The sequence below is a fragment of the Nocardioides sp. JS614 genome, assembly GCF_000015265.1.
In the GTDB taxonomy this organism is placed as follows: Bacteria; Actinomycetota; Actinomycetes; order Propionibacteriales; family Nocardioidaceae; genus Nocardioides.
Window position 1 is genome coordinate 1,189,101 of sequence record NC_008699.1, and the last position, 57,264, is coordinate 1,246,364.

Here is a 57,264-nt window from a genome sequence, read left to right on the forward strand (position 1 = left end):
GGCGAGACCTCCCGACTGGTGACCCAGACCAAGGGCGTCGCCCAGGGCCAGCTCGAGCGGATGCGCAACCTGCCGTATCACGTCGCCCCCGAGGCCGGCGACTACCGCGACGTGCTCGACTACTACTTCCGCAACCTCACCACCCCCGGACCGATCACCTGCACCGACCCGGACGGGCTCGCGATGCCGACGACCGCGTGGACCGGCTACGTCCCCGCCGACGGCGCCCGCTGCTCCTATGAGCCGCAGTCCGGGGAGATGTACCGCTACGTGGTCCCGCACCCGGCCACCGGGACCGATCCGCTCGCGGGCTTCCAGGTCGTCGTCGACACCCAGTTCCTCTCGGCGCCGAAGTCCGACGGGAGCTCCGACGTGCTCGCGCCGCCCTCGGGCTACAACACCCAGAGCGCGGGGCACGACAGCCCGGTCTCCTCCCAGATCGGCGTCACCGTGACCGTCCTCTACGACCGGCAGGGCATCACCCGGCCGGTCACGACGTACTCCCAGATCGCCGACCAGCCGGTCGCGGCCAGGCGGATCGACCTCAGCGCGTCCGCGGCCGCGGTCGACATCGGCTCGATCACGCCGACGAACGGCGCCGAGTCACTGCAGGCCGGGCTGCTCAGCCTCTCCGGTGCGCTGACCTTCGCGAGCACGGCCAACGCCAGCCTGACGGCGGCGTCCGCCGGGCTCGCGACCGGGGAACAGGGGGCAGGCGCCTCGACGACCGTCGCGGCGCCCTCCGCCGTGGGCATCCTGCCCGCCGCTGCCGGCGGGATCGACGGGACCTGCGGGCTCGCGTGCTGGGGCGCCAGCCAGGTCGACCTCGGCGCCGTGACCGCGACCGACGGGCTCCCGAACGTCGGCTCGGCCGCCAACCCGATGCAGGCCCGGCTCACCGACCTGACCAACCTGGGACTCTCCTTCGAGAGCGGCGCTGCCGCGGACTACCGGACCGGGCTGGGCCTCAGCCGTCCGCTGGTCCGTCTCGACGCCGGCGCCACGGCCACGAACAGCGGGGTCAGCGCGACCTGCGCGCCCTCCGGCACCGGGGCACCGGCCCTGGTCCGGTCCTCGGGCTTCCTGCGCACGACCCCGATGACCGACGCCACCCCCACCGCCGAGGCCTGTGCGGTGAGCTCGGCGAGCACGATCTCCCTGTTCCCGACCTCGTTCGCTCCCGACGGAGTGCTCCAGGTGGAGCTGGTCCGCGCCACCGCCCGCTGCGTGGTCAGCGGCGCCGGCCACGTGGCGCAGCCGCCGACGTTCGACTACCGGGTCGTCGTACGCCGGCACGTCCCCGGCACCGAGGCCGCGCCGGCCGGAGGCTACGACGACGTGCTTGCGATCACCCCCTCGCTCACCGCCGACGACCTGGCAGCGATCGACCCGGCGTCCTTCGACGTCGGCGGCGGCCACACCCTGGCCGACTACGTCGCGTCCTGGTCGGCGCTGGTGCCGGGCACCGTCGAGACGACCGCCGCGAACGGGCTGTCCGCGGTGACGCTGTCCGGGGTCCTCAAGCTCACCAGCCAGCCGATGCGGGTGCTGCCCGACAGCACCGTCGACCCGGCCTCGGCCGTCTCGCTCACCCTCGGCCAGGTCGGCTGCTCGGCCCTGGACGCGCGATGAGGTGGCTGCGCCGCCCGCGGGCCGACAGCGGGGTCACGCTCATCGAGGTGCTGGTCAGCATGGGCCTGTTCGCCCTGATCGGCTCGCTGCTCCTGGGCCTGGCGCTGTCGACCGACTCGGTCACCGCGAGCACCCGCACCCGAGCCGGCGTCACCGAGGAGACCCGGACCGCCATGGAGCGGCTGACCCGCGAGCTGCGGCAGTCGGCCGGGATCGAGGCCGTCACCCTCCCGGGGCCGACCTCCTCGATGGCGCTGACGTTCTGGACCGACTTCGACGGCGACGGCGTCCGCGACACCGCGGCCGCCGACCCCGAGGTGCTGACCTACTGCTGGTCACCGGCCACGCTCCAGCTCACCCTGGGCGCCACGACCGACTGCGACACCGCCCGGCCGGTGCTCGCGGCGACGGTCGCCTCGGTGGAGCTGGAGCTGGACAGCAGCGAGTGGGCGTACGACGCGAACGGCGACGGCACCACCACCTGGCTCGAGCTCGACCAGAAGGGCGCGCCGGTCGGCAACCAGAACAACCAGCCCGACGGGACCGAGCTGCTCCACATCGACCTGGTCGGCGTGACCATCACGGTCCGCGACGGCAGCGGCGAGCAGACCTACCACACCCAGATCGACCTCCGGAACAGGAGCTGACGGTGACGCGCACCCCCCCGACGACGTCCCGACCCGGGACCCGGCGCCGCGACGACCGCGGCTCGGCGATGATCCTGACGATGATGGCGCTCGTGCTGATCACGGGGCTCGCCTCGACCGTGGCCGTGCTCACCATCGACAACCTGCGCTCGTCGTGGCGGGCCCAGCAGGCCGGGTCCGCGGTCAACGCCGCGGACGCGGGCGTCGCGCAGGCGATGACCTACCTGCGCAGCGCCGGGGTGCGCCCGCTGCGCTGCTCGCCGGGCTGCACCGGCAACTCCTGGGGCAACAAGGACGCCCCGACGACGGTCTCGCTGCCCGGCGGCGCGGGCGAGTCCTACCGGGTGTGGATCGAGGCGGTCTCGCCGTACCCGGCCAACGACCCGGGCCTGTACCGGATCCACTCGACCGGCGGCGCGGCCGGATCCGCCTCGCGCACCGTGCTCGCGGACGTCAGCGTCACCACGACCGAGGTGCCGCGCGGCATCTTCGCCCACACGATCAGCGGCGGCGGCTCGGCGAGCGTCACCCGGCAGAGCGTGTTCTCGACCGGCTGCGTCTGGGAGCGCGACAAGATCGCGATGGTGCCGGGCCAGATCGACGTCGCGTACGGCATCCCGATCGGCGTGCACACCTCCGACTACATCACCACCGCCCACGGCTCGGGCCAGCACTGCTCCGAGACGCAGGGGGGCCTGATCCACGCGACCGGCACCGGCAACAACGTCACCTCGGCCCCGTGCAGCACGGCGTACCCCTATGACCAGGACCGGGCGGGCGGCAGCCTCATCGGCACCCCGTGCGAGTCCGTGCAGACCAGCTACCCCAAGTACTACGGGCCGCAGAATCTCGACGCCGGGCCGGAGGCCGACGTCGCCGGGTCCTTCGTCAAGGACGACGCCACCCTCGCCCGGCTGTTCAACCTCAAGGACCCCGCCCTCAGCCCGACCCAGCTCGACCAGCTGCGCAGCGTCGCGCGGGCCCAGGGGAACTACTGGACCAGCTCGACCGTGTGGTCCAGCCCGGACGAGGAGAACGCCGTCATGTTCTTCGACCTCACGAAGGGCTCGGACCTCGGCGGCACCGTCGACCTGAACAAGATCAGCGACACCGCGTTCGGTCGGGAGGCCAACCTGGCCGACACCGACCCCCGGTGCACCTCGCGCTCGCTGGTGATCGTGGTCGACGGAGGCAACGTGAAGGTCAACTCCAACCAGCGGCTGTTCGCCTCGCTCTTCCTCACCTCCGCCGCGCCCTACGGTCAGGTCGTGAAGGCCAACGGCACCGCGGACTTCATCGGCACGATCTACGCCGACAAGGTCAACCTGGTCGGCAACTTCGACGCCTCGATGGACACCTGCTTCCTCGCCAACACCAGCCCCGCCCTGCTCGACTTCCGGGCCGGCTCCTACCGCGAGGACGACCGCGGGCTCTCCTGACGAGGCTCCCCGCCAGCAGTCCTCAAGCCGACGGCCCCGTCGGCCGATGACCCTGATGACCCCTCATCAGTCCCGCGCTCGGAGGACCTGTTGAACGACGCACCGACGAACGGCTTCGGCCTGCCGCTGGCCGCTCGGCGCCCGACCGCGCCCGCGGACCCGTCGGCCCCTGCCCCCGCGCCGGTGGCCGTCCCGGTCGCCGCTCCCGTGGCCGTCCCGGCGCCGGTCGTCGCCCCGGTGGCCGCGGCCGCCGTCGTACCTCCCGCCGCTCCCGCGCCCGCCGGATCGGCCAACCTGAGCCTCGACGACCTGCTCATCCACGTGCTGCGGGTGGGGGCCTCCGACCTGCACCTGACCACCGGCGCGCCGCCGACCGTGCGGCTGCGCGGCGAGATGGAGGCCATCGAGGGCTACCCCACGCTGGACGGCGAGCAGCTGCGGCGCACGCTGTACGGCGTGATGACCGAGCGGCAGCGCAAGGTCTTCGAGGAGGAGCTCGAGCTCGACTTCGCGTACGCCGTGCCGGGCCACGCCCGGTTCCGTGTCAACGTCTTCCAGCAGCGCGAGCACCTCGGCGCCGTGATGCGGATGATCCCCTGGGAGATCGTCCCGCTCGAGGACCTGGGCATGCCCGAGGCGGTCGCCGGCTTCAGCGACCTCAAGCGCGGCCTGGTGCTGGTCACCGGCCCCACCGGGTCCGGCAAGTCGACGACCCTGGCCGCGATCATCGACCGGATCAACCGGACCCGCCGCGGTCACATCGTGACCATCGAGGACCCGATCGAGTTCCTGCACGAGCACCGCGGCTGCCTGGTCAACCAGCGCGAGGTCGGCTCCGACACCCACGGGTTCCGCGACGCCCTCAAGCACGTGCTGCGTCAGGACCCCGACGTGATCCTGGTCGGCGAGCTCCGCGACCTGGACACGATCTCGGTGGCGCTGACCGCCGCCGAGACCGGCCACCTGGTGTTCGCGACGCTGCACACGCAGTCCGCGCAGGACACCATCACCCGCGTCGTCGACGTGTTCCCCGCCGAGCAGCAGCAGCAGGTCCGCACCCAGCTCGCCGCGACGCTCCAGGGCGTCGTGTGCCAGACCCTCGTCAAGACCGCCGACGACCAGGGCCGCGCCGCCGCCGTCGAGGTGATGGTCTGCAACTCCGGCATCCGGGCGATGATCCGCGACGACAAGCTGCAGCAGATCCAGGGCGCGCTCCAAGCGGGCGCGCGGGACGGCATGCAGACCCTCAACGCCCACCTCGCCGCGCTGGTGAAGGCCGGCCGGATCACGTACGCCGCGGGCCTCGAGCACAGCTCGAACCGCGCCGACTACGACACGCTCGTCGCCTCCGACGTCAAGCGCGCCCCGGCCGGGTGGCAGTAGCCGTGGCCAGCACGACGACGCAGTACGCCTACAAGGTCCGCGACGCCCAGGGCCGGTTCACCGAGGGCAAGGTGGAGGCCGCCTCGGAGGCGGCTGTCGCCGACAAGCTGCGCGCGATGGGCTACGTCCCGCTCCAGGTGCGGCCCGCCAACGTCGGCATGCAGCGCGAGATCAAGCTCGGCTTCAAGAAGCGGATCAAGCCGCGCGACCTCGCGGTCTTCGCCCGCCAGTTCGCCACCATGATCGACGCCGGCCTGACCATGCTGCGGGCGCTCTCGATCATGGCCGAGCAGGTCGAGAACCCCGAGCTGCGCAAGGTGCTGCGGGCGGTCAAGCAGGACGTCGAGGCCGGGCACAGCCTGTCGTCGGCCTTCGGCAAGTGGCCGCGCGTCTTCCCGCCGCTCATGATCAGCATGGCCAAGGCCGGCGAGGCGGGCGGCTTCCTCGACACCGCGATGCGCCAGATCGCCGACAACTTCGAGGCCGAGGTCAAGCTGCGCAGCAAGATCAAGGCCGCGCTGACCTACCCGACCGTGGTGTTCTTCCTGGCGATCATCATGTGCATCGCGCTGCTGATCTTCGTGGTCCCGGTCTTCGAGAAGATGTTCAAGGACCTCGGCGGCGAGCTGCCGCTGCCGACCAAGATCCTGGTGATGCTCTCGGCGGCGATGAAGTACGTCGTACCCCTCGGCGCGGTGCTCACCGGTGCCCTCGTCTGGTGGTGGCGCCGCTACGGCCGCACCGAGCGGGTCCGCAACGTCGTCGACCCGCTCAAGCTCAAGCTGCCGGTCTTCGGCAACCTGTTCCGCAAGCTCGCTCTGGCCCGGTTCGCCCGCAACTTCAGCACCCTGCTCTCGGCCGGCGTCCCGATCCTCCAGGCGCTCGACATCGTCTCCGACACGACCGGCTCGGTGGTGATCGGCCGCGCCCTGGCCGAGGTCAAGGAGTCGGTGCGCCAGGGCGAGTCGGTGGCGGGTCCGCTGAGCCACCACGACGTGTTCCCGCCGATGGTCGTGCAGATGATCGCCTCCGGCGAGGAGTCCGGCGCCATCGACGCGATGCTCGCGAAGATCGCCGAGTTCTACGACGCCGAGGTCGAGTCGATGACCGAGGGCCTGACCGCCCTGATCGAGCCGCTGATGATCGCGTTCCTCGGCGGCCTCGTCGGGTCGATGATCGTCGCGCTGTACATGCCGATGTTCAAGATCTACGACATGATCGGATGACGGTGCGCGCACAGACCTCCGGAGACACCGTGCGTGCCCTGGTCGAGGGCGGCTGGATCACCCGCGACCAGCTCAGCGAGGCGGGCCGGCTCGCGGACGAGCGGTCCCAGACCGTGCTCGAGGTGCTGCTCGAGAGCGGCTGGGTGGACCGCACCACGGTCGTGCGCACCGCAGCCGCCTCGGCCGGCCTGGAGTACGTCGAGCTCACCGACTTCATCGTCGACATGGCGGCCGTGAGCCTGCTGCCGGCGGAGTTCGCCCGCCGCACCGGCGTACTGCCGCTGGTCCACGAGGACGGCGAGCTGCTGGTGGCCGTGAGCGTGCGCCAGGCGGGCGACATCGAGCTCAAGGACGACCTGAGCCGGCTGACCCGCAGCCGGGTCCGCTTCGCGATCGCCGGCCGCAGCGACATCGACGCCCGGATCAACCAGGTCTACCGCGCCGAGGGCGAGCTCACCGACATCACCTCCGACCTGGCGCCCGAGGACGAGGTCGACGACCTCAGTACCCTCACCGAGGTCTCCGACGAGGCGCCGGTGGTCCGCTTCGTCAACCTGCTGATCAACCAGGCGATCAACGACCGCGCCTCGGACATCCACATCGAGCCGACCGAGCGGGACATGCGGGTCCGGTACCGGATCGACGGGGTGCTCCACGACGCCCACCGCTCCCCGAAGAGCATCCAGAACGGGGTGATCTCGCGCCTCAAGATCATGGCCGAGATGAACATCGCCGAGCGTCGGGTGCCGCAGGACGGCCGGATGTCGGTCACCCACCAGGGCCGGCGCATCGACCTCCGCGTCGCCACCCTCCCGACCGTGTGGGGCGAGAAGGTGGTCGCCCGGATCCTGGACACCTCCAACACCCAGCTCGGCCTCGACGACCTGGGGTTCAGCAACGAGAACTACGAGCGCTACCGGGCCTCGTACACCAAGCCCTACGGGATGATCCTGGCGACCGGGCCGACCGGGTCCGGCAAGTCGACGACGCTCTACGCGACGCTCAACCTGCTCAACCGGCCCGACGTCAACGTGATCACCGTCGAGGACCCGGTGGAGTACCGCCTGCCGGGGATCAACCAGGTCCAGACGAACGCGAAGGCGGGGCTGACCTTCGCCTCCGCGCTGCGCTCGATCCTGCGCTCGGACCCCGACATCGTGCTGATCGGCGAGATCCGCGACCACGAGACCGCCCAGATCGCGGTCGAGGCCGCGCTGACCGGCCACCTGGTGCTCTCGACGCTGCACACCAACGACGCGCCCTCGGCGGTGACCCGCCTGATCGAGATGGGCATCGAGCCGTTCCTGGTCGGGTCCGCGCTCGACGCCGTACTCGCGCAGCGGCTGTGTCGCTCGCTCTGCGAGCGCTGCAAGCAGGCCTACCAGCCGGATCCGGCGGAGCTGCAGCGGATCGGCTTCCCGTGGGCGGAGGGCGCGGAGGTGCCGGTGCTGTACCGGCACGTCGGCTGCTCCTCCTGCTCGCAGACCGGCTACCGCGGCCGGATGGCGCTGCACGAGGTGATGACGGTCAGCGAGGAGGTCTCGCGGCTCGCCGTCGCGCGCGCGTCGACCGACGAGGTCGGCCGCACCGCCCGGGAGCAGGGGATGACCACCTTGAAGTCGGACGGCTGGCAGAAGGTGCTGCAGGGCCGCACCTCCATCGAGGAGGTCCTCCGGGTCGTCGCCTGACCGCTACCCCTCGGGGATGATCGAGAGCGCCGCGGCGGGGTTCTCCCGGTAGCGCACGATCAGCTCGCCGGTGGCCTCGTCGATACGCTCGTGCAGGGCGCGGCGGTACGTCGTCAGCTGCCGCTCGGCCTCGGTCAGCCGCTCGACTGCGTCCGCGACCTGGTCGGAGTCGTGCGGGTCGACCTCGGTGACCCACATCTCGCTGAGCTCGGGCAGCTCCGGCAGCGGGTCGGCCGCCCGGACGCTCACCAGCGCCCGGCGACTGCCGCCGGTGCCCGTGTCGCCGAGGATCCGCACCAGGTCGTCGACGGTCAACGGGTGGTCCGAGCGGGACCCGGCCGCCAGCAGGTCGAGCCGGGCGTGCACCAGCCGGCGCCAGTAGGACACCCGGTCCTCCTCGGCCTCGAGGCGGTGGCGGTAGGAGCGCAGGCCCTGCAGGTCGAGCCCGGCGAGCTGCTCGGACGCCATCGCGTCGACCACCGGGCGGCGGCGGGTGCCGCTCATCGGGGCGGCTCCGCGTCGACCAGGGCCGGATCGACCCCGGCGCGCTTCAGCATCACCGAGAAGTCGTGGGTGTTGGAGCTGACCAGCTTCGCGTCGGGGACCGAGACCGAGCCGTCGAGCACCAACCGGACCAGGTGCTGGTCGAAGGTCTGCATGCCGGAGTAGGCGCCGTCGGAGACGATGTCCGGGATCGTGTCGGTGCGGTCCGGGTCGGCGACCGCCTCGGCGAGCCGCGGCGTGTTCACGGCGACCTCCATCGCGACGACCCGGCCCTGGCCGTCGGCGCGCGGCACCAGCCGCTGGCAGACGATGCCGCGCAGCGAGCCGGCGAGCCCGAGGCGTACCTGCTTCTGCTCATGCGGGGGGAAGAAGTCGATGATCCGGTTGACCGTCTCCTTGGCGTCCGTGGTGTGCAGCGTCGACATCACGAAGTGCCCGGTCTCGGCGGCCGCGAGCGCGGCCCGGACGGTGTCGGGGTCGCGCATCTCGCCGATCAGGATCACGTCCGGGTCCTGCCGCATCGCGGCCCGCAGCGCCACCGCCCAGTCGGCGGTGTCGGTGCCGAGCTCGCGCTGGTTGACCGCCGCGAGCTTGTCGCGGTGGATCACCTCGATCGGGTCCTCGATGGTGAGGATGTGCACGGGCCGGGCCTCGTTGATGGCGTCGACCATCGCCGCCAGGGTCGTGGTCTTGCCCGAGCCGGTCGGGCCGGTGACCAGCACCAGGCCGCGCGGCTCCAGGGCGAGGCGGTGGATCACCTCGGGCAGGGCCAGGTCCGCCAGCGAGCGCGGCTCGTCGCCCACCAGGCGCAACACGCACCCGACCGCCCCTCGTGACCGGAACGCGTTGACGCGGAACCGGCCGATGCCGGGGACGGCGAGCGCGTAGTCGGCCTCGTTGGTGGCGCTGAAGTGCGCCTCGACGTCCGCGGGCATGGTCTCGCGGACCAGCTCCTCGACCTGCTCGGCGGTCAGCGGGTCCACCTGCAGCGGGACCAGCGACCCCGAGATGCGGATCCGCGGCGGGCTGCCGACCTTCACGTGCAGGTCGGAGCCGCGGTTGACCACGACGGCCTGGAGGAAGGGCGCGATCCGCAACGGGGTCGCGCTCGGATCCCGGGGGCTGCTCACGGCCCCTTGTGTACCACGTCGGCGTTGTCGTCGGTCCAGGTGCGGCGGGATCGGCGGGCGGTTTCCCCGGTTCACCGGGGATGTTGGAACTTCTGGCCCGAAGTTTCGGGTCAACAGTTCCGGTATCCCCGGTGAACCGGGGAAACCGACCCTCCGGTGAGGGCGGTCTGGCGCGGGCGCCACCGGTGCGGGACGTACGGCGGGCGCGGCAGCGAAAACCTCCGCGAACACGTCAAGTGGGCGGCTCGAGCGACCGATGACTCGGGTGACGCACTGCGCCCATCCCCCACGCCGTCATCTCGAGGAATCCATGTCACGCACCCTGGTCGGACTGGACATCGGCAGCTCCGGTGTCCGCGCCGCCGAGTTCGTCCCCGGACGCCGCCGTCCCACGCTGCGGCGGTTCGCGCAGCTCCCGCTGCCGTCCGGCGTGGTCCGGGCCGGCGTGGTCGCCGACGGTGAGGCGCTGACCGAGGCGCTGAAGGAGCTCTGGTCGAAGGGCAAGTTCGGCTCCCGCAACGTCGCCCTCGGCGTCGCGAACGCAGGTGTCCTGGTGCGCCAGCTCGACCTCGACTGGATGCCGCCGGCGGACTTCCGCAAGGCACTGCGCTACCAGGTCCAGGACGTGCTGCCGTTCTCGGTCGACGAGGCGAACCTCGACCACCACCTGCTCGAGGAGCTCGACGTCGTCGGCGAGGACGGTACGGCGCGCCGGGTCGCCCGGATCCTCCTCGTCGCCGCCTCCCGGGACATGGTCGACGCCTTCGTCGACTCCGCCCGCCGGGCCCGCCTGCGGATCCAGACCGTCGACCTGCTGCCGTTCGCGCTGCTGCGCGCCCGGACCCCGATGGTGCAGGACGGGCCCGCGGTGACCGAGGCGATCGTCGACGTCGGCTCCGACGTGGTGTCGGTCGTCGTGCACACCGCGGGCGTCCCACGCTACGTCCGGATGATCCCCGGCGTCGGCGGCGACTCGATCACGGCGGCCGTCCAGGAGCGGTACGACTGGACCTGGGAGGACGCCGAGCGGACCAAGGTGTACGTCGGCCTCCCCGGCCACGCGCACCTCGACCCGAGCCAGGCCACCGCGCTGAGCCCGCGCACCGACGGCCTCGACCACGCGGCCCAGCAGGTCGTCGACGCGGCCGCCCGCGGCTTGGCCGAGGAGATCAGCACGACCCTGGACTTCTACCGCGACTCCGCCGCCGACCAGGCCGCGCAGGCCGAGCCCGCCGGGGACGCCGAGGCCCGCACCGCGGGCCCCGTCGGCCGGGTGCTGCTCACCGGCTCCGGCGCCGCGCTGGGCGGGTTCGCGGAACTGCTCGGCCAGCGGCTCGCCGTACCCGTGGACCGCCTCGACGCGCTCGCCGGCGTCCGCGCCCCCGGCCGGCTCCGGCTGGCCGACGCCGACCTGCCGGCGCTGGCGGTGCCCGCCGGCCTCTGCGTGGGAGCGGCCCGATGAGTCGCAAGCGTTCGGAGACTGGGGCCCCGCCGGCCGTCAACCTGCTCTCGGAGTCGGCGTTCGTCCGGTTGGCGGCCCGCCGGCTGCGGCAGCGGTTCGTCGCCGGAGGAGTCGTGATGGTGCTGCTCGTCGGCGGCGCGTGGACCTTCCAGCACCTGCGGGTCGAGGAGGCTCGCAAGGTCGTCGCCGTGGAGCAGGCGGAGACGACGCGACTGACCGGGCAGACCCAGGTGCTCGCACCCGTCCGCACGTTCGTGAACGGCGTCGCGGTGCAGCAGCGCACGGTCGAGACCGCCATGGCCGACGAGGTCTACGTCTCCGACGTCCTCGACGGCGTGCGCGACGCGACCCCGCTGGGCGCGCAGATCACGACCGTCGCCGTGACGATCGCGGCGACCACCGGCGTCGGCGGCGCGCCCGTCCCGGGCGCCGCGTCGGCCTGTCCCGGTCCGGACCCGTTCAACACCCGCACGGTGGTCGGCTGCGTGACGCTCTCCGGTACGGCGGGCAGCCGCGCCGAGGTCGGCGACATGGTGATCGCCCTCGGCGCCTCGCACCTGTTCGTCGAGCCGTTCATCTCCACGACGACCACCGGTGACGGCGAGGCGGTGACCTTCAGCGGGTCGGTCGGCCTGTCGGAGCAGGTCTACAGCGGCCGGTACGCCAGCACCGACGCCACCGATGCCAGCACCAACGCCAGCACCGAGGGAGGCTCGTGATGGACCTCGCCACCCCGGGGGCGACCAAGCTCGTCGGCTCCCTCTCGCTCCTGGTCGTCGCCGGCCTCGGCTGGCTGCTCGTGGTCGGCCCGGAGACCGACGCCCTGGCGCAGGCCCGTGAGGAGATCACCACCGTTCGCGACCAGAACGCGGTGCTCACCAGCCAGCTCGCGGTGCTGGAGCAGCAGCGCGAGGGTCTCGCGACGACCCGCCGCGACGCGCGCCGGCTCGCGGCGCTGTTCCCGCCGACCGCGGACCAGCCGGGCATGTTCGAGGAGGTCACCGCGGCCGCCGTGGAGGCCGGCATCGGCCCGCAGGGCGTCACCACGCTGACCCCGACCCCGCCGGTCCTCGGCACCGCCGACGCCGCCGCCCCCGCATCGGCGGCCGACCCCGCTGCCGATCCCGCCGCCGACCCCGCCGCCGACCCCGCCGCGGCGCCTGCGACCGCGGGCCAGCTGCTGGCCCGGCAGACGGTGACCGTCGCCGTCACCGGGACCTACGAGGAGACCCAGCGGCTGCTGGAGAACCTCGAGCACATGCCGCGCGCCTACCTGGTCACCGCGGTCTCGCTGGCCAGCGGCTCCGAGGGCGGTGAGTTCACCACCACCATCACCGGCGACATGTTCGTGATGCCGCCGGTCGTGGACCCCGGGAAGACGCTCAATCTCTCCAGCACCACCCAGCCGGAAGGATGATCGTGGACGCACTGCCCCAGCCGCCCCTGGCCGTCGGCCTCACCCTGATCGCGCTCTCGCTCGTGGGCGCGCTGCTCCTCCTGGTACGCCGCCGGCGCGCCGCTGCGGCGGCCGAGCCGGCAGTGCAGCCGGTGATGGAGCTCGCCACCGACCCGGAGGCCGAGGCAGGGCTCGAGGCAGGGCTCGAGGCAGAGGACGAGGCAGCGGAAGAGGCAGAGTCGGACGCCGTGACCGTGCGCGCCCTGCGCGCCCAGGTCCGGGTGCTCGAGGAGGCGCTGGTCGCGGCCGCGGAGGCCGCACCGGAGCCGGCACCCGAGCCGACGATCGTCGCCGGCGAGGCGGTGGCGTCGTACCGCCGCCAGGTGCGTGCCGCCGTGCGCGCCGTCGCCCTCGGCGCCGGCAGCGACGAGGCGAGGTACGCCGTGGCGCGGGTCGCCGCCGCGATCGAGCGCCTGGACGCCACGGACTCCTCCGAACGCCCGGTGCTGGCGGCCGGAGCGGCCGAGCGGGTAGCGCCCGTGGCCAGGCTCGCGTCGGTGCCCCCGATCGCGGCCGTCGCCGCGGCCCCGGCCCCGGAGCCGGTGCTGCCCGCGCCGGCGGCCACCGAGATCGAGTACGAGATCCAGCCCGCGGTCGAGCCCGACGTCGAGGTCCACCTCGACCCCCACCCCGAGATGCAGCCCGAGATCCAGCCCGAGCCCGAGCCCGAGGCCTGGGCCCCCGCCCCGGTCGCGGTGCCCGAGACCGAGCTGGTGCTCCCCGTCCCGCCGCCGGCCCCGGCCGAGACCCGGCGCGGCCGGCGCCGCCCGCGCCGCCGTCCCGCCGCCTGAGCGGAGCGACCCGATGACCGAGACCCCCCACCACGACCGGCTGCCGGACGCGTACGCCGAGCTGTCCCGTCGGCACGCCCACGACGGCGACCTGCGGCTGGCCCAGCTCGCGGCCTGGGCGGGCGACGTCCACGTCCTGGAGGAGCTGCTCTGGGAGCACGGCCTCGCGCAGGCACCCGACCCCCTGGTCCAGCTGGCCGCGGTCGGGGAGTCGGTCGCGCTCGCCGTCGAGGAGGCCGCACGCGACCTGCCCGACGGCCCGCTGACCGCCCGCGCGGTGGTCGAGGCCGCCCGGGAGGCGCTGGTCACCACGTTCGACGAGTCGGTGCACGGGCTGCTGGTCGACCGGTTCGCCGACCTGGCCCAGCTCGACGAGGCCACCCCAGCCGCCGCGTCCCTGACGAACGCGCACGCGACCCGCCGTACGGGCGTGCGACCGGTCAGGGACGTGACCGCGGCGCCGAGCCGGGAGGAACGGCTCGCCGCCCGGCTCGTGGGTCGCACCGCCGAACAGCTGGCCGCCGAGCTGCGGACCACCGCGGCCGACTGCGCGACGATGGCCGGCCTGCTCGCGGCCGACGGCGAGCCGGAGGCTGCCGGGCGGCTGTCCCGGCAGGCCGACACCGCGGCGTTCGAGGCCCACCTGGTGGCCGCGGCCCTGGCCGCCGGCGACGAGACGCTCGCGACCGTCGACCTGCGCTGGGACCTCGCGGACCGCGGCGGGGACCGCGGCCGGCTGATCTCCGTGCTCGGCGCCGCCGAGCGGGACGCGCTGGCGCGCACGCTGGAGCCGGAGCCGGAGCCGGCGTCGTGACCCTGGCGTCGAGCCTCGGGTTCGGGCTGCTCGGCCTGCTGATCGGCTCGTTCCTCAACGTGGTCATCCACCGGGTCCCGGCCGGGCTGTCCCTGGTCTCGCCGGGCTCGGCCTGCCCGGCCTGCGCGCACCCGGTGCGGGCCCGCGACAACGTGCCGGTGCTCTCGTGGCTGCTGCTGCACGGCCGCTGCCGCGACTGCGCGGCCCCGATCGCCGCCCGCTACCCGCTCGTGGAGCTCGCCACCGCGGCCCTGTTCGCGAGCGTCGGCTGGCGGTTCGGCGCCACGCCGTACACCGCCGCCGCGCTGGTCGTGGCCGCCGCCGGCGTCGCCCTGTTCATGATCGACCTGGACCACCGCCGGCTGCCCTTCGAGATCACCGGCGCGATGGCGCTCGGCACGACGATCGCGCTGGCCATCGACGCGGCCCGGCACGGCACCGCCCCGGTCGTCCCCGCGCTGCTGGCCGCCGCGCTCTGGCTCGCCGTGTACGGCGGGATCTGGCTGGTCACGGCCGGCCGGGGGATGGGCCTGGGCGACGTCGCCCTGGCGCCGGTCCTCGGCCTGGCACTCGGCTGGCTCGGCTGGGGAGCCGCGCTCGTGGGCCTGGGCGCCGGCTTCGTGATCGGCGCGGCGGTCGGGGTGGGGCTGCTCGCCGCCGGGCGCGCCCGGGCCGGCGCCAGGATCCCGCACGGACCCTTCTTGCTCAGCGGCGCCGCACTCGGCATGCTCGCGGGTGGCCCGCTCGCCGCGTCGTACCTCACGCTCGTCGGCCTGGGCTAGGACGCGCGAGCGCGCACCGGCACGAACCCGTATGAACTCCTGAGAGCCAGTACGAACCGGTGGCCCGGGTGACTCAAGTGGCGGCCCGTCCGCACCGATGACCACACCAACCACAGGGGGGAGCGCTGGGGGAGCGCGGAGGGCATGACCGGTCCGGGGGGCGGTGCGGTCTACCGCAGAAGTCGGAATTTGTTCTAGGGCGGAAGGACCGGCGACTAGCATGACGGGGAAGGGTGCGGCGCTCGGTGAGCCGCTGGTACCACTCGCCTCGAGGACGGACGGTCTCCTGGCCAGTCCGCCGCCGTCCGGGGGAATGATGCGCGAGATCGACCAGGGCCAGCTGTTGGCGAGCATCGCCGCGACCTCCCACGACTGCATCCTCTCCCTCGACTCCGACGCCAGGATCCGGTGGGCGAGCCCGGCGACCGAGCAGGTCCTCGGCTGGCGCCCCGACGACCTGGCCGGCTGCGAGCTCGGCGTGTTGTTCCCCCGCGACGGCAGCGAGCTGCGCGACGCCACGGTCGCCCGGCTGCTCACCGGCGAGCAGGTCGAGCCGTTCATCGACGCCGGCGTCCGTCGCGACGGCTCCTCGTTCAAGGCGCAGGTCACCCTCGGCCCGGTACACGGCCCCGGGGACGAGATCACCGGGGTGATCCTGATCCTGCGCGACGTGACCGCCCAGCTGCACGAGCAGCGCGAGCTGGCGCTCGCCCTCGAGATGTCCCGCGCACACTTCGACCAGGCGACCACGGCGCAGGCGATCCTCGACCTGAGCGGCCGCCTCGAGTCGGTCAACCCCGCATGGTGCGACCTGTTCGGCCACGGCGAGGGCTGGTTCGCCGACTGCGCGATCATCGGCCTGGTCCACCCGCTCGACGCCGAGGACGTGCTGGCCCGGATCGCCCGGCTGCGGGCCGGTGAGATCGACTCGATCAGCTACCGCGGGCTGTTCCGCGACGCCGAGGGCGGCGACCTGCGGCTCCGGCTCGACGCGGCCCTGCTCCGCGAGCCCGGTGGCCGGCCGTACGCGATCGCGGCCTCGGTCGGCGACCCCGACGACCTCGACGGCCCCGGCGACCTCGAGGGCGGGGCGGGCGCGGTCGGTACGGCGGACGGGTCGGCGAGCGACCCCCAGGAGGCCCGCGGGCTTCGCGCCGAGGCCCTGGCCCGGCGGGCCTGGGACGCCGCGGTGGTCATGGACCGTCGGCTGCAGATCGTCTTCGTCGCCGGGGCGCTGGCGCGGCTGCTGCGCTACCGCCCCGACGAGCTGCTGCACCGCCGCGGCTCGGACTACGTCCACCCCGCCGACGCCCCCACCGTGTCCGGGATGCTGGGCCGGCTGCTGGCCGAGCCGCGCAGCGCCGAGCACGCGGTGCTGCGGGTCCACGACGGCGAGCAGCGGTGGCGCTGGGTGGAGGTGACCGCCACCAACTGTCTCGACGACCCCGAGATCGGGGGCATCGTCGCCAACGTCCGCGACGTCACCGAACGGGTCCGCACCGAGGAGGCGCTGAAGCTCTCCGAGGCGCTGCACCGGGCGATGGTCGAGACCGCCCAGGAAGGCATCATGGCCACCTCGCCCGAAGGCAAGGTGATGTTCGCCAACGAGACCGCCGCGGTGATCGTCGGCCGCCCGGTCGACGAGATGTACGGCGCGGACCCGCGGCGGCTGTTCGGGCTGCCGGACGCGGACTCCGACGACGAGGTCGCCACCCACGAGGTCGTCCACCTGCGCCCCGACGGCAGCGAGCGGATCCTGGAGATCTCGCTGCGTCCGCTCAACAGCCGCGACGGCCGGCTCGGCTCGTTGGTCTCGATCTACGACGTCACCGACGCCCGGCACGCGGAGCGGGCGCTGCGCCGTCGAGCCCTGCACGACTCGCTGACCTCGCTGCCGAACCGCTACCTGTTCCTCGACCGGCTCGAGACCGCGGCCGCCCGGCAGCGCCGCTTCGAGGGCCGGGGGACCGCCGTGCTGTTCCTCGACCTCGATGGGTTCAAGCAGGTCAACGACGGCTTCGGCCACGAGGCCGGGGACGCGGTCCTGCGGGAGGTGGCGGCGCGGCTGCTGGCCTCGGTGCGCGGGACGGACACGGTCGGCCGCCTGGGCGGCGACGAGTTCGCGGTGATCTGCGAGGACACCGGCAGCGAGGAGGCGCTCGTGGTCGCCCAGCGCATCCTCGACGCCCTGCACGACCCGATCCGGGTCGGCGACCACGACCACCCGATCGGGCTGAGCATCGGGGTGGCGCTGGCACCGCCGTACGACTTCGACGAGCTGGTCCGCCGGGCCGACGAGGCGATGTACCGGGCCAAGCACGTCGGCGGCAGCCGGATCGCGGTGGCCGGTCAGGACGACGGCGAGGGGCCGGTGCCCACGGAGTAGGCCCGGCACAGCGCGCCGGTCCGAGTCGCCTCCTCGGGGGACACGGCGGGGCTCCACAGCCAGCCCTGTCCCGCGTCGGCGCCGAGGCGGCGCAGCACGGCGGCGTGCGCGGGCGTCTCGACGCCCTCGGCGACGACCGAGAGGCCCATCGTGCGCGCCAGGTCGACGATCGAGCCGGTGATCGCGCGCGCGTGCTCGTCGGTGGCGACCTCCGCGACGAAGCTGCGGTCCACCTTGAGCACGGAGACCGGCAGCCGCCGCAGGTAGGCCAGCGAGCTGTGCCCGGTGCCGAAGTCGTCGACGGCCACCCGGAAGCCGTGTCGCCGCAGCCGTCCGAGCAGGTCCGCCGCCGCCGCAGGGTCGGTCATGGTCGCGCTCTCGGTGACCTCGAGGAGGACGTCCTGTGGGGCCGTCCCCGCCGTCTGGGCCGCCCGCAGGACGTGCTCCGCGAGCCCGGGATCGGCCAGCGAGCGCGCCGAGACGTTGACGGCGACGTACGCCGTCGGCGGCAGCGCCCCCGACGCGCGGAGCTCCGCGGCCTCACGCAGCGCCCGCTCGACCACCCAGCGGTCCAGGGTGGCGGCCAGGCCCTCGGCCTCGGCGATCTCGATGAAGGTCGACGGGGGCACCTGGCCGAGAAGCGGGTGCTGCCAGCGGCACAGCGCCTCGACGCCGACCACCTCGCCGGAGGCCAGGCCGATCACGGGTTGGTAGTGCAGGGCCAGCTCGTCGGCGGCCAGCGACCGGGCGAGCTCCACGCCGAGCTCGAAGCGCTGCTCGGACACGGCGGCCGCTTCGGCGTCGTACGCCTGGACCCGGGCCCCGCCCGCGGCCTTCGCCGCCCGCAGCGCGGTCTCGGCGCGACGCACCAGCGCGCCGGCGGAGGGTGCGGGGGTCAGCGCCAGGCCGGCCGACGCGGTGAGCGTGACGTCGCCGCCGCCGGCCGGGAACGGCGGGCGCAACGCGCCGAGGGCGTCCTCGCCGATCGCCCGGGCCTCCTGCTCGTCGACGTCCTCGCAGATCACGAGGAACTGGTCGCCGCCGAACCGGGCGACGGTGTCGGTGGGCCGAACCGCCGCCGCCAGGCGGTGTGCGGTGTCGGCGAGGAGGGTGTCGCCCGCGGCGTGCCCGCGGGACTCGTTGACGACCCGGAACCGGTCCAGGTCGATGAGCAGCGCCGCCGTGGAGCGGGTCTCGCGGGCGAGGGCGTGCTCGAGACGGTCGCGCAGCAACGCCCGATTGGGCAGCCCGGTGAGGCCGTCGTGGAGGGCGGCGTCGCGCAGCTCCCGCTCGAGCCGCCGGGCGTCGGTCACGTCCGCGACCATCGCCAGCGATCCCTCGACGGCGCCGCCGGCGTCGTCGAGGGGGGAGGTCGACACGACCAGGGACCGCCGGCCGCCGTCCGGGTGCCGATAGGTCACCTCGTGCCGCTGGGTCCCGTCGTCGGTCCCGGCGGCGAGCACCCGGGTCATCGGCTGCTCGTGCGGGTCGAGCACCTCCAGGACCGGGCGGCCCAGGATCTCCTCGGCCTCCAGCCCGAGGATCTCCACCAGGCGCTGGTTGACGTACGCCGAGCGGCCGTCGGGTGCGGTCACCCACAGGCCCTCGTCGGCGTTGTCGGCGATCGCGCGGTAACGGCGCTCGGACGCGCGCAGCGCCGCCTCCGCCCGGACCCGGTCGGTCACGTCGCGCAGGTTGCAGACCACGCCGCCGACGGAGGTGTCGAGCAGGTTCGTGGCGGTGAGCTCCATCCAGTGCCAGGTGCCGCGGTGGTCGCGGAGCCGGGTCGTCGTGCCCACGCTGCCGCCCGCGCCGACGACCTCCGCCAGCACCGCCCGGGCGCGCTCGACGTCGTCGGGGTGGACGTAGTCCATCGCGTCGTTCGCCAGCACGTCCTCGATCGCGTGGCCGAGGACGCCGGTCATCGCGGGTGAGGCGAACAGCACGGTGGCGTCGGGGTCGAGCACCACGGCCAGGTCGCTGGCCCGCTGCGCGAGCGCGAGGAAGAAGTCCTCCTGCTGCCGGCGCCGGCGCTCGACGCTCTGCAGCAGGCTCAGGTCCTGGTAGACCACGAGTGCGCCGCTCGGCCGTGGGGACCCGTTGCGCACCGCGGTGGCGCTGGCCAGGGTCGGCACCGGCCGGCCGTCGGAGCGGCGCAGGATCCGCTCGGCCTGGGTCGCGTCGGTCTCGGAGCGCAGCAGCCGCCCCAGGGCCCGGTCGGCCGCACCCTGGTCGGAGCGGTGGGCCAGGTCCCGGATCGGGCGGCCGGTGAGGCTTCCGGGTGGCCCGTCGAGCATCCGGGCGAAGGCGGGGTTGACCGCGACGAGCACGGCGTTCTCGTCGCACACCGCCTGCGGCACGGGTGACCGCTCGAAGTGCTCGGCGTACGACGGGCCGGTCAGCGGGCCGAACCGGCTCCGGCGCCGTGGGCGCAGTCCGTGCCACATGCGCGGCCGCCCTCCGATCTGCGGTCCCCCGAGTGGGACCGGGCGTGGGTCGGAAGGGTCGGTACCCGATCAGCCGGCGGTTGAACCGTCCGCGGCGAACAGCTCCACGACGGGGGCGACGGCCGGGCCGTGGGCGGCGCAGTCGGCCGGGTGGTCGCCGTACTCCAGGGTCAGGGCGGCGGCCTCGTGCAGCCGGGCCCGCAGGTCGGTGGAGACGTCCTGGCTGAGCAGCGGCCGGGTCACGTGGCCGAGCTCGGCGTGCACGCCCACCTGATCGCCGGCCGCGGCGAGGCGGCGCAGTGCGGAGCCGACGACGTGGTCGTAGCGGGCCTGGTCGAGGCGGCCGTCGGCCGAGGTGACCCGGCGCAGCGTCTCGTAGGCGTCCAGCTCGACCAGCTGTCCCCGGGCCAGTGCGGTGGCGTGCAGCGGGCCGAGCGAGCTGGCGAACGCCTCGCGGCGGGCCGCGGTGGTGACGACCAGCCAGGCCTGCCCGGACTCGATGCCGCCACGCAGGCAGCAGGTGGTGACCACGGTGGTGGGCGCAGACGGCTCGATGATCCGGCGCGACACCCGGGTGCTGCGCAACGGCGGGGCGGGGTCGGCGGTGCCGGCGGGCTGCAGGATCCGCGCCACCCGGGCGGCGGCGCGGCCGCCCGGCAGCTCGGCCATCGGCACGGCCGGGCTCCACCAGAACCCCTGGGCGCGGGCGCAGCCGAGGTCGCGCAGCAGCTCGCGCTGCTCGGCGGTCTCGATGCCCTCGGCGATGGTCTCGAGGCCCAGGCCCTTGGCGAGCCGCACGATCGCCTCGGTGATCGCCAGGTCCTCGGGCCGCTCGACCGCGTTGCGGATGAACGACCGGTCGATCTTCACGCCGGTCACGGGCAGCTCGCGCAGGAAGCTGAGCGAGGAGTAGCCGGTCCCGAAGTCGTCGAGGGAGATCCCGACGCCCAGGTCGCGGAGCCCGGCGAGGGACGCGCGGGCGGCCTCGGGGTCGCGGGGCAGGGCGGTCTCGGTGGCCTCGAGGACCAGGGCTGCCGGCGGCAGCCCGGAGCGGTCGAGGACCTCGCCGACTGTGTCCACCAGGTTCGGCTCGTCCAGGGAGCGGGCGGAGAGGTTGACCGCCACGTGCACGCCGGGGGTGAGCTCGCCGGTGGCGAGCGCGGCGGCGGTCTGCCGGCAGGCGCGGTCGAGGACCCAATGGTCGAGGTCGGCCACGAACCCGTGGGCCTCGGCGATCGGCACGAACGTCCCGGGCGGGACGGCGCCGCGGGTCGGGTGGTGCCACCTGGTCAGCGCCTCGAAGCCGACCATCCGGTCGCTGGTCAGGTCGACCACGGGCTGGAAGTGCACCTCGAGCCGGTCGTCATCGAGCGCGGCCCGCAGGTCGCCGGCCAGCAGCCGCTGCTCGCCGGCCAGGCGGGCCAGTGCCGGGTCGAAGACCTGGCTGCGGGCGCGGCCGCGCTTCTTGGCCTCGTACATCGCGGCGTCCGCGTGCTTGAGCAGGACCTCCGCGTCGCAGTCCAGGGGAGGGGCGACCGCGATCCCGACGCTGGCGCCGACCCGCAGCGCCCGGTGCTCGACCTGGATCGGTGCGCCGACGGCCTCGATGACCTGCTCGGCGAGCCGCCCGGCCGCCGCCACGTCGGTGTCGGGGCAGACCAGGACGAACTCGTCGCCGCCGATCCGCGCGACCACGTCGGTGGGGCGGGCCAGGACCCGCAGCCGGTCCGCGACCTCGGTGAGCACCCGGTCGCCGGTGAGGTGGCCGTGCACGTCGTTCGCGGCGCGGAACTGGTCGAGGTCCAGCAGCAGGGCGGCGACCGGGCGGCCACGGCGCCGGCCCTCGGCGATCGCCTGGGTGAGCCGGTAGGTGAGGAAGGAGCGGTTGGGGAGCCCGGTCAGCGCGTCGTGCATGGTCTGGCGGACCAGCTCGGCCTCGAGCTCGAGGCGGTCGCTGATGTCGCGGGCGACCACGACCATGCCGCTGAGGCCGTCGCGGTGGTCGCGCAGCCCGGTGACGCTGATCGAGACCTGCGCCATCCGGCCGTCACGGGTGCGTCGCAGCGTGTCCAGTCCCTGGATCGCCTTCCCGGCGCGGACCATGGTGAGGATCCGCCGCGGCTCGTCGGACCCCGGCGGGTGGAGCGTGGCGATCGGGGCGCCGAGCATCTCGGCGGCGGGGAAGCCGTACAGGGCCTCGGCCCCGTCGTTCCACGAGGTGACCAGCCCGTCGATCGTGGTGGTGAACACCGCGTCGGCGACCGACTCGACGATGCCGGTGAGCCGCGCGACCGCAGCCTCGGACTCCTGCAGGGCGGCCCGGACTCGGGCGTGCTCGACGGCCCGCCGGACCCGCCGCAGCCAGTCGCCGGTCAGGTCGGCCTGCTGGAGCACCAGGTCGGCGAGATCCTCGAGGGCCGCCGGGATCGTGGCGTCGTCGTCGACGACCAGCACCAGGGCGGCCGCACCGGCGTGGCCGCGCAGGGTGTCCGCGAGGTCGGCGGCGGCGACGTCGGGGGTGCCGACGTCGACCAGCACGCAGTCATAGGTGGAGGAGTCGAGGGCGACGAGCGCGGAGGGGAGGGTGAGCGCGTGGGTGACGAGGACGTCGCGGGCGACGGCGTTCGCGCTCGCCGCGACCGTGCTGCCCTCCCTCGACCCGTCGGTGACGACCAGGACCGTGGGCGGGCAGAGCGCCGATGGCACTCCTCCGCTCAACACCAGGAACTCCCTCCCAAGACGCCACTTCGGCCGGTCGGGAGGTTTCCGGAGGATTTCCACCCGAGGCGAGGTTCAGTGTGGCGTGTGTGACGGATGTTTCGCAGCAATTCGGACGAGCCTGTCCAGACCGGCCTTGTGCGAGGATCCCGGCTCGTGGACACCGAAGTGACCGATGTGGTCGTGGTCGGAGCCGGTCTCGCGGGGCTCGCGGCGGCCGCCGAGATCGCCGACGCGGGACGCCGGGTGGTGCTCCTCGACCAGGAGCCCGAGCAGTCGCTGGGCGGCCAGGCGTTCTGGAGCCTGGGCGGGCTGTTCCTGGTCGACAGCCCCGAGCAGCGCCGGATGGGCATCAAGGACTCGCGCGAGCTGGCGCTGCAGGACTGGCTCGGCAGCGCGCAGTTCGACCGCGAGGAGGACCGGTGGCCGCGGCGCTGGGCCGAGGCGTACGTCGACTTCGCGGCCGGTGAGAAGCGCGCCTGGCTGCGCGCGATGGGGCACCGGCTGTTCCCGGTCGTCGGCTGGGCCGAGCGCGGGGACGGCCGCGCGGAGGGGCACGGCAACTCGGTGCCCCGCTTCCACCTGACCTGGGGCACCGGCCCCGGCGTGGTCGAGCCGTTCGAGCGCCGGGTGCGCGAGCACGCCGCGACCGGCCGGCTCCGGCTGGCGTTCCGGCACCGGGTCGACGAGCTGGTGGTCGAGGCCGGCGTCGCGGTCGGCGTACGCGGCCAGGTCCTGGAGCCGAGCACCGTCGCCCGCGGCCGGGCCAGCAGCCGGGTCGAGACCGGCGACTTCGAGCTGCGCGCTCAGGCGGTCGTCGTCACCAGCGGCGGCATCGGCGGCAACCACGACCTGGTCCGCCGGACCTGGCCGGCGCGGCTCGGCACGCCGCCGCGGACCATGGTCTCGGGCGTGCCCGCCCACGTCGACGGGCGGATGCTGGCGATCACCGAGGCCGCCGGTGCCCGGGTGATCAACCCGGACCGGATGTGGCACTACGTCGAGGGCGTGCGCAACTGGGACCCGATCTGGGAGAACCACGGCATCCGGATCCTGCCCGGCCCCTCCTCGCTGTGGCTGGACGCGACCGGGCGGCGGCTGCCGGCGCCGTACTTCCCGGGCTTCGACACCCTCGGCACCCTCGCGCACCTGCGCACCACCGGCTACGACTACTCGTGGTTCGTGCTGACCCAGAAGATCATCGAGAAGGAGTTCGCGCTCTCCGGCTCCGAGCAGAACCCGGACCTCACCGGCAAGGACGTCCGGCTGCTGCTCTCCCGGGTGCGGCCCGGCGCGCCCGGCCCGGTCGAGGCGTTCAAGCAGCACGGCGCGGACTTCGTGGTCGCGGGCGACCTCGGCGAGCTCGTGCGCGGCATGAACCGGGTCGCCGACCCCGAGGCGCCCCGGATCGTCGAGGCCGAGCTGCGCGACCTGATCGAGCAGCGGGACCGCGAGATCGACAACGACTACGGCAAGGACGCCCAGGTGACCGCGATCCGCGGTGCCCGGCGCTACCGCGGCGACCGGCTGATCCGGGTCGCCACGCCGCACCGCCTGCTGGACCCCAAGGCCGGCCCGCTGATCGCCGTACGCCTCAACATCTTGACCCGCAAGACCCTCGGCGGCCTGGAGACCGACCTCGACGGCCGCTGCCTGACCGCGGCCGGGGAGCCGCTGCCCGGCCTGTACGCCGCCGGCGAGGTCGCCGGCTTCGGTGGCGGCGGGATGATGGGCTACAACGCGCTCGAGGGCACCTTCCTGGGCGGCTGCCTGTTCTCGGGCCGTACGGCGGGCCGCGCCGCCGCCCGCGCGGTCTGATCGGCGGACGTTCAGTACGCCGTGCGGTCCGCCTTGCCGAGCCAGGCCTCGAACGGCGCGAACGGCGCGGCGTGCGTGCCCTGCTCGACCCGGGTCGGCCAGGTCGCCCGGTCGCGGCCGAGCAGGTCGTAGAACTCCCGGTCGTCGAACCCGCCGCGGGCGGCGTCGTGGCGGTCGGCGGCGTACACGACCCGGTCCAGCCGGGCCCACAGCGAGGCGGTCAGGCACAGCGGGCACGGCTCGCAGGAGGCGTAGAGCACGCAGCCGGTCAGCGAGAAGTCGCCGAGCGCCGCGCACGCCTGGCGGATCGCGGTGACCTCGGCGTGCGCGGTCGGGTCGAGGTCGCGGGTGACCCGGTTCTGCCCCTCGCCGACCCGGACGCCCGCCCCCACGACGACGGCACCGAACGGGCCACCCCCGGCGGCGACGTTCTCCTGGGCGAGCCGGACGGCCCGCGCGAGCCACTGCTCGTCGGTCACGGCCTCCATCAGGCGCCCTCGCGGCGCACGGTCGCCTGGATCAGGCCGTAGGGCCGGTCGGCGGGGAAGAAGACCTCGCCCGGGTTGTCCAGCCCGAACGGCTCGAGGTCGACGAGGAAGTGGTGCTTGTTCGGGCAGGACAGGCTGACCTCGGCGACGTCGTCGTACCGCTCGAGGACCGCCTTGCCCATCTCGAAGATCGTCTGCTGCAGGGCCAGGGAGTGCGTGGTCGCGAAGGTCGCGAGCAGGGTGTCCCGGACCCCGGCGTACCGCGCGTCGAAGTCCACCTCGGTCGTCGCGTAGCGCCAGGTCGCGGCGATGCTGGTGGCGAGGATCCGGTCGGTGGTCTCCGGCAGCGTCGTGTAGCGGTCGCGCGAGAAGCCGTGGAACTCCGAGCCGGTGGACTTCAGCACGGTGCAGTCGGTGAGCCCGGCGGTGACCACCACCTCGTCGCCGTCGACCTCGACCGTCGCGGTGCGGGTCTCCCGCCCGGTGCGGACGAAGGAGTGGTCGTGGCCGGACCCGTCGGGCAGCCCGATCCGCTCCCAGGCGTAGGACTCGGCGTCGAACCGGCCGCCGGTGACCCACGCGAACCCGTCGGTGAAGTGCCGGGCCAGCCGGAGCAGGAGGTGCTCGGGCGCGCCGATGCCGTCCCGGGCGAACGCCTGGATGGTGTTCTTCTGGGTGTCGGTGGGGACGACCTGGCTGTTGTCACCGTGCGTGTGGCAGGCCTCGAAGTCACCGCGCAGCTGGGTGGTGATGCCGAGGTCCTCGATCGTGTGCCGCTCGCTCGCCCGGTCGACCCGCAGCAGCCGCACCTCGGCCTTGCCGTACTGGTTGGCGCCGAGCACGATCCTCGACCCGTCCGTGGTGGCCATCTCAGCTCCCCTTGTAGGTCGTGTAGGAGTACGGGCTCAGCAGCAGCGCCACGTGGTGGTGCTCCTCCTCGGCGTCGACCTCGAAGGCGACGTTGACCAGGGAGAAGAAGGTGTCGCGTCCCTGGGCGTCGAACCAGGCGCCGGTCTCGAACGTCAGCAGGTGCGGCCCGCTCTGGAGCTCGACGTCGAAGCGCACCCGGCCGTCGGCGTCGGTCCGCGAGGTGGCCAGGGTGCCGTCGCCGGCGACGAGGTGGCCGGCGAGGCGGACGTCGAGGCCCTCGGCCGGCACCCCGCGCCCGGCGTCGAGGACGTGGGTGGACAGCGTCGTCATGAGAACAGTCCTTCCAGTCGCAGCAGCGCGATCTCGCGCAGCTGGTCCGCGGTGACGGCCAGCTCGGTCTCGGGGTCGTTCGCGAGCCGCTGCTCGAGGAGCGCCAGGATCTCCTCGGCGTCGCGCCCGGCGGCACGCACCAGGAAGACCCGGCCGAACCGCTCCTCGTACGCCGCGTTGCCGCGCCGCAGCCGCTCGCGTAGGACGCTGTCGATGGCGACCCCGCCCTGCTCGCGGCGGGACATGGCGGCGCTGGCGCCGTCCGCGCTGGGCCGCTCGCCGATCCGCGGATGGTCCGCGAGCGCGTGCTCGACCTCCGCGCCGGTCCACGTCCGCGCCTGGGCGTCCGCGAGCGCGATCAGGCCGGCGACCCCGTCGTACGGCCGGCCGGCGACGAGGGCCTCGATCCACGAGTCGACGTCCGCGCAGGGGCGCACGGTGTCCGCCGCCTCGTGCGGCGGCAGCGCGTTGAACTCCTCGACCCGCACTCCCCCTCCTCGGTCCACGACCCTGGAGTTGCCGACGCCCGGCCTGACCGGAACGGCCGGTCCCGAGACGCTACGGTCCAAACGCGCGCCCGTCGAGCCGTTCGGCTAGGTCGGCCCACGGCCCGTCCGGGACCGGTCTGGGCCAGCATGCTTGACTTGCGGCCATGCGTTCGCCACGACTGACCCTGGCCGTGACCGCCCTCGCCACGGCGCTTGCGCTCTCCGCCTGCAGTGGCAGCGGCAGCGACGACGGCTCCGGCACCAAGGCCGATCCGAGCGACACCGCTGCGCCTGAGAGCCAGGCCGACTGCGAGGCGACGGTGAAGCTCACCGGCGACGTCAAGGCGTCGTGGTCCGGTCCCGGCTACGTCATCACCGGAGGCGGGAACCAGGCCTTCTACAAGACGAGTCAAGGGAAGAAGAGCGTGTCGATCATCCCGGGCCGTGGCGACGAGCCTGCCACACCAATCGTGGCGGCCGGTGGGACGACCTTCACCGTCCAGCCCGGGGAGGGCGAGGTTGACGTGGATCCCGACGGCGGTGGCGCCGAGGTCGACGCCGACGCGACCGCCACCAAGAAGGGCAAGAACGTCACGCTCCACCTGGTCGCGAGCTTCGACTGCTGAGCGCACTCTCAGATCAGACGAAGGCGACCGCGAGGAGCAGCGCTCCGACCACGACGGCGAGCGTGAGCACGAAGCCCAGCCCGAAGCCCGGCAGCGCCGACCGGGTGCGCATCGCTCGCTCGACCCGCGCCCAGCGAACCAGCGCGAGCACGGTGACCAGCGCTCCGAAGACCACGAGCATCACCGCGAGCGTCGTCCGCACCCAGGTCGCGCCAGGCAGGCCGAGGGCGTGGAGGGCGACTCCGCCGGCGAGCATCGCCATGGCGGTGCGCACCCACGCGAGGAAGGTCCGCTCGTTCGCGAGCGTGAACCGCGGGTCGGGCTCCTCGCCCGGCTCGTAGACCCAGTGCGGCCGGCGATCGGTCATGCGGCCATCGTGCCGCACCGCGACCCGGTCAGCTGAGCGGGATGAGCGCGCCGTCGCTGTACTGGACCTGGTTGTCGCTGGTGAGCACCAGGTGGCCGACGGCGAGCGGCCGGTCCCAGACCTCCTTGCGAACCACGGGTCGGTGCGACTGCCCGACCTGCCAGAGCCGTTTGGAGAAGTCGATCATCTTCGGGGCGAACCGGTGGTCGCGCAGGAACATGGTGTCGCCGAACACCTCGCCGAGCAGGTAGTTCGTCGACCCGTAGCCGCCGGCCGAAGCCATCTGGATGGTGCCTCCGTGCGAGATCTGGGTGATTCCGTCGCGGCGGCGGACGCTGATGTCGTGCACCTCGCCGTCGAGGTAGAGGTCGACGTGGTGCCGGGCCATGGTCCGCCAGAACGCCGACCCGGCGCCGCCGCGGTAGTACATGGCCGAGGATCCGTAGATCCGGACCGGCTTGAGCACCGGCACGTGTCCCTGGACCACGATCCAGTCGGTGCCGCGCCGCTCGGCCGACGCGAGGGTCCGGTCGAGCCACGCCAGCTGCGCGCGGTCGAGGTGGGCCACGACGTTGCGCTTGGTGTGCTCGAACACGTCGACGGTGACCAGCAGCACCTCCGGGTCGACGTACGTCGCGTAGGCCGTGTCGTGGGCTGGCCCGCGAGGCCGGTCGGGCACCCGGTTGGGCGCGATCACCTTTCTGGAGAAGGACGCCTTGAAGAGCTCGACGTTGTCGCGCTTGAACCTGTTCTCCTCCGCGTTGCCGCCGCCGCGCCAGGGGTTGTCGCCGATGTCGTGGTCACCGACCGCGGCGTACACCGGGAGCCCGCGCTGATCGAAGCGCTTGCGCCACTCGGAGAAGTAGAAGTCGGCGGCCCGCCTGATCGCGGCTTTCCGCTGCGCGTGGGTGCGGGCCGGACCGAAGAGCCCGGTGCGGTCGTCGTCGCTCACCCAGTGCCCTTCCACCAGGTCGCCGGCCACGAACACGTCTTCTGGGGCCTCGGACTCGAAGGTGTCGAGGATGGTGTCGACAGTCGCCGCGTAGGAGGAGTTCCAGGAGTTCGGCAGGCCGCGGTGCCAGGTCCGCAGCTTGCTCACGTCGGCGATGTCGGAGTTCATGAAGTCCGGGGAGGAGAGGAACCGGTAGTCCGGCTGGACGACCGGACGCTCCAAAGCCACACCGATCGAGGGGAGCGGCTGCTCGACGGGCCGCGGGTAGAGGACGGGCCGATCGGTCGAGGTCCTCGCGCCTGTCGCGGTCGACGGGGATGCATCCGCGCCCGGGGTGACGCCTGCTGCCAGGAGGGCGGCGACGCCGAGGGCGGCGAGGGCGGTGACAAGGGTGCGGACGGCCCGGCGGGTCTCCATCGCGGTGCGGCTCATCTCTCTCGGTAGGACCGAGAGTTCCCCGGGCCGTTCTGTGTCGGTTCCGCACACTGTCTCGGTTACGGACGGCGAGAGATGAAAAGTCGCCGGTGTGATCTGTGTCATGCCGACCCGCCGGCGGCCGCGCGCCGGCGCTCCCTAGGCTCCTGGCGTGAGCTCCGAGTTCGATCGCCAGGTCGCCGTCACCCGTCAGGACGACACGACGTACGCCGCCGATCTGGCCGCGGGCTGGGCCGTCGGCGGCGGGCTCAACGGCGGCTACCTGCTCGCCGTGATCGGCACCGCGCTGCGCCACGCGCTCCCGGACAAGCCCGACCCGGTCGCCGTGTCGGCCTACTTCCTCTCCGCCTCCACCGCCGGACCCGCCACCGTCAGCGTCGACGTGCGCCGCGACGGCGGCACCCTCGCGACCGCCGCAATCGACCTGCGGCAGGGCGACGACGTGCGGATCACCGCGCTGGCGACGTACGGCGACCTGGGCCGGCTCGGCGACGACGTCCGCACGACCGCGGACGAGCCGGACATGCCGCCCCCGGACCGGTGCGTGCCGAACACGATGGCGCCACCGGAGGTGCGCGCGATCGCGCCGCTGATGGACCGCTTCGACATGCGCTTCCACCCCGACCACATCGGGTGGGCCGTCGGCGAGCCGAGCGGCAACGGCGTCCTGAGCGCGTGGTTCCGCCTGGCCGACGGCAGGGAGCCGGACCCGGTCTCCCTCCTCCTGGTGGTGGACGCGCTGCCGCCGGTGACCTTCGACCTCGGGATGCCCGGGTGGGCGCCCACCCTCGAGCTCACCGCGCACGTGCGCGCCCGGCCGGCGCCGGGCTGGCTCAAGGTGCGGCACGCCACCCGCAACCTGGCGGGTGGGATGTTCGAGGAGGACTGCGAGGTCTGGGACTCCGCCGGCCGGCTGGTCGCCCAGAGCCGCCAGCTCGCCCGCCAGCCGCGGCCCTAGGTCGAGGCGATCGATCGGGGAAGCGTCACCCGGCGTAACCAAACGAAGATTCGAAGTAACGTCCGGCGGACCGCATCGTTTCCTGGGGTGTGCGGGTCGTGGGCAGGGAGTCCCGTGCACCGGCCAAGGCCGATGATCGTGGGCTGCCCCGAGTCGGCGTGTCCACGTGCGCGTGCGGGAGCGTCCCGGCGCGACCTCCAGGAGGAAACAGATGAGTCGCATCGGGATCAAGAGCGGCCTGGCCGTCACAGCCGTGACGGGACTGGCCTTGGCTGGACTGCCGCTGCTCGCGTCTCCGGCGTCGGCCAACCCTTTGTCGAACGGCATCGATCCCGACGCCGTGACGTTCTACAGCCAGTACGCGACCGGTGTCTCGGCCGAGAACGACGGCTCGAACTCCACGATCTCCCTCGTGGTCGGCGGCGGCTCGAACGTCAACTCGGTCCAGTTCCGGGCCACGCTGACTCCCGGCGGCACACCCATCAACATCGGAAGCCCGGTCGCCCGGAACGCCGACGGCGTGTTCGCCTTCGACTGGACCCCGAGCTTCCCGGCCGGGACCACGGCGGTGGAGTTCTCCGCGATCCCCAACACCGGCGTCGTCAACACCGTGACCAGCGGGGCCAAGATGGTGCTGAGCGACGGGATCGCGAACACCGTCGAGCTGAGCAGCGAGGGCAGTCTCGGAGTCTTCCAGAGCCCCTACGCCGCGGACTCCGGTGGCGACTATGTCGGTGTCTCCGGCACCACCTCTGACGCCGGCAACGTCGAGCTGAGCACGCGCAGCGCCAACCCATCGACGCCCGCAGGCACGGCCACCGCGTCGTCGACCGTCACTGCTCCGGCTACCGATGGCGCGTTCTCGGGTGTGCTGAACATCGACGGCTACACCTACTCCGGGGGTGCCGAGCCGAACCAGATCGCGCTCGGGGCGGCCACCCAGGGGGCGGGCGCCACCGATGACGTGGAGGCGTCGACGCTCTACGTGCAACACATCTCCACCGTGTCGACGACGGCCTCGCGCACCAACGTGCCGACCGGCGAGACGGCCGACGTCACCGTGACCGTGAAGGACCAGAGCGGCAAGCCGGTCGCGAACGCCCTGGTGGACTTCAACACGCCGGACGGCAGTGATCCCGACAGCCTGCCCGACGATTCGTCCACTGCCGCGGAACGCACCGACGCTCGCGGCGTGGTCACCTTCGAGAGCCTCGGGGCCGGCAGCTACACGTTCTACGCCAACACCACCTCCGAGGTGGACACCCAGAGTGCCGGCGATGTCGCGTCCGCGCCGGTGACGATCACCGAGTACACGCCGACGAACACCGCGCTGGTGGCCTCGACCGTGGACGGCTACCGCGACTTCGATCTCGATGAGGTGAGCGGCGCGGAGAACGGGGACGACTTCGTCGCCACCTTGAAGGACCAGCACGGTGAGCCGATCGCCGGCGAGCCGATCGAGTACAACTGGCACTTCGTGCCCGGTGGCGGTGGGACGCCGACCGACGGTGGGTTCACCAGCGCCGGCACCACCGATGCGAAGGGTCAGGTCGCCGTGCCCTTCCCGACCTGGGGAACCGCCGGCACCTACACGCTGAGCGTGCGGCGCCCGAACGTCAACGGGTCGGGGCTGCTCAACGGCACCCCTGTGACGGTCGACGTCGCGGAGTCCGAGGTCACGTTCGCCGATGGCGACGCCGTGGGCGCCCCGGTCAACGGATCGGTCACGATCGAGGGGACCCTCGCGCTGGTGGACGGATCCGGGCCATTGGGCGGGCGTACGGTCACCGTGAGCTACAACCCCGGGGTCGGTGGAGACGCCTCGTTCTCGACCGACCAGCCTGCCGGGACCAAGCGCGACAGCGCCGTCCAGGCGACCGCGGTCACCGCGGCGGACGGCTCGTTCGCGGTCTCGCTCACGGACCCCTCGCCGCCGCCGAACGTGCCGACGACGGACGAGAGCGGCACCCTCACGGCAGTGGCTGACGGCCTGAACACCGGCGACACCACCCCCGGCCCCGCCGACGCGACCGACAGCATCTCGGTCACCTTCCGCGAGACCCCCACGGTGAGCGGGATCGACATCGGGACACAGGTGCTCGCCCCGAGCGGAACGGGGATCACCGCCGCTGGCCCGGGTGTGCCCATCGACCTCGACATCACGGTGCGTGGTGCGGACGGGGACGACAACCCGAGCAACGACCCGAAGCTCGGCGACGTCCCGGTCCAGGTGAGCGTCGACAAGGGGTTCCTGAGCCCCAACGCCGAGTCCACCGACGACCTCACCCTCGCGTCCGGCCACGACAGCCAGGGCGACCTGTGGGGGTACTTCCAGAACGACGGCGCCGACGAGACCGTGACGACCGCGGACTCGGGCAGCGCGCTCGGCACCACGGGGCTGGTCGCCGCCATCGAGAAGGACGCCGGCTTCGACGACGACGGTCTCACCCAGCTGACGGTGACCGTGAAGGCGGGCGACGTCACGCAGAAGAAGACGATCACCTACGACGTCAGGGCGCTGCTGAACGCCGGGGACTCCTCGTTCGAGCGGGCCCAGGGCGAGCCGACGGGTCCGGTGCCCACCGGACAGCGAGTGGACTTCCAGCTCTACGTCCACGACCAGTTCGGCAACCTGGCCGGCGACGAGGACGCGCGGGTGACCGACGACTCCCCGATCGCCGACTTCGACACCGACGAGGCCCAGGACAAGACGCTGTCCGACTTCGTCAACTCCGGTCCCGGGGTGACTGCGTTCTCCGACGCACCGACCACGCAGATGCTCAAGGCGACGATGACGCCCGGTGAGGTGCTCGTCGACGCGGCTGGCAACGCCGCCGCCAACAGCAAGATTGTGGCCGTGGAGTCCGACCCGATCATCTGGGTCAAGCCGCCGGCCCCGATCGTGGCCAGGCTCTCCGGCCTCAGCAACGGTGGGCGCGCGGACCGGCTGACGGTCAACGCGCCCGCCGCCGCGGCGGGAGCGAAGGTCAAGCTCTACAAGGTCAAGCGCGGTAAGCGGACCCTCATCGCGACCGGTGAGCTCAACGCCAACGGCAAGGTGACCTTCCGGGTCAGGGACCGCAACGGCGAGCGCTTCACGAAGTACGTCGCCCGCGTGATGGCGACGGACACGACAAAGGGCGACACGACGAACAAGCGGAGGATCCGTTGATCGTCTAGCACCACCCCGACGGCACGGGTTCGCGGTGAGCGCCACCGTGGGCCCGTGCCGTCCTCGTCCTCGGGCTCGGGCCGCGGTTCAGCCCTGGAGGACGTCCCGGTCATGGATGGCGGGTCCCTGGCTCAGCCACCACTTCGCGCCGCGCTGGGTCTCTGCGTCCTCGGACTCGGCGAGACGCGCCAGCTCGGGCGCCCCGGCCATCCCGAGCGCAAAGAGCGTCGCGTGCCGCTCGAGACTGCGCGCGGACTCGTACCCGCCCGCGATCGTCGCGCTCTGCTCGGGTGTGAGTTCTCCGCCGAGGCCGGCGTTGACGAGCGCGCGGGCCCGTACGGTCGGGCGCTCCTCGACGATCGCTCGGTGCACGACGCCGTCACGCTGGCTGCTGTTGCCGACCCGCATCAACACGGTCCACGCACGTGCAGCGAGGAGGTCGTTGGCGTCGGCGGCGAGCCGCAGGCAGTGGCGCGCGGTGGCGGGTGCGTACGGCGAGGCGGCGAGCAACAGTGCCGCGTGGTGGCGGCGCCGCTTGTGTGAGTGCAGCAGCGCCTCACGGAGCAGGCGGCGCAGCATCAGGTCGGGCTCCTGGGCCTGGTGGGACGGCGTGTCGGCCTGGATCGCGGGTGCGAGCTCCGCCACGAGCGAGGCGGCCCGGGCAGCCGGGACCAGCTCGTCGTCGATCCGGGCCTGCGTCACCAGTCCGTACGCCCGCCGGGTGCGTAGCCCGCCCGCGACTCGTGCCCACGACTGCTCCGGCAGCCGTACGGCGAGGTCGAACGCGTCCAGCCGGCCGTCGAGGGACTCGCCGCGGCGCAGCGCGCCGAGAACGTGCGACTCCAGGCGCGGGAGCGCCGCTTCGTCGAAGTGCCCCCGCGCGAGCTTCACCGCGGCCACCGACGAGGCCGCCCGGCGCAGGTACTTGTTCTCGCTGTCGGCCGACAGCATTCGCAGCGTCAGCGCTGCAGCCGCCGGGTCCGGCACCTCGCCGAGGAGGTTGAGGATGGGGGCAACGACCTGAGTGTCAGGATCGGTGACGAACCTGCCAACCGCAAGGATCAGGTGCCGCTGCGCGTTGGGGTGGCGGATGAAGGCGGCTGCGGCCTCGTAGCGGCGTACATAGGCAGTGCCGACCGCCGATCCCAGCTCCGTCACGAGCCGGTGGCAGAGCCTGGTCCAGTCGTCCTCGCGGAGGAACACCCGCTCGAACCGGTTGAAGTGGTCGGTGAGATGGAGCCAGTCAGCGCCGGTCGCGCGGCCGGTCTCGGCGAGCTCGAGCAGCCGGTCCAGGTCGGGGTCGGACATCTCGGTGTCGCCCAGGAGGCTCTCCCGCGGGCTCGGGCCGGTGCCGAAGCTGCGGCGCAGGCCGCTGGCGACCGACACCAAGGAGCCCTCAGTCAGGCCGAGCACCGACTCGTACGTCGCGGCCACCCGGCTGGGTAGCGGCTGCAGCCCGGACTCCCAGCGCGAGACCCGGGAGGCGTCGACCAGGATGTCGCGGTCGCGCAGCGCGGCGATGAAGCCGTCACGGCGAGCGAGATCGGGATCGGGCCCGAGCACCCGGGCAACGGTCACCAGCCAGGCGATCCGCTGGTCGCAGCCGACCAGGCCGGAACTGAGCGCGTGCGGATCCTCCGGGAGCCGCTGCGGCCGGCCGCGCCGGCGCCCGGACGGTGGCGAGCTCTCCACTGACATGATCCCCCGATCGTCGGGTGTCGTGCCTGCACGTCCCTTCCACCCAGGAACATTTATTGCAGGTTTCCGACACGCCTGCAACAACAACACCGCGATCCGCGCGACCTCCCTAATGTCCTCCTTGGCACTCGGGATCCGTATGCGAGTGCTGCACACGGGGCTCTCGGGCCTCATGTAAAGGGGCGGGGGAACTTCCCGGTCCATTCACTCCGGAAGGAAACACAGCATGAACAGCAGCGGCATCAAGCGGGGATTGGCAGTTTCTGCCGTCTCCGCTATGGCGGTGGCGGGTCTTCCGTTCCTCGCCTCCACGGCCTCGGCAACCACGGTCGCGTCGACTCTTGGCGCGAGCGCCGTTGAGCTCTACGCCCCGCAGAACGCGGCGGCCGTCTCTACAAAGAACGACGGCCAGAACACCACCGTCTCGCTCCTCGCTGGTGGCGGCAGCAGCGTTAGCTCGATCCTCTTCCAGTACCAGTCCACCACGAGCGCAGGCACCTGGGTGGACGTGCCGGGTGGCCTCGTCTCTCGTGACGCCGACGGCGTCTTCAAGTTCGACTGGTCAAACCCGCCGTCCGACCTTGTCGCCGTTCAGGCCGTTTCGAACCTGAACACCACCGACGGTGAGGTCGTCGCACTGGCGCCGAACACCGCCACCACTCACACCGTCGAGCTGAGCAGCGAGGGTGCGCTCGGCGTCTTCGTCTCGCCGTACGCCGCGGCCGACGACTTCGACGGCACGGTCGGTAATGACAACGTGATCGGTCAGTACATCGGCGTGCACGGTACGACTTCCGGGGCTACCACCCCCGTCACGGTCTCGCAGGTCAGCCACGAGGGCCAGACCACCACCGACTCCGTGAACGCCACCTCGGCTGACGCGGACGGCACCGGCGCGGGCACCACTGGCGCGTTCGGCGCGATCATGGACATCGCCGGTTACGTGGCATCTTCGGGCAGCGACGCCAACCAGCTCGTCCTGAACGCGGCGACCACGGTCGGCGCGCAGACCAACACCGACGACGCTGAGGGTTCCACGCTCTACACGCAGACCATCACCACCGTCACCGCCACCCCGGAGTCGCAGAACGCGACCGCCGCCGGTGGTCAGGTCACGATCAAGGTGACGGACCAGAACGGCAAGCCCGTCGCTAACGCGCAGGTTGGCCGGTTCCTTCCGGACGGCCCGGACGTTGACACGACCCCGGACGAGCCGGGCACGGTGCTCGGCTACACGGACGCCAATGGTGAGCTGAAGGTCACCCAGACCTTCAACGGCACCGCGACGTACTACGCCAACACGACAGATGCCGACGTCTACAACCAGGGTACGGACCCCGCGGACACCGCATCGGTGTCGATCTACACGCCCAGGGTGGCGCAGGTTGTCATCAAGGCTCGGGGCGACCGCACCTCGTTCGACCTTGACGAGTTTGTCGACGGTGACGAGTTCACCATTCAGACGCTTGACCAGAACGGCAACGCCTACAACGAGGACGGCAACGCGGCGGACGGTGACGCCACCGAGGTCGAGTACCGCTGGATCATCGACCCGACCGCTGCTGGCGCTCCGACCCTCACCCAGGACTGGCAGACGGACGCGACTGACGGTGGCAGCACGTTCACCGTGCCGGCACTCGTCGACGGCGACCTGGCGGGCGAGTTCAAGAACCCGGATGGCACGGCCGCCGCGGCTGGCGACCTGCCCGCGGGCTCCTACACGCTTGAGGCTCGTCGGCCCAACGTCGGCCTCGCCGGCGGTCTCGTGAACGCCACCCCGGCGACGTACTCGGTGGGCGAGTCGGAGATCACCTTCACCGGTGGTGCCGACGAGAACGCGACTGTCAACGGCAGCTTCACCGCCACCGGCAAGCTCGCCCTGACGGGCACCAACGGCGCAGGACTGGCTGGCCGGTCGGTTCCGCTCGAGCTCACCGCCGGTGTCGGCGGTGCCGGTGACACCCGGTTCGCGCCGCAGTCCGAGCAGCCGGCTGGCGTGACGGTCATCGACAGCGACAGCGCCACGGCAATCACCGGCGCGGACGGATCCTTCTCTGTCAAGCTGACGGACCCGGCGGTTCCCGCCAACGTCACGCCCACGCCGGAGAACGACGTCCTCACCGCGGGTCCGGCGACCGAGGGTGCGGCCGACGGGTCGTCTCTGAAGGGCACCAACGGCGCGGATGACACTGTCACCCCGACCGCTGACGCGACCGGCGCGCAGAACATCCACTGGCAGAAGGCGCCTGAGGTTTCCTCGATCAGCATCACGATGAACACGCTCGACCCGTACAACGCGGCGTCGAACTCCGACACGACCACGCCCGCTCCCGGTGTGCCGGTCGACCTGGACATCGTGGTGAAGGGCAAGGACGGCGACACCGACCCGAGCAACGATCCCGCGCTGCAGGACTTCCCCCTCAACGTCAAGGTCAGCAACGGGTTCCTGAGCCCGAACGCCGAGACGGCGAACGACGCTGTTCTGGCCGACGGCCACGACAACGAGGGCGACCTCTGGGGCTTCTTCAAGAACGACGGCACGTCCGTGGACACCTCGACTGGGGACGCGAAGGTCGCCGGCGCAGTCGTGGCGATCGAGAAGGACTCCGGTTTCGACGACGACGGCATGGTCACCCTGACCGTGACGGTCACCGCCGGTGGAGTCACCGAGACCCAGGACATCACCTTCGACGACCGCTACATGATCAACCAGGGCGAGTCGAGCCTCGAGCGTGCGGCCGGCGAGCCTGCCGGTGACGTCACCGTGGGTGAGAACCTGGACTTCAACCTCTACACCCACGACCAGTTCGGCAACCTCGCTGGCGACCAGCAGGCTCGGATCTCGGACGACTCGACGGTGGCGGACTTCGCTACCGATGAGGACTTCGACTTCACCCTGTCGGACTTCACGACGTCCGGCCCGGGCGTGACCGCCTTCTCGGACGCTCCGACGACCCAGACGCTCATCGCGTCTATGTCCCCGGGTGCGGTTGTCGTTGGGCCGACCAGCGCCAACCCGGTGACGCAGAACCGGAACGTCACGGTGTCCTCCGCCCCGATCACCTGGGTCGCTGGCCCGCAGCCCAAGGTCGACCCGCAGCTCGTGGTTCGTGGCCGCGGCGGCAAGGTTGACCGGGTCAAGGCCAACGCGATCAGTGACGCCGCTGGTGCCCGCGCAACCGTGTGGGTCCACGGCAAGCGCGTCGGCAAGGGTGTCCTGAACTCGGACGGCAACATCACGTTCCGCGTCAAGGACAAGAACGGCAACAAGAAGACGCGCTACGTTGTCAAGATCGGTGCGACCACGCTGACCTTCGCCGACCAGGCGAGCAAGCGCATCCGCTGATCCGGTAGTTCGTCAACGGGCGGGCTCCGGGACAGAAGAGTGACTGTCCCGGAGCCAGCTCTCCCGGGGGCCCTGCTCCCGCAACCCCCGTACAACTGAAGCAACAAGTCGGGACACACAGACGCGGTCCGGGCCATTCTCTGTTTGCCGCTGCGCGAGAATGGTCCGGACCGCCTGTCTCACCCTAGGGCATACGGTCTCTTACGCCCGGCAACCAAGCGCCACCGAATCGGTGGCGCTTGTCGCATGTCTGGACAGACTTTGGGAGCGGTTCGAGCCTCCTCGAGGCCGCTCGCCCGGGACCGCCGTGGTCGGCGCCCTGCCTTCACTATCGGGGTCTCGACAAGCTCGACCGACGGCGGTGGTTTCGAGGCTCCTCGCTGGCGCTGGTTGCACCTCAACCACCGGGGCAGAGCGGGTTCCGCAGCGCGAGGATCCAGCGGCGCCGGGGGTGCTCGGTGACGGTCCAGAGGTGGCGGCCATCTGCTGAGGCGGCGAGATCCTCGGGGCCCATCGGGACCGCCCACCGGCGCTCTCGGTACGCGCCGGGGCGTCCGGTCCAGAGCGAGCCCGGGGTCCAGGGGCCGTGGGAGGCCGTGAACACGTAGGAGTCACCGGTGCGCACCACGCCCTGGGCGCGCAGCACGCCACCACCGGGCGCGTCGACGACCTCGATCGGGCCGCCGTCCGTGGCGAGGTGGACGAGGCGGCGGGTCTGGCGGCGGTCGCCGTACTCACCGACCACGAGCTCGCCGGGACGGTCGGGGACCGTCGAGACGAACGAGAACCGCAGCGGCTCCCCGGTCGCACCGGTGACCGCGAGCCGGTGCCGCACCGGCAGCACGTACCCGGCCTCGGTGCGCAGCACGTCGCCGGTGTCGGCGACCCAGAGTCCGGCCTTCGTGGCGGCGACGTGCAGCGTGGTGCCGCTCCACGCGAGCCCGCCGGCGTGCACGCGCAGCGGTGCATAGCCCTCGGCGGTGGGCCGGACCAGCGTCACGTGCCGGTAGCGGCGTGCCTCGAGATCGAGCACGCTGAGCCGGGACCCGCCGCCCGTGGCATACCAGGTGACGCCGAGGATGCGCGGCTCCGGTCCGGGGGAGACGCCCTGCGGCCACCAGGCCGGGTCCCGCCGGTCGACGGCGTCCCAGGTCCAGGCGCGGTGCCGCGACCGGCACGGCGCGACGGTACGCCGCAGCCGCCGGTCCAGGTCGCCCAGCACGGCGGCCAGGCCGACCCGCCCGCCGTACCTCTCGGCCAGCGCGTCGACGCCGGCGGCGAGGTCGTCGGTGCGGATGAGCAGCATCTCGGCCACGGTATCGTGCGACATTTGACAGACGCGGTGTCTTACGCACGGTGTTACATTGTGCCTATGGCGACGATCACCTTCCGCACCGATCCGGAGGTCGACGCGGCGCTCGCCGCCCTCGTCGTCGAGGGCCGGGACCGATCGCGGGCGATCCGAGAGGCCATCATCGAGGCGGCGCGGCGCGAACGCGACGACCGGCTTCGAGCCGAGGCGACGGCACTCGCCGCCGACCCCGAGGACCGGGCAGAGGCACGCGCCGTGATCGAGGACATGGAGTCGCTGCGTGCGTGGTGACGTCTTCGAGCTCCGCGTGCCGCGGGGGTCGCAAGGGCACGAGCAACGCGGTCGCCGGTTCGCGGTCGTCGTCCAGTCCGACCTGCTGCCGCTGTCGACCTGGCTGGTTGCGCCCACCTCGTCGAGTGCACGAGCGTCCGGCTTCCGGCCCGAGGTCGAGGTCGGCGGCACGGTGACGCGCGTCCTGGTCGAACAGACCGCGGCTGTCGACCCGCAGCGACTGGGCGACCTGGTCGGACACCTGACCGGTGCCGAGCTGGACGAGGTCGATAGGTCCCTGCGCATCGTGCTGGGCCTCGAGTGAGCGCAGTGGTGGGTGCGGCCATCCTGCGCGACGGGCGGGTGCTGGCGGCGCGCCGTACGTTCCCCGCCGAGGCGGCCGGGCGCTGGGAGCTCCCCGGCGGCAAGGTCGAGCCGGGGGAGACCCCGGAGGACGCGCTGGTCCGCGAGGTCGCCGAGGAGCTCGGCTGCACCATCGAGCTGACCGGCTGGCTCCCCGAGGAGGTCGCCATCGGCGACCGACACGTGCTCCGGGTCGCGCTCGCGCGCCTGGTGGCCGACGAGCCGACGCCACACGAGCACGACCGGGTCCGCTGGCTGGGCGCCGACGAGCTCGAGGACGTCGACTGGCTCGACCCGGACCGGCCGTTCCTGCTCGCCGTACGGGCCGCGCTCCTGGGATGATCGGCGGGTGCGCGGGATCTTCTTCGACGAGGACGACGCCCGAGCCGTGGTCGCCCGCCTGATCGCGCTCGGGTACGACGCGCACGCCGAGCGGGACCGGCTTGCGGGCGAGGACGACGACGAGGACCACCCCTGGGCGGTGCTGACCGACGCGCCCGCGGTCGAGCTCGAGCTCCTCGTCGAGCAGTACGACGGCTGGCTGGACGACGACGCCCCGGCACCACCCGCCCCGCCGCCGCTCGACCTGCCGAGCGGGCCGCGGAGGATCAAGCGGTCAGGACGAACCGGGAGCGTCTAGAGTCCCGAAATGGGAGCGTAGGGCTTCCCGAAACAGTAGTGTTGCGGGCATGGCCAGGACCATCCGTCCCATGCCCGGCTACGTGCGCCGCATCGTCGACGACGAGCTCGACGACCTGCTCGCCGGCCTTGCGGCGATCAGCATCGAGGGCCCGAAGGGGGTCGGCAAGACCGCGACAGCCGAGGTCCGTGCTACCACGACCTACCGGCTGGACGTGCCGTCCGAGCTGCAGGTCGTCCAGGCCGACCCGGATCGGCTGGTGGCCGGCCCTCAGCCCATCCTGATCGACGAGTGGCAGCACTATCCGCCGAGTTGGGACCTGGTGCGCCGTGCCGTGGACCGAGACCCTGCGCCCGCCCGGTTCCTGCTCACCGGCTCGGCCTCGCCCAGTGGCGCTCCGACGCACACCGGTGCAGCTCGAATCGTTCCGGTTCGCATGCGCCCGCTGTCCCTCGTGGAACGCGGCATCCCCGCCTCCGTGAGCCTCGGCAGCCTCCTCTCGGGTCGGCGAGGAGCGATCAGCGGCGCCACGGACATCACCCTGCGCGACTACGTGGACGAGATCCTCGCCGGAGGGTTCCCCGGACTGCGCGGGCTGCCGGCGCGAGCGCTGCGCGCCCAGCTCGACGGATACCTCCAGCGCGTCGTCGACCGTGAGTTCCCCGAGCAGGGATTGACCCTGAGGCACCCAGACACGCTGCGGGCCTGGATGCGCGCGTACGCCGCTGCGACGTCCACGACCGCGAGCTTCGAGGTGATCCGCGACGCTGCGATGCCGGGCGTCGGCAACAAGCCCGCGAAGAGCACGACTGTTCCCTGGCGCGACATCCTCGCCCGGCTCTGGCTGCTCGACCCCGTGCCGGCGTGGCTGCCGACGACCAACCTGTTCAAGGAGCTGGCCTCCGCGGACAAGCATCAGCTCGCCGACCCTGCCCTCGCCGCACGCCTGCTCAATGTCACCGCCGAGAAGCTCCTCGCGGGCGAGTCCGTCGGCCCCCAGGTGCCACGGCACGGGACCCTCCTCGGCGCGCTGCTCGAGGGCCTGGTCGCGCTCAATCTCCGCGTGTATGCGCAGGCGGCCGAAGCAGAGGTCCGCCATCTGCGCACCCACCGGGGCGAACACGAGGTCGACTTCATCGTCACGGGGAGCGACGGAGGCGTCGTCGCACTCGAGGTGAAGCTCTCCGCGACGGTCGCGGACACGGACCTGACTCACCTCAGGTGGCTGGCGAGCAGGCTCGGGAACGACCTGCGAGACGCGGTCCTCGTCAACACCGGGACGCATGCCTATCGTCGCGCCGACGGCATCGCCGTCGTACCTGTCGCGCTGCTCGGTCCCTGACCACTTGCGGAAGATCGGGCGCCCCTGAGCGGTTGTGGTCTCGACAGGCTCGACCACCGGACCTCCCTAGGATCACCCCATGACGTTCGACCAGCGGCTCCTCCTCGTGCACGCCCACCCCGACGACGAGTCGATCGGCCAGGGCGCCACGATGGCGAAGTACGCCGCCGAGGGCCGCGGCGTCACGCTCGTGACCTGCACCGGCGGCGAGATGGGGGAGATCCTCGTCCCCGAGCTCACCCACCTGGCCGCCGACCAGGAGGACCGGCTCGGCGAGCACCGGCGCGGCGAGCTCGACGCGGCGATGGCCGAGCTGGGGGTCACCGACCACCGCTACCTCGGCGGCTTCGGCACCTACCGCGACAGCGGGATGAAGTGGCACGAGGACGGGCATGCCGTCCCGGCCGACGACATCCATCAGAACGCGTTCTGGCACGCCGACCTCACCGAGGCCGCCGACCACCTGGTCGCGGTGATCCGCGAGGTGCGGCCCCAGGTCCTGGTCACCTACGACCAGTTCGGCGGCTACGGCCATCCCGACCACATCCAGGCGCACCGGGTCGCGACGTACGCCGCCGCTCTGGCCGCGGTCCCGTCGTACCGCAAGGACCTCGGCGCCGCTTGGGACATCGCGAAGATCTACTGGGGCGCGATGTCGGAGAGCCGGATGCGCGCGGCCCTGCGGGCGCTGCGCGAGGCCGGCGACACCACGGCGTTCGAGGGCATGGACCCCGACGGCCCGCTGCCGCCGTTCGTCACCGCCGACGAGGACCTGTCCGCGGTGGTCGACGCCCAGGAGCACGTCGAGGCGAAGCTGGCAGCGATGCGCGCGCACGCCACCCAGATCACCACCGACGGGCCCTTCTTCGCGCTGTCCAACAACGTGGGCAACGTCGCCTGGGGGCTGGAGTTCTTCCGCCTCGCCAAGGGCGAGCGCGGCGAGCTGAACCAGGACGGTCTCGAGACCGACCTGTTCGCCGGGCTCTGAGTCCGGCGCTGATCGGACGGGTCTGTCGGGTGTCGCGATGAGGTGGCTGGCGGCGCTCGGCCTGCTCGTCGCCGGCGCGGTGACCGGCGTCGCCGTGGTCGCCCTGCACCCGATCGGCTGGGGCCTGGCGCTCGGCCTCGTAGCCACCGGCGCGGTGGTCGCGGCCCTGCCCGCCGGGTGGTGGTCGCGGCTGGCGTTCGTCGTCGGCTGGGACCTGCTGGTCGGCTGGCTGACGTTCCCTCGGCCGGAGGGCGACTACGTGATCAGCCAGGATCTCCCGGGCTACACCGTCCTCGGTGCCGCCCTGGTCCTGATCGTCGTCGGCATCGCGACGCTGCCCCGGCCGCGCGGGTGCCGCGGAGGAGAGGCCTAAGACCGAAGAGGCAGGCGACGGACGCGCAGATGGTTGAGCGAGATCGAGACCACGGCGCCGACCCGTAGCTCATCCTCGACGGTCGGCAGGTTGGCAGCGAGAAGCGCGGCCTGCTCACGAGGGGTGAGCGCGTCCGCTGACCGAAACAGGACGAGTGATGGTCTGCCCCGTCCTGTCAAGGCGAGGATCGTGGCGAAGTCGCTGTCGGCCGAGACGATCGCTGAGCGCTGACCAGTCGCGAACGATGCGATCGACTCGTCGGTTGAAGTGCGAGACCGTGGTCTTCGACGTGTGTCGCGTCGAAGACCACGGCGCGGAGAAGCTCAGCGACGACGGGGGGAGAGATTGGCGTCGACGAGCAGCTTCATGCGGCAACGAACGGGAAGTCGCGTTGGATCGACTCCGTGGCGAAGGCCAGCGCAGCCAAGACGTCTTCTCGTTCCAGATACGGATAGTCGGCGAGCACCTGCTCGACCGGGCTTCCCGCTGCAAGCTGCCCGAGCACGGCCGTCACCGTGACCCGAGTGTCACGGATCGTGGGTGCGCCGGCCATCCTGGCCGGGTCGACCGTGATGCGGTCAGTGGACATGCTCACAGTCTAGGCGACGGGCGCCTCCTAGGATGGCGCGCGTGAATCAGCAGCCGACCGTGCCCGCCCGGGAGAAGGAGGGCGGCAAGGTCGTCCTGCTGATGCTCGCCGGGCTCGTCCTGCTGGCAGGAGCGGCGTACGGCGCGCTGTATCTCGCCGCCGGCGACAAGGTGCCGCGGGGCACCACGGTGGCCGGTGTCGACATCGGCGGCCGGACCCCGGCCGACGCCGAGGAGGTGCTCCGCACCGGGCTCGCCGACCGGGTGGACCGGCCGATCACGGTGGCCGCCGAGGGGGCGCGGAGCACCCTCGACCCGGGCGAGGCGGGCCTCACCGTCGACTACGCCGCATCGGTGGCCGAGGCCGGCGGCGGCCGCAGCTGGAGCCCCGGGCGGCTGTGGGACTACTGGACCGGCGGCGACGACCTCGACCCGGTCCTCGACGTGGACGACGCGGCCTTCGACGCCGCGCTCGACAAGCTCGGGGAGGACCTCGGCACCCCGCCGGTCGAGGGCGACGTGAAGTTCCGCGACGGCAAGGTCGTCGTCACCGACCCGGCCACCGGCGAGGAGATCCACCCCGAGGCGGCCCGACTCGCGATCACCACGGCGTACATCGCCGAGGACGCCACCGACGTCGAGCTCGAGCTGCGCCCGGCCGACCCCGAGGTGGACGCCGCCGACCTCCAGGAGGCGCTGGAGGCGTTCGCCAACCCGGCGATGTCCGGCCCGGTGACGCTGGTCTTCGGCGACTCGCCGGTGCGGCTCGACCCGGCCGACTTCGGCAAGGTCCTCGGGATGGGCGCCGAGGACGGCGAGCTGGTGCCGGACCTGCGGGAGAAGAAGCTCGTCAAGCTGGTCGACCGCGGGATCAGCCAGGACGGTGCGCCGGTTGACGCGACCGTCGCCCTGGTGGACGGCAAGCCCAAGGTGATCCCCGCCAAGCCCGGCGTCACTTACAAGCCCTCCGACGTCAGCGACGCCTTCCTCGAGCTGGTCGCCCGCGAGGGCGACCGCGAGATGAAGGTCCCCTCGACGGTCGCCGAGCCGGACTTCACCACCAAGGATGCCCGGGCGCTGAAGATCCGCGAGCAGGTCTCCACGTTCACGACGTACTACCCCTACGCGGAGTACCGCAACATCAACATCGGACGCGCCGCCGAGCTGATCGACGGCACCGTCCTGAAGCCCGGCGACGAGTTCTCGCTCAACGGCATCGTCGGCGAGCGCACCCGCGAGAACGGCTTCACCGAGGGCTTCATCATCAGCGACGGCATCTTCAAGGAGGACCTCGGCGGCGGCGTCTCGCAGATGGCGACCACGACCTTCAACGCGATGTTCTTCGCTGGCCTGAAGGACATCGAGCACAAGCCGCACTCGTTCTACATCGACCGCTACCCCGTGGGCCGCGAGGCGACGGTGGCCTGGGGCGCGGTCGACCTGCGGTTCGAGAACGACACGCCGTACGGCGTGCTCGTGCACGCGCACGTCACGCCGGCGACGTCGTCGTCCCAGGGCGTGGTGACCGTGTCGATGTACTCCACGAAGTACTGGGACATCTCTACCACCACCTCGGACCGCTACAACTACCGCCAGCCGGCGACCCGCACCCTGACCACCCCGGACTGCTACCCGAACACCGGGTACGCCGGCTTCGACGTGGACGTCACGCGCACCTTCCGCCGCCACGGCGAGGACGCCGTCGACCACACCGAGAAGTTCCACACCGCCTACACGCCCTCCGACACGGTGATCTGCAAGAAGCCCAAGCAGCGAGGTGACTGAGGCGACACGCCCGCCGGTTCTGGCTGCCAGGTCGGCCGTGACCGGGGCCGCCGCTGGTCGTTTGGCCAGACATGCGACTGCTGCTCGGTGCCCTGCTCGTCTCGCTCGTCGCGGCCCTCGGGGTGTCGGCGCCCGCCGGCGCGGACGGCGTACCGCTCCCGACCAACCCGTTCGGTGACCCGACCGGAGCCAATGACTGGTCGTGCGAGCCGGCGACCCAGCGGCCGCAGCCGGTGATCATCGTGCACGGCACCTTCGGCGACAAGAAGAGCCTGCTCGACGACCTGTCCGCGGCGATGGTGGCCGACGGCTTCTGCGTGTACTCCTTCGACTACGGCAACCGCGGCACGGGTGACATCCCGACCTCGGCCAAGCAGCTCAGCGCGTTCACTGCGAAGGTCCTCGACGCGACCGGCGCCGACCGGGTCTCGATGGTCGGCCACTCCCAGGGCGGGATGATGCCGCGCTACTACATCAAGTTCCTCGGCGGCGCGTCGGTCGTCGACGACCTCGTCGGCCTCTCGCCGTCCAACCACGGCACCACGATCGTCGCCGACCCCTCGAACCCGCTCACCGGTGGCCTGTGCCCTGCCTGCAACCAGCAGGCCGCCGGCTCGGACTTCCTGACCCGGCTCAATGCCGGCGACGAGACGCCCGGCCGGGTCAGCTACACCCAGATCAGCACCAGGCACGACGAGGTGGTCGTCCCCTACACCTCGGCGTTCCTGGCCGCCGGCCCGCGCACGACCAACGTCACCATCCAGGACTCCTGCCCGGCCGACACCGCCGAGCACGTGTTCATCCCGATGAGCCGGACCGCGATCGCCTGGGTGCTGAACGCGCTCACCCGGCCCGGGCCCGCCGACCCGGCGTACCGCCCCACGTGCGGTGCCACCGGCCTCCCGGGCGCCCCCTGACCGACCGCCCGCTGACCGGGGGCGGTTTCCCCGGTTCACCGGGGATGTTGGAACTTCTGGCCCGAAGTTTCGGCCCAACAGTTCCGGTTTCCCCGGTTCACCGGGGAAACCGACGCCCGGCGACCGTCCGGCGCGGTTCGTCAGCCCCAGTCCTCGGCGATGCGGGCTGCAACCGCCCGGAGGAGCCGCCGGGCCTCGCGCATGCAGACTGCCGGGTCGCTCTCCAGGTCGCTGAGGGAGTACACCCTGCTCAGGCCGGCCTCGCCCTCCTCGAGCTCCGACAGCTCGTTGCGCCCGGTCACCGCGATCACGGCTGCTCCGCGGGCGGCCGATGCCCGCGCCACACCCACCGGCCCCTTGCCGCGCAGGCTCTGCCGGTCCAACGAGCCCTCCCCGACGATGACCAAGTCAGCCGACGCAGCGACGACGTCGAAGCCGGTGAGCTCGAGGAGCAGCTCCGTGCCCGAGGCGAGGCGGGCTCCGGCGAGAGCGACGAGCCCGAAGCCGAGACCACCGGCAGCGCCCGCCCCCGGCAGGTGGCGGAGATCTCGGCCTGTCGCCTTGGCAACGGCATCGGCCCACGCTGTCATCCGAGCCTCCAGGGCCGCGACGCAGGGCGGATCCGCACCCTTCTGTGGCGCATACACGCGGGCCGCCCCTTCGGCTCCGGTCAACGGATTGTCGACGTCGCACGCGACCACCAGGTCGACCTCGCCGAGTTGCCCGTCGGGCCGAATCCGGGGCGGTCCGCCCCGGTGAGGGTGGTGACCGAGTGCTGCCACCTCGATGCCGAGCGCCGCGACCGCGCCGGCACCCCCGTCCGTCGTCGCGCTGCCCCCGGCCCCGACCACGACGTGGGTGGCCCCGCGGGACACGGCCGCGAGGATGAGCTCACCTACGCCGTACGTCGTGGCGCTCCAGGCGGTTCGCGGGTCAGGTGCCACCGGCAGCACGGCCAGGCCGGCGGCGGACGCCATCTCGATGATGGCCGTCCCGTCGCGCATGGCGAACGTCGTCGGGACGGGTCGCCCGAGCGGGCCGGTGACCTCGACCGCGACCGGGTCGAACCCGAGGCCGAGAGCGAGCTCGACCGTGCCTTCGCCGCCGTCGGCGACCGGGTGCCTGACGACCTCGAACCCTGGACGCTGCGCGAGTGCGCCGGCGATGAGATCCGCCACCTCGGCGGCGCGCAACGAGCCCTTGAACTTGTCTGGAGCCACGATGACTCGCCGGACTCGGCTCACGGCGGACCTGCGTCCCGGTAGCGAGCCGCCAGGGTCAGGTAGTCGGTGGCATTCTGCGCCAGGTCGTGGACCTCCTGGGCGGTCAGCTCTCGCCGGCGCCTGGCGGGGACTCCTGCGACGAGGCTGCGAGCTTCGAACTCCGTCCCCTCGAGCACCACGGACCCGGCGGCGACCAGGCACATCGGACCGATCCTGGCACCGTTCAGGATCACCGCCCGCATCCCGACCAGGGAACCGGCCTCGACCAAGCATCCGTGCAGGACCGCGCCATGCCCGACCGAGACGTCCGGGGCGACCGCCACCGGGAATCCGGGGTCTGCGTGCACGATCGCCCCGTCTTGGATGTTGCTCCGCTCCCCGAGGGAGATCGTGTCGCCGTCAGCGCGGATCACGCTGCCGAACCACACGCTGGCGCCACGCTCCACCGTGACCGCTCCGGCAAGGACGGCTGTGGGCGCGACCCAGGCCTCCGGGTGGACACGCGGCAGGTGATGTTCGAGACGGAGCCTCACGATGTGCCTGTCCTTCAGATGATGGCCACCGGGTCCAGCATCGAACCGGTGGTGCCCTTGATCTTCAGGGGCAGGGCGACGAAGAGGAACTCGTGGACGTGCTCGGCAGCCAGCTCCTCGAGGTAGATCCCCTCGAAGAGGTAGATGCCGTGCTCGATCAACAGCAGGGTGTGCACGGGCTGGGGGTTGGCCGGCGAGCCGGGGTCGGGTGCCGGCTGGACCTCGTAGGTCTCCGTGTCGCTGCCGGTGGCGACCACACCCTGTTCCAGCAACCAGCGGGCTGCCGACAGGTCGGGCCCGGCGGTGGTGTGCCTCGCCATCCGGTCGGTGTCCGGCCACGCGCTCAGGTAGCCGGTCCGGACCAAAACGACGTCGCCTCGGCGGACGGTGACGCCCTGGTGCCTGGCCACCGCCTGGAGCTGAGCGGCGTCGACGGGCTGGTGCGACGGGAGTGCGTCGACCCCGAGGTATCCCGGCACGTCCAACAGCACCCCGCGGCGGATGAACGGCGGCAACCTGCTGCCGTCTCCGACCGTGGGTCCGCGGTCGCCGAGATGTTCCTGGGCGTTGCCGCCGCCGTACCAGTGGTCGTCCTCGCCGATCGTCATGTGGGCCAGCGCGTCCACGTGCGCACCGCTGTGCGCGGTCCCGCTGACGTTCTCGGCCATGTACTGCAGGTTGACCTCGTTGTGGGGCCCCCACGGCTCGACGCCGTCACCGCGCAGCCCGGCGGGCGTGCGGTACATCGTCACCTGGAACGGCGGGTGCGACCCGAAGAGCGGCATCCCGGTGTACCGCGGCAGCGCCAGCGAGAACACCCGCCCCTGCTCGGGCAGCCGGAGTGCCGCCAAGACGTCGGCGGGGCTCTGGTGGCCTGCGGGGCCGACGTGGCGCAGGCCCTCCGGGGCCTCCGGGAACGGTGTGCTGGACAACGGTCGGCTCCTCCATGCGGGACTCAGTCGATTATCGATAGTAGGTGAGATGCGTCCCGGTGGGAACCTGTGCGCCTCGGCATGACGGCGAGATCTAGTGGCTTGACTCACACTCCGAGCACCCTTACCCTCGATTATCGATAAAGGTCTGAACCCTCGCAGGAGCGATGATGACGCAGATCATGCAGGCCCTGGTGGTGCGCGAGCCCAATGTGCTCGAGATCGCCGAGGTGCCTGTGCCCGAGCCCGGTCGCAACGAGGTCTTGGCGCGAGTCCGATCCGTCTCGATCTGCGGCACCGACGCCCACCTCATCAACGGTGACTACCCCGGGTTCTGGCCGCCGCAGTTCCCCTTCACCCCCGGCCACGAATGGGCGGGTGACGTCGTGGCCCTCGGTGAGGGTGCGGACACCTTCGGCTGGCGGGTCGGCGACCGGGTCGCGGGCACGAGCCACAGTGCTTGCGGCGCCTGCCAGAAGTGCGTCGAAGGCCAGTACAACCTGTGTGAGAACTACGGCAGGCCGGCGCTCCATGCTCAGTACGGACACAACGCGCAGGGGGTCAACGCCACCTATGCCGTCCACAACGTCAAGTCGATCTTCCGGCTGCCCGATGAGGTGAGCTTCGATGTCGGTGCCCTGGCTGACCCGGCCAGCATCGCCCTGCACGTAGCACGTCGCGGCAACATCAAGCCGGGGGACACCGTTGCGGTGACCGGTGCCGGCGCGATCGGCCTCCTCGCGGCTGACGCCGCACTGATCGATGGGGCCGCGCGGGTGATCGTGGTGGGGCGCGGCCACCGTCTGGAGCGGGCTGCTGCGCTGGGGTTCGAGACCGTCGACACGCGCACAGGCGACCCGGTCGCCGAGGTGCGTGGACTGACGAGTGGCCTCGGCGCCGACGTGGTCCTGGAATGTGCGGGCGTCCCCGAGACCCTGATCTGGGGGATGGCGATGCTGCGCCGCGGCGGTCGCTGCGCGATGGTCGGCATCCCGACCGAGGACGTCAGCCTGAAGTGCCAGCCCCTCGTGCTCGATGAGCTGGAGCTGGTCGGCTCACGCGCCTCTGCCGGTGAGATGCGCCGCGTCCTGCCCTTCATCGCCAACGGGAGGATGCGGGCCGAGGAGCTCATCACCCACCACTTCCCGCTCTCGGAGTACGACAAGGCGCTGGCCACGTTCAACGACCGTGCCAGCGGTGCGATCAAGATCATCGTCAACCCCTAGACCCACGGTCACGCGAGCTGAGAGGAGGGTTGGTGCGCTACTACCGTCCAGCGACCACCGCACAGGCGGTGGCCGCTCTAGCCGGCCAGCCGCACGCCTCCCGCATCCTGGTAGGTGGAACGGACCTCCTGGTCGCGGTGCGCCATCGGAGGGCGCAGCCCACGCTCGTGGTCGACATCAAGAGGGTGCGGGACCTGGTGCCGCCGATCACCGTGGACGAGCAGGGGATCACCTTCGGTCCCACGGCCACGATGAGCAACGTGATCGCCGACCCCACGGTCCGCGAGTGGTTCCCCGCTCTGGTGGAGGCTGCCGCGCTGGTGGGATCGGTGGCGATCAGGAATCGTGCCAGCCTGATCGCGAACTCCGCCAACGGATCTCCCGCAGCGGACACGTCACCGCCGCTCGTCTCGTTGAACGCCTCGGTCACGATCAGCTCGGTCTCCGGCGAGCGGACGAGCCCGCTCCGCGAGTTTTTCGTCGCCCCTCGCCGGACCCGGTGCGAGCCGGGCGAGATGGTGACCTCGCTGCGGGTGCCCCGGCCCGCACCCGGCAGCTCCTCCGCATTCGAGCGGATGACCCGCCGTCGCGGCGTGGACCTGGCGACCTGCAGCGTCAGTGCCGTCGTGGACGCGGACGGTGCCATGACGGTCGGGCTCGGAGCCCTCGGTCCGACCACCCTCCTGGGCGGACCGGTCGCACCGATCGACCTGACGTCTCAGGAGCAGCTGGAGCAAGCCATCGACGCCCTGCTGGCGCCGGCGACGCCGATCGGCGACGTCCGGGCCGGGAAGCCGTATCGGACCGCCATGGCTCGCGTGCTCGCCAGACGTACCGTCCTCCGGGCCGCCGGGCGCCGCACCGACCCCGACCGACAGACAGGGAGAAGCTCATGATCCCTACCGCCGACCCGTCCGCCGACGACGTCGGAGCCGACCTCGTCGCTGTCACGTGCACCGTCAACGGGCGGTCCGCCGGGTTCTCGGTGCCACCCCATCGCACGCTGATGGACACGCTCCGCTACGAGCTGGGTCTCACGGGTACCAAGACCTGCTGCGCCGAGGGGGAGTGCGGCGCGTGCACGGTGATCGTCGACGGCGTCACCGTGAACAGCTGCCTGATGCTCGCGGCCGAAGCAGAGGGCTGCGACATCCTCACGGTCGAGGGCCTCGGCGCAGGGGAGCCGAGCGGCCTGTGCGATCTGCAGGAGTCCTTCCTCCAGACCGGTGCCGTGCAGTGCGGCTTCTGCATCCCGGGCCAGGTCATGGCGGCGGAGCACCTGCTGCGCGCCAACCCGGATCCGTCCGTGGAGGAGATTCGGGAAGGGATGTCGGGCAACCTGTGTCGCTGTGCGGGCTACCAGCGCATCGTCGCCGCAGTCGAACTGACCTCGCGGAAGCGGGCGACCCGATGATCGAGCAGCAGGGCTCCGAACGGGAGGCACTGCGGACGGTGGGGGAGCCGATCCGACGCTACGGCGGTGCGGCCCGGGTCGCCGGCCAGCAGGAGTTCCTGGCGGACCTCCACTTCCCCGACGCAGCCGCAGTGGCACTGGTCACCCTGCCGGTGGCATGCGCGAGCGTCACCGGCGTCGACGGCAAGCGGGCCATGGAGATGCCCGGTGTGATCGCGGTGGTCAGCGCGGCCGACCTGCCGCAGCCGGTACCTCGCTTCGGCATCTCCCATCAGGATCGTCCGGTGCTCGCGGACGGGGAGGTCCTCTTCCACGGCGAGCCGGTCGCGGCCGTGGTCGCGGAGACCCTCGACCAGGCCGAGGCCGGCGCGCGGGAGGTCGAGGTGACCTTCGAGGAGAAGACGGGTGTCTACACCGTGGACGGGGCGTTGGCGGCCGGGGCCCCGCTCGTGAGGGACCCCTCCCTGCGCCCGGTGGAGGACGAGAACCGCGACTCCAACGTCCTGGAGACCGCGTTGTACGAGTGGGGCGACACGGTGGCTGCCGCCGGCGAGGCGGCGGTCATCGTGGAGAACACCTACACGTTCCCCATGGTGACCCACTTCCCGATCGAGCCGGGTGGCACCGTCGCGGTGCCCACGGGCGCGGGCGGCCTCGACATCTACTCCCCGGTGCAGCACCCCTATCTGCTGCAACGCACCATTGCCACGGTCACCGGTCTTCCGCTGTCCCAGGTCCGGGTCTTCGCCCCCGACCCGGGAGGTGGTTTCGGAGGCAAGCAGACCCCCAGGCTCGAGCCGCTGCTGGCCTTCCTGGCGCTGCGGACCGGTCGAACCTGCCGGCTTGTGCTCTCGCTCGAGCAGACCTTCCAGATGATGCGCCGTGCGGCGTGCCGCGTGCAGGCACGCACGGGCTTCGCCGGCGACGGGGCGCTGATCTTCCACGAGCTGGAGTGTGACTTCCTCATCGGGGCCTACGCCGACGTCGCTCCGCGGGTCATGACGAAGGGCAGCTACGTCGGCGCAGGTCCGTATCGGATCCCCCGCGTCCGCACGGCCTCGCGCGCTGTCTTGTCGAACACCACGCCGAGCACCGCCTTCCGCGGCTTCGGCGCCCCCCAGGTCGCGTGGGCGACCGAGTCGCAGCTGGATGCCGGTGCCCGGGCCCTGGGGTTGGACGGGCTCCAGATCCGCCGACGGAACCTCGTGAACATGGGTGAGGCGTTCTTCCGTGGCCCGTACGAGGCCACGGCGGACGGGCACTGGCACGAGGCGCTGGAGAAAGCGGCCGAGCTGGTCGGGTGGGGTCAGCCGCTCGCGCCCGGTCGGGGCCGGGGCATCGCGGTCGCCATCAAGCCCGGGGCGACCTCCGGTCTTTCCCAGAGCCTGGTGCGCTTCCTCGCGGACGGCAGCGCCATCGCCTACGCCGGCACCTCTGACATGGGGCAGGGCGCTCGGACGCTCTGGCAGCAGATCCTCGCTGACGAGCTCGGCAGCCCGTTGGACAAGATCCGCGTGGTGAGCGGGGACACCGGTGTCGTGCCCTTCGACCTGCAGACCTCGGCCAGCCGTTCCACGGTCTTCATGGGGAACGCGGTCCTCGAGGCGTGCCGTGACATCAGGAAGCGAGTGCTGGCGCTCTACGCCGAGTCGACCGGGATCGACGAGGAGCTGCTGTCCGAGGCCCCGGGCGTCCTGATCACCCCCGATGGCGAGCTCACCCTGCTCGAGGCGTCCCGCATCGCGCTGGGTGCTCTCGGTGGCGAGTTCGTCGGACAGGGAACCGCTCGGATGCGAGGCCGCAAGGGACACCCGCTGGGTGGTGATGCCGCCTTCTACGAGTTCAACTGCACGGCGATCGAGGTGGAGGTCGACCTCGAGACCGGCGAGCTGCTGCTGCATCGGCACGTGTCGGTCAGCGACGTCGGCACCGAGCTCAACCCCATCCAGGTCACCTCCCAGGACGAAGGCGCCTCGATCATGGGGCTCGGCCACAGCCAGATGGAGCAGCTGCTCCTCGACGACCACGGAGTGATCCGCAACCTGGGAGCACTCGACTACCGGATCCCCACGTTCAAGGACGTGCCCGTCGAGCTGATCACCCACGGGATCGAGAACCATGACGGACCTGGGCCGTACGGGTCGAAGGGGATCAGCGAGGGCGCGTTGCTGTGCACAGCCGGCGCGCTGGGCTCAGCGGTCAGCGACGCGATCGGCACGCCGATCCGTGACCTGCCGCTGACACCTGAGCGGGTCTGGACCGCGTTGCACCCTGATGTGACCGGCCGGCCAGGGGGTGAGGAGCACACCTAGCAGCCGCGCGCCACGCAGCAGGCGAATCGACGACGTCGCCGCCGTGCGTGCCGCGCACGGACAGGGCCCGTGCCACCGCACCGGGGGCACCACACCGGAATGCTTCCCACGGGTCTGTGAGGCAACCACAAACGCAAGTGATCGGAGAAGAGTGATGGAGCGCAAGGCTGTCGTGTGCCTCGCCGGGACCTTGGACACCAAGGGTGCGGAGTACGCCTATGTCAAGGACTGTCTGCTCGCTGCCGGGGTGGACGTCCACGTCATCGACTGCGGCGTCCTCGGGGAGCCGGGCTTCACGCCGGATGTCGACGCGGTGCAGGTTGCCGAGCGGGCCGGCATCCGTCTCGAGGACTTCCAGTCCGGGGTCGAGGGCGCCGGTGGTCGGGTCCTGGCCGTGACGAAGATGAGCGAGGGTCTTCAGCAGGTTCTCGAGGAGCTGGTGAGCCAGGACCGCATCGATGCGGTTGTCGGTCTCGGTGGGACGGGTGGCACCGACCTCCTCAGCGGGGCGTTCAAGAACCTCGGCCTGGGCTTCCCCAAGCTGATCGTCAGCACGATGGCGTCCAACAACACCCGTCCCTACGTCGGCCACTCCGACCTGCACATGGCCAACGCCGTCACCGACATCGCCGGGCTGAACAGCATCTCCAAGCAGGTGCTCGGCAACGCGGCGAACGGTGTCGCGGGCATGGCCATGGGGCGGGCGCGCATCCGGGCGCAGGCCGAAGCCAGCAAGCCGCTGATCGCCGTCTCGATGTTCGGCGTGACCACGCCGGGTGTCATGCGGGTTCGAAGCCGGCTGGAGGCCGAGGGCTTCGAGGTCGTCACCTTCCACGCGGTCGGCGAGGGTGCCGGCATGGAGCACCTGATCGACCAGGGCGCCATCGACGGACTCATCGACTACACGCTCCCCGAGGTGCTCAACCACTGGAACCACGGCATCTTCGATCCCGGGTGCGAGCGCATGGAGGCCGCGATCCGGTCGGGCATCCCGCAGGTGGTCGTGCCGGGTGCCATGGAGTGCTTCAACTTCGGCGCGGTGGACACGATCCCCGCCGAGTTCAACACCCCGGAACGCAATGTGCTGGTCCACAACCCGAACATCACCTCGCTCCTCGCCACTCCCGAGGAGCTCGTCAAGCTCGGCGAGTACCTTGCCGAGCACGTCAACCAGGCACCCGGTCCCAAGGCGGTCGGACTGCCGCTGGGCGGCCTCGACAACTACTTCAAGGAGGGCAGTCAGTGGCACGGCGTCGACGTCACGCCGCTGTTCGACGCCGTCCGTCGGACCCTCGACCCCGGCATCGAGCTCATCGAGATGGAGAGCAACATCAACGACGCGGAGTTCGCGGACGCGATCTTCGACCTGTTCATGAAGCAGTGGGCCGCACGCGAGCAGCCGGCCGCGGCAGTCGGGTGAGAGAGGTCCGGGCCGCACCCGCGCCGGAGGCCGGCGGCACGCCCGGCGGCCCCGAGGTCGACGTCGGCGCGGAGACCGTCACCGTGCTGCTCCTGCGGCATGCCCATGTCCTGGGTCACCGAGGTGACGTGCCCATCACCGACGAGGGGCACGAGCAGGCTCGGCGAGCCGGCGCCTGGATCGGGTCGGCCGGCTACGACGTGGGCGCTGTCCTCTACGGCGGCACCCGCAGGACCCGCGAGACGGCGGAGGGAATCGTCGACGGCCTCGGCGCGGGCGGCTCGCGCCGGACGGCGGTCCTCGACAGCTTCGCGCTGCGCAACCCGGACCTCTACGTGGGCGGCGAACGCGTCTCCATGGTCAGCACGGCGGCCGCGTTCGCCGAGCAGACCACGACCCTCACCGCCGACGACGTGAGCCGGGTGCCGTTCTTCCAGGAATGGCTGGCACACCCGGAGCGGGTGGGGTTCTGGGTCGCTCACCCCTCGCCCCCGGGCGACACCGCGGCAGCCGTGGCCCGGAGGATCCTGGCGTTCGCCGAGAGCCTTGCAGACGTGCCGGCCTGGCGTGGCAGGACGATCGTCGCCGTCACCCACTCCCCGGTCCTGCGGGCCCTGGGGCTACAGCGGCACGGCGTCGACCCCGGCGAGCCGGCCCTGGTCACCGGCTACCAGTTGTCGGTCGGGTCCGGCTCGGTCGGCATCGAGGACGTCGCGCCCGCGACGTCGTGAAGACAGTTCGTCGAGAAGGAGGTTCCGTGCCGGACGCGATCATCACCTGCGCCCCCACCGGGGCGATCCACACGCCCTCCATGTCCCCGTACCTTCCGGTGACGCCCCATGAGATCGCCGCAGCGGCGCTCGCGGCCGCCGACGCCGGTGCCGCGATCGTGCACCTGCACGTCCGTGACCCCGACGACGGGCACCCCGTCCAGGACACGGGGCTGTTCAGGGAGCTGCTGGCCGAGATCCAGGGCAAGTCCGACGTCGTCATCAACCTCACCACGGGCGGCAGCCCGCACATGACGGTCGAGGAACGGATCGAGCCGGCGATCGCGCTGGCGCCCGAGCTTGCCTCGTTGAACATGGGCAGCATGAACATGGGCCTGTTCCCCATGCTGGATCGGTTCCCAGATCTCGACCACGACTGGGAGAGACGGCACCTCGGGAACAAGGACCTCGTCTTCAAGAACACCTTCGCAGACATCGAGCGGATCCTGAGGACGTGCGGAGACCAGGGGACCCGTTTCGAGTTCGAGTGCTACGACACCGCGCACCTGTACAACCTGGCGCACTTCCTCGACCGGGGACTGGTGGAGCCGCCGCTGTTCATCCAGACGGTGGTCGGGCTGCTCGGTGGCATCGGAGCCGATGCGGAGGACCTGCTGCACCTGCGGCGGACCGCCACTCGTCTCTTCGGCGACCAGTTCGAGTGGTCCACCCTCGGGGCCGGTGCGGCCCAGATCCGGGTGGGAACGATCGCCCTGGCCCTCGGTGCCAATGCGCGGGTCGGCCTCGAGGACTCGCTGTGGGACGGCCCCGGCAGGCTCGCCGAGTCGAGCCGGGCACAGGTA

At 72.0% G+C, this 57,264-nt stretch carries 50 protein-coding genes and 1 pseudogene (2 of these 51 running past the window's edge); 34 read left to right on the top strand and 17 right to left on the bottom strand.

The features are described 5' to 3' along the window. The 6 genes from NOCA_RS07100 to NOCA_RS07125 all read left to right on the top strand — a co-directional run. Window positions 1–1,632, top strand: partial view of a type II secretion system protein gene (locus NOCA_RS07100; RefSeq protein WP_011754587.1) — the 3' portion only. 126 nt of this gene lie to the left of the window's left edge; 1,632 of the gene's 1,758 nt are visible here — the last part of the coding sequence; the start codon falls outside the window, past its left edge; the stop codon is at window positions 1,630–1,632. Continuing rightward, on the top strand, window positions 1,629–2,279 hold the full coding sequence (locus NOCA_RS07105; RefSeq protein WP_011754588.1) for a PilW family protein: 651 nt from the start codon (window positions 1,629–1,631) through the stop codon (window positions 2,277–2,279). Before NOCA_RS07100 ends, NOCA_RS07105 begins: the two co-directional genes overlap by 4 nt. A gap of 2 nt (window positions 2,280–2,281) precedes the next feature. Beyond that, window positions 2,282–3,718 carry a pilus assembly PilX family protein gene (locus NOCA_RS07110; protein WP_011754589.1) on the top strand — a complete coding sequence of 479 codons (1,437 nt, stop codon included), beginning with the start codon at window positions 2,282–2,284 and terminating at the stop codon, window positions 3,716–3,718. Between the two features lie 90 nt (window positions 3,719–3,808). Then, entirely contained in the window at window positions 3,809–5,101 is a 1,293-nt protein-coding gene (locus NOCA_RS07115; protein ID WP_011754590.1) for a type IV pilus twitching motility protein PilT, read from the top strand. 2 nt (window positions 5,102–5,103) lie between these two features. Continuing rightward, window positions 5,104–6,327 carry a type II secretion system F family protein gene (locus tag NOCA_RS07120; protein WP_041546345.1) on the top strand — a complete coding sequence of 408 codons (1,224 nt, stop codon included), beginning with the start codon at window positions 5,104–5,106 and terminating at the stop codon, window positions 6,325–6,327. Then, entirely contained in the window at window positions 6,324–8,015 is a 1,692-nt protein-coding gene (locus tag NOCA_RS07125) for a GspE/PulE family protein (RefSeq protein WP_011754592.1), read from the top strand. The genes NOCA_RS07120 and NOCA_RS07125 overlap by 4 nt, the downstream gene beginning before the upstream one ends. A 3-nt stretch (window positions 8,016–8,018) precedes the next feature. Here NOCA_RS07125 and NOCA_RS07130 read toward each other — a convergent pair whose 3' ends face one another. Both NOCA_RS07130 and NOCA_RS07135 read right to left on the bottom strand, forming a co-directional pair. Next, window positions 8,019–8,519: an RsiG family protein gene (locus NOCA_RS07130; RefSeq protein ID WP_011754593.1), complete on the bottom strand. Its 501-nt coding sequence runs from the start codon at window positions 8,517–8,519 to the stop codon at window positions 8,019–8,021. Next, on the bottom strand, window positions 8,516–9,649 hold the full coding sequence (locus NOCA_RS07135; protein ID WP_197687673.1) for a type IV pilus twitching motility protein PilT: 1,134 nt from the start codon (window positions 9,647–9,649) through the stop codon (window positions 8,516–8,518). Before NOCA_RS07135 ends, NOCA_RS07130 begins: the two co-directional genes overlap by 4 nt. Before the next feature lie 310 nt (window positions 9,650–9,959). Between NOCA_RS07135 and pilM the strand changes: the two genes are divergently transcribed. The 7 genes from pilM to NOCA_RS25560 all read left to right on the top strand — a co-directional run bounded on the left by pilM (window position 9,960) and on the right by NOCA_RS25560 (window position 17,340). After that, entirely contained in the window at window positions 9,960–11,111 is a 1,152-nt protein-coding gene (gene pilM / locus NOCA_RS07140; RefSeq protein WP_011754595.1) for a type IV pilus assembly protein PilM, read from the top strand. Then, entirely contained in the window at window positions 11,108–11,830 is a 723-nt protein-coding gene (locus tag NOCA_RS07145; protein WP_011754596.1) for a fimbrial assembly family protein, read from the top strand. Before pilM ends, NOCA_RS07145 begins: the two co-directional genes overlap by 4 nt. Continuing rightward, window positions 11,830–12,528, top strand: coding sequence for a type 4a pilus biogenesis protein PilO (locus NOCA_RS07150; protein ID WP_011754597.1), 699 nt, complete (start codon window positions 11,830–11,832; stop codon window positions 12,526–12,528). The genes NOCA_RS07145 and NOCA_RS07150 overlap by 1 nt, the downstream gene beginning before the upstream one ends. Before the next feature lie 2 nt (window positions 12,529–12,530). Further along, a complete protein-coding gene (locus NOCA_RS07155) occupies window positions 12,531–13,358 on the top strand; it encodes a hypothetical protein (protein ID WP_011754598.1) in 828 nt (275 codons plus the stop codon). A 13-nt stretch (window positions 13,359–13,371) separates the two neighbouring features. Continuing rightward, the gene (locus NOCA_RS07160) at window positions 13,372–14,172 is read left to right on the top strand and encodes a hypothetical protein (RefSeq protein ID WP_011754599.1); all 801 of its coding nucleotides are present in this window, start codon (window positions 13,372–13,374) and stop codon (window positions 14,170–14,172) included. Next, a complete protein-coding gene (locus NOCA_RS07165) occupies window positions 14,169–14,954 on the top strand; it encodes a prepilin peptidase (protein WP_011754600.1) in 786 nt (261 codons plus the stop codon). The genes NOCA_RS07160 and NOCA_RS07165 overlap by 4 nt, the downstream gene beginning before the upstream one ends. Before the next feature lie 220 nt (window positions 14,955–15,174). Then, the gene (locus NOCA_RS25560) at window positions 15,175–17,340 is read left to right on the top strand and encodes a sensor domain-containing protein (RefSeq protein WP_011754601.1); all 2,166 of its coding nucleotides are present in this window, start codon (window positions 15,175–15,177) and stop codon (window positions 17,338–17,340) included. Here the strand turns inward: NOCA_RS25560 and NOCA_RS25565 are convergent. Both NOCA_RS25565 and NOCA_RS25570 read right to left on the bottom strand, forming a co-directional pair. Further along, the gene (locus tag NOCA_RS25565) at window positions 17,304–19,787 is read right to left on the bottom strand and encodes a sensor domain-containing protein (RefSeq protein WP_011754602.1); all 2,484 of its coding nucleotides are present in this window, start codon (window positions 19,785–19,787) and stop codon (window positions 17,304–17,306) included. The two genes, NOCA_RS25560 and NOCA_RS25565, sit on opposite strands and share 37 nt — an antisense overlap. A 69-nt stretch (window positions 19,788–19,856) precedes the next feature. Next, window positions 19,857–22,508, bottom strand: a complete 2,652-nt coding sequence (locus tag NOCA_RS25570; protein ID WP_011754603.1) for a GGDEF domain-containing phosphodiesterase — start codon at window positions 22,506–22,508, stop codon at window positions 19,857–19,859. Window positions 22,509–22,601: 93 nt separating this feature from the next. Here NOCA_RS25570 and NOCA_RS07185 point away from each other — a divergent pair, with 93 nt between their 5' ends. Further along, entirely contained in the window at window positions 22,602–24,323 is a 1,722-nt protein-coding gene (locus NOCA_RS07185) for an FAD-binding dehydrogenase (protein ID WP_011754604.1), read from the top strand. Window positions 24,324–24,334: 11 nt separating this feature from the next. Here NOCA_RS07185 and NOCA_RS07190 read toward each other — a convergent pair whose 3' ends face one another. From NOCA_RS07190 to uraD, 4 genes are read right to left on the bottom strand one after another with little or no spacing between them, the layout of a single operon-like run. Continuing rightward, on the bottom strand, window positions 24,335–24,811 hold the full coding sequence (locus NOCA_RS07190; RefSeq protein WP_011754605.1) for a nucleoside deaminase: 477 nt from the start codon (window positions 24,809–24,811) through the stop codon (window positions 24,335–24,337). Next, window positions 24,811–25,680 (bottom strand): factor-independent urate hydroxylase, encoded by an 870-nt coding sequence (gene pucL, locus NOCA_RS07195; protein WP_011754606.1) that lies wholly within the window; start codon window positions 25,678–25,680, stop codon window positions 24,811–24,813. The genes NOCA_RS07190 and pucL overlap by 1 nt, the downstream gene beginning before the upstream one ends. 1 nt (window position 25,681) lies before the next feature. After that, the gene (uraH, locus tag NOCA_RS07200; protein ID WP_011754607.1) at window positions 25,682–26,011 is read right to left on the bottom strand and encodes a hydroxyisourate hydrolase; all 330 of its coding nucleotides are present in this window, start codon (window positions 26,009–26,011) and stop codon (window positions 25,682–25,684) included. Beyond that, on the bottom strand, window positions 26,008–26,499 hold the full coding sequence (uraD, locus tag NOCA_RS07205; protein WP_011754608.1) for a 2-oxo-4-hydroxy-4-carboxy-5-ureidoimidazoline decarboxylase: 492 nt from the start codon (window positions 26,497–26,499) through the stop codon (window positions 26,008–26,010). Before uraD ends, uraH begins: the two co-directional genes overlap by 4 nt. 164 nt (window positions 26,500–26,663) lie before the next feature. On the opposite strand from uraD, the gene NOCA_RS07210 reads away from it, so the two are divergent. Next, complete coding sequence (locus tag NOCA_RS07210; protein ID WP_011754609.1) at window positions 26,664–27,125, top strand: hypothetical protein; 462 nt, start codon at window positions 26,664–26,666, stop codon at window positions 27,123–27,125. Between the two features lie 13 nt (window positions 27,126–27,138). On the opposite strand, the gene NOCA_RS07215 is transcribed toward NOCA_RS07210, so the two are convergent. Next, entirely contained in the window at window positions 27,139–27,492 is a 354-nt protein-coding gene (locus NOCA_RS07215; RefSeq protein WP_041546350.1) for a YidH family protein, read from the bottom strand. Between the two features lie 28 nt (window positions 27,493–27,520). After that, window positions 27,521–28,876: a metallophosphoesterase family protein gene (locus tag NOCA_RS07220; RefSeq protein WP_041546352.1), complete on the bottom strand. Its 1,356-nt coding sequence runs from the start codon at window positions 28,874–28,876 to the stop codon at window positions 27,521–27,523. Window positions 28,877–29,030: 154 nt separating this feature from the next. Here NOCA_RS07220 and NOCA_RS07225 point away from each other — a divergent pair, with 154 nt between their 5' ends. Beyond that, window positions 29,031–29,837, top strand: a complete 807-nt coding sequence (locus NOCA_RS07225) for a thioesterase family protein (RefSeq protein WP_011754612.1) — start codon at window positions 29,031–29,033, stop codon at window positions 29,835–29,837. Window positions 29,838–30,048: 211 nt separating this feature from the next. Beyond that, window positions 30,049–33,009, top strand: a complete 2,961-nt coding sequence (locus NOCA_RS07230) for a beta strand repeat-containing protein (protein ID WP_011754613.1) — start codon at window positions 30,049–30,051, stop codon at window positions 33,007–33,009. 87 nt (window positions 33,010–33,096) lie between these two features. Here NOCA_RS07230 and NOCA_RS07235 read toward each other — a convergent pair whose 3' ends face one another. Further along, entirely contained in the window at window positions 33,097–34,707 is a 1,611-nt protein-coding gene (locus NOCA_RS07235) for a hypothetical protein (protein WP_011754614.1), read from the bottom strand. A gap of 226 nt (window positions 34,708–34,933) precedes the next feature. Here NOCA_RS07235 and NOCA_RS07240 point away from each other — a divergent pair, with 226 nt between their 5' ends. Further along, window positions 34,934–38,053, top strand: coding sequence for a beta strand repeat-containing protein (locus tag NOCA_RS07240; RefSeq protein WP_011754615.1), 3,120 nt, complete (start codon window positions 34,934–34,936; stop codon window positions 38,051–38,053). A gap of 397 nt (window positions 38,054–38,450) precedes the next feature. Here the strand turns inward: NOCA_RS07240 and NOCA_RS07245 are convergent, their stop codons facing one another. After that, the gene (locus NOCA_RS07245) at window positions 38,451–39,359 is read right to left on the bottom strand and encodes a hypothetical protein (RefSeq protein ID WP_140403896.1); all 909 of its coding nucleotides are present in this window, start codon (window positions 39,357–39,359) and stop codon (window positions 38,451–38,453) included. A gap of 66 nt (window positions 39,360–39,425) precedes the next feature. On the opposite strand from NOCA_RS07245, the gene NOCA_RS07250 reads away from it, so the two are divergent. The 7 genes from NOCA_RS07250 to NOCA_RS07280 all read left to right on the top strand — a co-directional run bounded on the left by NOCA_RS07250 (window position 39,426) and on the right by NOCA_RS07280 (window position 43,341). Next, window positions 39,426–39,656: a hypothetical protein gene (locus NOCA_RS07250; RefSeq protein ID WP_041546357.1), complete on the top strand. Its 231-nt coding sequence runs from the start codon at window positions 39,426–39,428 to the stop codon at window positions 39,654–39,656. Further along, window positions 39,646–39,960 (top strand): type II toxin-antitoxin system PemK/MazF family toxin, encoded by a 315-nt coding sequence (locus tag NOCA_RS07255; protein WP_011754617.1) that lies wholly within the window; start codon window positions 39,646–39,648, stop codon window positions 39,958–39,960. Before NOCA_RS07250 ends, NOCA_RS07255 begins: the two co-directional genes overlap by 11 nt. Beyond that, window positions 39,957–40,340 (top strand): (deoxy)nucleoside triphosphate pyrophosphohydrolase, encoded by a 384-nt coding sequence (locus NOCA_RS28190; RefSeq protein WP_238383432.1) that lies wholly within the window; start codon window positions 39,957–39,959, stop codon window positions 40,338–40,340. The genes NOCA_RS07255 and NOCA_RS28190 overlap by 4 nt, the downstream gene beginning before the upstream one ends. Before the next feature lie 7 nt (window positions 40,341–40,347). Then, window positions 40,348–40,638, top strand: coding sequence for a hypothetical protein (locus tag NOCA_RS28195; protein WP_011754619.1), 291 nt, complete (start codon window positions 40,348–40,350; stop codon window positions 40,636–40,638). Between the two features lie 49 nt (window positions 40,639–40,687). Next, complete coding sequence (locus tag NOCA_RS07270) at window positions 40,688–41,980, top strand: ATP-binding protein (RefSeq protein ID WP_238383433.1); 1,293 nt, start codon at window positions 40,688–40,690, stop codon at window positions 41,978–41,980. A 79-nt stretch (window positions 41,981–42,059) separates the two neighbouring features. Further along, on the top strand, window positions 42,060–42,968 hold the full coding sequence (gene mshB, locus NOCA_RS07275) for an N-acetyl-1-D-myo-inositol-2-amino-2-deoxy-alpha-D-glucopyranoside deacetylase (RefSeq protein ID WP_011754621.1): 909 nt from the start codon (window positions 42,060–42,062) through the stop codon (window positions 42,966–42,968). Window positions 42,969–43,005: 37 nt separating this feature from the next. Beyond that, complete coding sequence (locus NOCA_RS07280) at window positions 43,006–43,341, top strand: hypothetical protein (protein WP_011754622.1); 336 nt, start codon at window positions 43,006–43,008, stop codon at window positions 43,339–43,341. Here NOCA_RS07280 and NOCA_RS28630 read toward each other — a convergent pair. Together NOCA_RS28630 and NOCA_RS07285 are read right to left on the bottom strand one after the other, a co-directional pair. After that, window positions 43,338–43,601, bottom strand: a pseudogene (locus NOCA_RS28630) (DUF5615 family PIN-like protein); the annotation flags it as partial. The gene NOCA_RS07280 and the pseudogene NOCA_RS28630 overlap by 4 nt on opposite strands. Before the next feature lie 104 nt (window positions 43,602–43,705). Continuing rightward, on the bottom strand, window positions 43,706–43,930 hold the full coding sequence (locus tag NOCA_RS07285; protein WP_011754623.1) for a DUF433 domain-containing protein: 225 nt from the start codon (window positions 43,928–43,930) through the stop codon (window positions 43,706–43,708). Window positions 43,931–43,971: 41 nt separating this feature from the next. On the opposite strand from NOCA_RS07285, the gene NOCA_RS07290 reads away from it, so the two are divergent. Then, window positions 43,972–45,714, top strand: a complete 1,743-nt coding sequence (locus tag NOCA_RS07290) for a VanW family protein (protein WP_011754624.1) — start codon at window positions 43,972–43,974, stop codon at window positions 45,712–45,714. A gap of 71 nt (window positions 45,715–45,785) precedes the next feature. Continuing rightward, a complete protein-coding gene (locus NOCA_RS07295; RefSeq protein WP_011754625.1) occupies window positions 45,786–46,631 on the top strand; it encodes an esterase/lipase family protein in 846 nt (281 codons plus the stop codon). 140 nt (window positions 46,632–46,771) lie between these two features. Here NOCA_RS07295 and NOCA_RS07300 read toward each other — a convergent pair whose 3' ends face one another. The 3 genes from NOCA_RS07300 to NOCA_RS07310 are packed head-to-tail and all read right to left on the bottom strand — an operon-like array spanning window position 46,772 to window position 49,319. Continuing rightward, window positions 46,772–47,851 carry a glycerate kinase family protein gene (locus NOCA_RS07300; protein WP_011754626.1) on the bottom strand — a complete coding sequence of 360 codons (1,080 nt, stop codon included), beginning with the start codon at window positions 47,849–47,851 and terminating at the stop codon, window positions 46,772–46,774. A 20-nt stretch (window positions 47,852–47,871) separates the two neighbouring features. Continuing rightward, window positions 47,872–48,387 carry a gamma carbonic anhydrase family protein gene (locus tag NOCA_RS27930; protein WP_011754627.1) on the bottom strand — a complete coding sequence of 172 codons (516 nt, stop codon included), beginning with the start codon at window positions 48,385–48,387 and terminating at the stop codon, window positions 47,872–47,874. Between the two features lie 14 nt (window positions 48,388–48,401). Further along, window positions 48,402–49,319 carry a cyclase family protein gene (locus NOCA_RS07310; protein ID WP_140403897.1) on the bottom strand — a complete coding sequence of 306 codons (918 nt, stop codon included), beginning with the start codon at window positions 49,317–49,319 and terminating at the stop codon, window positions 48,402–48,404. A gap of 170 nt (window positions 49,320–49,489) precedes the next feature. Between NOCA_RS07310 and NOCA_RS07315 the strand changes: the two genes are divergently transcribed. The 7 genes from NOCA_RS07315 to NOCA_RS07345 form a co-directional block, all read left to right on the top strand. After that, on the top strand, window positions 49,490–50,545 hold the full coding sequence (locus NOCA_RS07315) for a zinc-dependent alcohol dehydrogenase (protein WP_011754629.1): 1,056 nt from the start codon (window positions 49,490–49,492) through the stop codon (window positions 50,543–50,545). A 32-nt stretch (window positions 50,546–50,577) separates the two neighbouring features. Next, complete coding sequence (locus tag NOCA_RS07320; RefSeq protein ID WP_011754630.1) at window positions 50,578–51,441, top strand: FAD binding domain-containing protein; 864 nt, start codon at window positions 50,578–50,580, stop codon at window positions 51,439–51,441. After that, window positions 51,438–51,959: a (2Fe-2S)-binding protein gene (locus NOCA_RS07325; RefSeq protein ID WP_011754631.1), complete on the top strand. Its 522-nt coding sequence runs from the start codon at window positions 51,438–51,440 to the stop codon at window positions 51,957–51,959. Before NOCA_RS07320 ends, NOCA_RS07325 begins: the two co-directional genes overlap by 4 nt. Further along, window positions 51,956–54,271, top strand: a complete 2,316-nt coding sequence (locus tag NOCA_RS07330; RefSeq protein WP_011754632.1) for a xanthine dehydrogenase family protein molybdopterin-binding subunit — start codon at window positions 51,956–51,958, stop codon at window positions 54,269–54,271. Before NOCA_RS07325 ends, NOCA_RS07330 begins: the two co-directional genes overlap by 4 nt. Window positions 54,272–54,425: 154 nt before the next feature. Then, window positions 54,426–55,691, top strand: a complete 1,266-nt coding sequence (locus NOCA_RS07335; protein WP_011754633.1) for a Tm-1-like ATP-binding domain-containing protein — start codon at window positions 54,426–54,428, stop codon at window positions 55,689–55,691. Further along, complete coding sequence (locus NOCA_RS28200) at window positions 55,688–56,422, top strand: histidine phosphatase family protein (RefSeq protein WP_158305642.1); 735 nt, start codon at window positions 55,688–55,690, stop codon at window positions 56,420–56,422. The genes NOCA_RS07335 and NOCA_RS28200 overlap by 4 nt, the downstream gene beginning before the upstream one ends. Before the next feature lie 26 nt (window positions 56,423–56,448). Then, window positions 56,449–57,264: the 5' portion of a 3-keto-5-aminohexanoate cleavage protein gene (locus tag NOCA_RS07345; protein WP_011754634.1), read on the top strand. It continues 120 nt past the right edge of the window; only the first 816 of its 936 coding nucleotides appear in the window; the start codon lies at window positions 56,449–56,451; its stop codon lies off the right edge, out of view.

Excerpts from the sequence above, each read along its gene's own strand:
- NOCA_RS07295 (WP_011754625.1), top strand. The coding sequence starts at position 45,786 with ATGCGACTGCTGCTCGGTGCCCTGCTCGTCTCGCTCGTCGCGGCCCTC.
- NOCA_RS07230 (WP_011754613.1), top strand. The coding sequence starts at position 30,049 with ATGAGTCGCATCGGGATCAAGAGCGGCCTGGCCGTCACAGCCGTGACG.
- NOCA_RS07150 (WP_011754597.1), top strand. The coding sequence starts at position 11,830 with ATGGACCTCGCCACCCCGGGGGCGACCAAGCTCGTCGGCTCCCTCTCG.
- NOCA_RS07330 (WP_011754632.1), top strand. The coding sequence starts at position 51,956 with ATGATCGAGCAGCAGGGCTCCGAACGGGAGGCACTGCGGACGGTGGGG.
- pucL (WP_011754606.1), bottom strand. The coding sequence starts at position 25,680 with ATGGCCACCACGGACGGGTCGAGGATCGTGCTCGGCGCCAACCAGTAC.
- NOCA_RS07210 (WP_011754609.1), top strand. The coding sequence starts at position 26,664 with ATGCGTTCGCCACGACTGACCCTGGCCGTGACCGCCCTCGCCACGGCG.
- NOCA_RS07325 (WP_011754631.1), top strand. The coding sequence starts at position 51,438 with ATGATCCCTACCGCCGACCCGTCCGCCGACGACGTCGGAGCCGACCTC.
- NOCA_RS07235 (WP_011754614.1), bottom strand. The coding sequence starts at position 34,707 with ATGTCAGTGGAGAGCTCGCCACCGTCCGGGCGCCGGCGCGGCCGGCCG.
- NOCA_RS07285 (WP_011754623.1), bottom strand. The coding sequence starts at position 43,930 with ATGTCCACTGACCGCATCACGGTCGACCCGGCCAGGATGGCCGGCGCA.
- NOCA_RS07160 (WP_011754599.1), top strand. The coding sequence starts at position 13,372 with ATGACCGAGACCCCCCACCACGACCGGCTGCCGGACGCGTACGCCGAG.
- NOCA_RS07185 (WP_011754604.1), top strand. The coding sequence starts at position 22,602 with ATGTTTCGCAGCAATTCGGACGAGCCTGTCCAGACCGGCCTTGTGCGA.
- NOCA_RS07270 (WP_238383433.1), top strand. The coding sequence starts at position 40,688 with ATGGCCAGGACCATCCGTCCCATGCCCGGCTACGTGCGCCGCATCGTC.
- NOCA_RS25565 (WP_011754602.1), bottom strand. The coding sequence starts at position 19,787 with ATGTGGCACGGACTGCGCCCACGGCGCCGGAGCCGGTTCGGCCCGCTG.
- NOCA_RS07190 (WP_011754605.1), bottom strand. The coding sequence starts at position 24,811 with ATGGAGGCCGTGACCGACGAGCAGTGGCTCGCGCGGGCCGTCCGGCTC.
- NOCA_RS07240 (WP_011754615.1), top strand. The coding sequence starts at position 34,934 with ATGAACAGCAGCGGCATCAAGCGGGGATTGGCAGTTTCTGCCGTCTCC.
- NOCA_RS07280 (WP_011754622.1), top strand. The coding sequence starts at position 43,006 with ATGAGGTGGCTGGCGGCGCTCGGCCTGCTCGTCGCCGGCGCGGTGACC.
- NOCA_RS07315 (WP_011754629.1), top strand. The coding sequence starts at position 49,490 with ATGACGCAGATCATGCAGGCCCTGGTGGTGCGCGAGCCCAATGTGCTC.
- NOCA_RS25560 (WP_011754601.1), top strand. The coding sequence starts at position 15,175 with ATGACGGGGAAGGGTGCGGCGCTCGGTGAGCCGCTGGTACCACTCGCC.
- NOCA_RS07335 (WP_011754633.1), top strand. The coding sequence starts at position 54,426 with ATGGAGCGCAAGGCTGTCGTGTGCCTCGCCGGGACCTTGGACACCAAG.
- NOCA_RS07220 (WP_041546352.1), bottom strand. The coding sequence starts at position 28,876 with ATGAGCCGCACCGCGATGGAGACCCGCCGGGCCGTCCGCACCCTTGTC.
- mshB (WP_011754621.1), top strand. The coding sequence starts at position 42,060 with ATGACGTTCGACCAGCGGCTCCTCCTCGTGCACGCCCACCCCGACGAC.
- NOCA_RS07125 (WP_011754592.1), top strand. The coding sequence starts at position 6,324 with ATGACGGTGCGCGCACAGACCTCCGGAGACACCGTGCGTGCCCTGGTC.
- NOCA_RS07130 (WP_011754593.1), bottom strand. The coding sequence starts at position 8,519 with ATGAGCGGCACCCGCCGCCGCCCGGTGGTCGACGCGATGGCGTCCGAG.
- NOCA_RS07215 (WP_041546350.1), bottom strand. The coding sequence starts at position 27,492 with ATGACCGATCGCCGGCCGCACTGGGTCTACGAGCCGGGCGAGGAGCCC.
- pilM (WP_011754595.1), top strand. The coding sequence starts at position 9,960 with ATGTCACGCACCCTGGTCGGACTGGACATCGGCAGCTCCGGTGTCCGC.
- uraH (WP_011754607.1), bottom strand. The coding sequence starts at position 26,011 with ATGACGACGCTGTCCACCCACGTCCTCGACGCCGGGCGCGGGGTGCCG.
- NOCA_RS07245 (WP_140403896.1), bottom strand. The coding sequence starts at position 39,359 with ATGCTGCTCATCCGCACCGACGACCTCGCCGCCGGCGTCGACGCGCTG.
- NOCA_RS07105 (WP_011754588.1), top strand. The coding sequence starts at position 1,629 with ATGAGGTGGCTGCGCCGCCCGCGGGCCGACAGCGGGGTCACGCTCATC.
- NOCA_RS07145 (WP_011754596.1), top strand. The coding sequence starts at position 11,108 with ATGAGTCGCAAGCGTTCGGAGACTGGGGCCCCGCCGGCCGTCAACCTG.
- NOCA_RS07250 (WP_041546357.1), top strand. The coding sequence starts at position 39,426 with ATGGCGACGATCACCTTCCGCACCGATCCGGAGGTCGACGCGGCGCTC.